The sequence below is a fragment of the uncultured Dokdonia sp. genome (assembly GCF_947492535.1).
Lineage (GTDB): Bacteria > Bacteroidota > Bacteroidia > Flavobacteriales > Flavobacteriaceae > Dokdonia.
Genome location: NZ_CANLNH010000001.1, coordinates 173,015 through 230,685 on the forward strand (window position 1 = coordinate 173,015; position 57,671 = coordinate 230,685).

Below are 57,671 nucleotides of genomic sequence, written 5' to 3' on the forward strand. Positions count from 1 at the left end.
CACTTGATATCGCTTTAGCACCTATCTCACCAAAACGTCTTAAGTATTCTGCATAGTCAGGGCTTGCAATAATAGGTGCGTGTCCAGCACCTTCATGAATGATGTCAGGAGCAGGTGTATATTCAATATTTTCTAATTGACGGATGTCACTCGCAATCACAAGAACTTTATACGCTTGGAATTCCATAAAAGCATTGGGAGGAATAAACCCATCTACAGCTACAGCTGCCCAACCTATTTCTTTAAGGATACGATTCATTCCATACATAGATGGAATCTGATCGATAGAAATACCTGTTTGCCTAAGACCGTCTAAATAACTTTCATGAGCAACTTTTGCTAGGTAATCTACATTTTTTCGCATTACATAACGCCATACAGCTTGGTTGATAGGAGTGTACTCCTCATAATTTTGAGGCTTGATGTATTGCTTTAAATGTGGCGGCAAACGATCCAATAAAGGATTGGTTTCTATAGTAGTACTCATAGAATGTAAAATTAAAGACTTTAGTGGGAATTTTCACCACTCCTTTCATAGAGTTTTATGATTTCACTAAAAAGATCAACTATAGCAGGTTCTCTCCTTTGTATCTGCTTTCGTACTTGGACAAATTCAATATAAACTTCACTTGCGTGAAAGCGTACTCATTATAATAATATACGTCAATTGGCGTATGTTTTCTTGTGGTTATGAGAGAAGTTTCAAGATTCTTTCATAAAGTGTATATTGCGTGTGATGAAATTGAATACGCTTTCGCGAAAGCAAGAAATATACAGAACCGCTGCTAAACTTTTTAAAGAAAAAGGGTATAGCGCTGTGACGATGCGAGATCTTGCAGCGGCAGTTGGTATTAAGGCAGCTAGTCTATACAATCATATTACCTCAAAACAACAAATTCTTTCTGAAATCATTCTCGATATCGCTGAACAATTTACCGAAGGAATTGATGCTATTGTAGATCGAGATACGGATACTATTACAAAATTAAAAGAAGTAATCGCCCAACATATCATACTCACCACAGACAATCCCTACGGAATGGCGGCACTTAATAATGATTGGATGCATTTGGAAGGAAAATTAGATCATTACTTAGACTTACGGACGCGTTACGAAAATAAGTTTAGAAGTATCGTATTAGAAGGAAAAGAATCAGGGGAGTTAAAGGATGTAAATACAGAGATTTTGTTATATTCTATACTCACTACCTTACGCAATCTCTATCTCTGGATTCCTAAGAAAGGAGAACTCCAAAAAGACGTGCTTATAAAAGAATTAAGTGTCACCTTATTGCAAGGTGTTGAAAAATAAGCTTTTGTAGGTGATTTGGAAATGTAACTAACAATTGTTAGTTTTGTAGTATCTAAATATCATAATGGCACAATTTCATACAATAAAAGTGAAGGATATTTATAAAGAAACTTCAGATTGCTCTGTAGTGACTTTTGATATTCCAGAAACACTTCACGATGCTTTTGATTTTCAACAAGGACAACATCTTACTCTTAAAGCAATACTAGATGGACAAGACACGCGTAGATCATATAGTTTATGTTCCAGTCCAGTAGATAAAGAATGGAAAGTTGCAGTAAAGCAAATTCCAGGAGGTTTGTTTTCTACCTATGTAAATGAACAATTACAAGCGGGAGATATGATCGAGGTTATGGAACCTAGCGGCAAATTTGGGGTTCCAGTGTCAAAAAATGAAGCTAAGAACTATGTGGTTTTTGCAGCAGGAAGCGGAATTACTCCTATTTTATCTATGATTAAAACACATTTAGCATTGGAACCAAATGCTAAATTCAAGTTATTCTATTTAAATAGAACTGTAAAATCCATTATCTTTAAGGAAGCGATAGAGCAGTTGCGTAATCAGTATTTTGGGAGATTAGAGATTTTCTATTTCTTAACCAAAGAGCAACGCGATATAGAGTTGTTTAATGGACGCTTTACCAGCGAAAAATTACAAACACTCACTAAAACACTAATTCCTGTTCAATCAACAGACGAGGTTTTTATTTGCGGACCTGAAGAAATGATATTTCTGATTCGTGATGAATTAATAGCTGCAGGGTTAGAAAAAGATAAAGTCCACTATGAATTATTTGTAACAGGACTTTCTGAAGAAGATAAACAACGAACTGCAAGACTTGCAGAGCAACAAATAGAAGGCGTTGAAGTTACGATTGTAGATGGAGGAAAAGACTTCCATTTTACAATGACAGATGAATATGATAATATTCTGGATGCAGCCTTAGGAGCAGGAGCAGATTTACCGTTTGCTTGTAAAGGCGGTGTCTGTAGTACGTGTAAATGTAAAGTAGAAGAAGGATCGGTTGAGATGAAAGTGAACTATGCTTTAGAAGAAAATGAGGTAGCTCAAAACTTAGTGTTGAGTTGCCAAGCGGTTCCGACGTCAGAGAATGTAAAAGTGAATTTTGACGTCTAGTACTGACGTTATTTGAATAACATACTATTCTCTCCCTCTGGGAGAGATGCCCAAAGGGCAGAGAGGGTTTTCGCGAAACCTGTGCTGAGCGCAGTCGAAGTAGCAAACCATTTTTAACCTTTAAAAGATACCCGCCTACGCGGGCATAAATTATGAGTGAAAAAGAAGTAAAAAACTTAGAAGAAATTTTTGAAGCACGTATCGCACGTGATGAAAAAATAGAGCCTAAAGATTGGATGCCAGAGAAGTATCGTAAGACACACATCCGTCAGATTAGTCAACATGCGCATTCTGAAATTGTAGGCATGTTACCTGAAGGAAACTGGATATCTAGAGCGCCTTCATTGCGACGTAAAGTGGCATTATTAGCAAAAGTACAAGATGAAGCGGGTCACGGTCTTTATTTATACTCAGCGTGTGAAACATTAGGGATCTCCCGTAATGAATTGTACGAACAATTACACTCAGGAAAAGCAAAATATTCTTCAATATTTAATTACCCTACAGTAACATGGGCAGATATGGGAGCAATAGGATGGCTTGTAGATGGCGCTGCGATTATCAATCAAGTGCCGTTATGTAGCACATCTTATGGACCGTATGCACGTGCGATGATTAGAGTGTGTAAAGAAGAGAGTTTTCACCAGCGTCAAGGATTTGAAATTATGCTCAAACTAGCTAATGGAACTCCTGAGCAAAAAGATATGGCACAAGATGCCTTAAATAGATGGTGGTGGCCTTCGTTAATGATGTTAGGACCAACCGATGCAGAATCTGTGCATACCGCACAATCTATGAAGTGGAAACTAAAGCGTAAAACCAATGATGAGTTACGTCAGCAGTTTATAGATCAAACCGTACCACAAGCAGATTTATTAGGACTCACTATTCCGGATCCAGATTTAAAATGGAATGAAGAAACTGGTCATTATGATTTTGGAGAAATAGATTGGGATGAATTCTGGCAAGTTGTAAAAGGATATGGTCCTTCTAATAAAAAACGTATGAAAGATAGAGTTGGCGCTTGGGAAGAAGGAACATGGGTGCGAGATGCTGCCATGGCATATGCTGAGAAGAAGGAGAAGCGTAAAAACGATATTAAAAGAGCTATCTAGATAATAATGATATTCTTTCCCTCTGGGAGAGATGCCCAAAGGGCAGAGAGGGTTTGTTAACATAAAACCTCTTCAAAATTTAAAAGATACCCGCCTATGCGGGCATGAATTATGTCACAAAACAATTGGCCCCTTTGGGAAGTATTCGTACGAAGTAAAAACGGATTAGAACATAGACATTTTGGAAGCCTTCATGCTGCCGATGCAGAAATGGCATTAGAAAATGCGAGAGATGTATATACACGTCGTAGTGAAGGTGTGAGTATTTGGGTCGTAGAAAGTAGTAATATCACTGCGAGTAATCCAGAGAATAACGGAGAGTTATTTGAACCTGCAGCTGATAAAGTATACCGTCACCCTACATTTTATGATTTACCTGATGAGGTGAAGCATATGTAGCAGGAAGAAATCGAAGCTGAAATCGAAATCTAAATTGAAAAACAAATGAGCAAATATAATTTGGATAATCGATTTGAAGATTTTGCAGCTTCAGTAATAGTTCTTTTTGATAAGCAACCAGTATCTTTTGCAGCAGATTATTTAGCTAAACAATTGATTCGGTCGGCTTGTTCTTCGGCTCTCAATTTTGGAGAGTTTGAGGGAGCAAGATCAAATAGGGACAAAGCAAATAAACTCAGAATAGCCTTAAAGGAACTTCGTGAGTCTCTTAGGAATTTAAATATTCAGTTAAAAAGTGAAATTTTGAAGTCTGAAAATATAGAGAGTATAAGGAAAGAAAATGATGAGCTTATTAGGATTTTGGTTACGCTTCTAAAAAAATATGAATGATTAATAATGGATTCGATTTCGTTTTCGATTTCGTTTTCGATTTCAAAAAATGAACAATAATTTATACAATTACATCCTAGGTATCGCAGACAACAGTCTTATCCTTGGACAGCGTCTAGGAGAATTATGTGGTCACGGACCAAGCCTAGAGACTGATATTGCAGGAACAAATATCTCATTGGATTTATTTGGTCAGGTACGTAGTTATTTTCAATATGCTGCTCAAGTAAGTGGCGATGATGCAGCTACAGAAGATACAATTGCTTTCTTGCGATTGGAGCGTCACTATAAAAATGTACTCTTAGTAGAACAGCCTAATACAGATTTTGGATATGTGATCGTACGTCAATTTCTTTTTGATGCCTATCATTTATTATTCCTAAAAGAATTAGAAAAAAGTACGGATGAAACACTCGCTGCAATAGCTAAAAAATCTGTAAAAGAAGTCAGCTATCACTGGCGCTTCTCTTCCGATTGGATTAGAAGATTGGGCGATGGAACGCAAGAAAGTCATGAGCGTGTACAAGAAGCAGTAACCGATTTATGGATGTATACCGATGAATTATTTCATCAAACAGAAGCAGACCAAGCAATGATTTCAGAAGGAATTGGCGTAGATACGTCAAAACTGAAAGAGGTCTATTACAAAATGGTTTCAGATGTTTTAGAAGAAGCGACTTTAGAAGTTCCTGAAGGTAAATACTTCCATAAAGGAGGAAAGCAAGGAATTCATTCAGAACATATGGGATATATCCTTTCTGATATGCAATATATGCAACGTACCTATCCTAATATGGAATGGTAGAATGATGAACGATTGTGGATTTCTGATATAAGATTGTAGAATTAAAAAGTTCAAAAATCAAAAATCAAAAATCGCTAATCTCCAATCAAAATGACTTTAGAAACCCAACATATAGAACCACATCTTACTTCCATTTTGGAGTCTGTTTCAGATCCAGAGATACCTGTGCTTTCTATTATGGATATGGGAGTTGTAAGAGAAGCTGTCGAAAGAGATGGAATTGTTCAGGTAAAAATAACCCCTACCTATTCGGGATGTCCAGCTATGGATGTCATTGGGGATGATATTGTATCCGCTTTCGCGAAAGCGAATAAAAAAGCAAAAATTACATTGGTTTTAAGTCCCGCATGGACAACAGACTGGATCACTGATCGAGGAAGAAAAGCACTAGAGGAATACGGAATTGCAGCCCCATTATCTCCTGAAGCAGATAAAGAAGCATTATTAGGGAACAAGAAAATTGTAAAATGTACCAATTGTGGGTCGACAGAAACACACTTGGTCAGTCAGTTTGGCTCTACAGCATGTAAAGCACTGTTTAAATGTGATGTATGTCAAGAACCTTTTGATTACTTTAAATGCTTGAAATAGGATACATATGAAAAATATATCTGTAACACTACTTTTTATTGTCCTTACTTGTTTTTCGGTAAGTGCTTCAAGAGTGGTTGTTTCTACAGATATTGGATTTGATGCTAATGATAGTACTTCTTTTTTAGAAATAGCATTTACAAATACGACTGCAGATACGATTGTTATAGATAATGTAGGAATGGATTGGCGTACAGGCCCTCTTGATATAAATCGTGATGATGTGACGATTATTTTGGAAAAAGGGGTGGTAATACGAGCACTCCCTAATGTATTTGGAGAATTTGATTCCTTGATACGTATACGAGATAGAAGTAATATCACCATTTTAGGATATGGAGCTACATTAATAATGAATAAGCAAGAATATATAGATCTTGCAGATAGTGAGTTTAGACATGGTATCGATTTGAACTCGGCTATAAGTATCTTGATAGAAGGGTTGACTATACGAGACTCTGGAGGAGATGGTATTAGTATAAGTAAAAGCTTTGCAGCAGATAGCCCTCAGAATTATTCAGAAAATATTAGAATTAAAAATTGTGTTTCTACTAATAATTACAGGCAAGGATTAGCAATCATATCGGCTAAAGATGTTGAGATTTTGTATTGTGAGTTTTCAGATACTAGCGGAACATTACCAGAAGACGGGATTGATATAGAGCCTTTTGAACCAGATCAACGTATAGAAGATGTGCTTATTAAAGGGTGTAGAATTCTTAATAATAATGGAAATGCAATTCAGGTAGCTATGGAATTTATGGACGACTCGTCTCAAGATATTTCTATAGTAGTAGAAGATACATACATGTCAGGAAATCATGATCCTTCTAATACATTTTCATTTGCAGAATTAAATATAGATGACAATGGAGGAAATGGTGTAGATGGCTTTGTTACTTTTTCTAACTGTTATGTTGATAGTAGTGAGTGGACAGCTGTATATATATCAAAAACAATAGATAGTTATCAGGCAAATTTTGAAAATTGTGTTTTTAAAGATGTTTCAAATGATCCTATAGATTTAAATAATCCCATTTTCTTTGAAGTAACAGATTATGAAAATCCAGTAGCGAGGTTTGGAGGGGCTACATTTACAAATTGTACAATTATTTATGATGAGGATATTCCATTTTTAAATTTAGTTGAAAATATGCCTACGTCTCCAGGTTTAGGAGATGTTACTGGAAATTTTTATGTGATTAATCCGAATACAGTCTCTTTTGAAACAGGAATCGATCCTGAAAATACAGCAGTTACATTTGACTCTTTTAATAGTTTTCCAGAGACAGAAGTAACTATTACTGCTTCGCAATTGCAGTATACAGAAGGTGTTGATTCCTCTTTTCGATTTGATCTCCAAAGGGAGAGCGATCTATTAGTGCCAGTAGCAGTAAACCTTTCTTTAGAAGGAACAACAACATTTGGTGAAGATTATGATAGACAACCTGGTTTTGTTGTATTTGAAGAAGGAGAGGATCAGGTAGAAGAAACTATTGACATTATCCTTGATCAAGAAGAAGAGACTATAGAAACATTAGAGGTTGAAATTTCTCCAAATGATTGTTATGTAATAGGTTCTGAAATGTCCTTGTCATTAGATTTGATAGATGCGACATTAAGTGTTGATGTTTTTGATATACGTTCTTTAATAGCATACCCTAATCCTGTAAGTGATACGTTAACACTTGAATTACCCGAAGGGAATTATCAAATAATTTTATATTCGATTTTAGGAAGTAAGCTAAAAGAATTTTCTCTTTTAGAGAATAATACTCAGGTAATAATGAATGACTACCCTACAGGGACTTATGTTTTGAAAATAATTGATAATACATATCAAAAACAAAAAAGTATACAACTTATAAAGAAATAAGTTTCATAAAAAATAGAAGCATTTAATTAAAAACAATACCTGCTTAAGCAGGCGTTATTATGAGTCAATCAATACAAAAAGAAATACATAACGGAGTAGCAACACTTACGCTAAATCGCCCAGAGGTTTTTAATAGTTTTAACCGTGAGATGGCATTAGTTTTTCAAAATGAATTAGATGCTTGTGCAAATGATGCCTCTGTAAGAGTTATTGTAATTACTGGAAGCGGAAAAGCGTTTTGTGCTGGTCAAGATTTAAAAGAAGTGACAACTCCTGATTTAAACCCAGGATTCAAGAAAATATTAGAAGAACATTACAATCCTATTATCACAAGAATACGTGCGATTAACAAACCAATCATAGCAGCAGTAAATGGTGTAGCAGCAGGAGCAGGAGCAAACATTGCATTGGCTTGTGATATTGTGATTGCGCATGAAAAAGTAAGTTTTATACAAGCATTTAGTAAGATAGGTTTAGTGCCAGATAGTGCTGGCACATTCTTTTTGCCTAGATTGATAGGCTTTGGAAAAGCGAGCGCATTAATGATGTTGGGCGATAAAGTATCTGCTACAGACGCTGAGAAGATGGGGATGATTTATAAAGTAACACCATTAGACGATTTTCAGATAGAAATAGAGAAGGTTGCTAGTACACTTGCGCAAATGCCAACAAAAGCATTAGGTATGACGAAGCAACTACTCAACAATTCGATGAGTAATACATTAGAACAACAACTTGCGTTAGAATCAAAATTACAAATAGAAGCAGCAAGTAGTGAAGATTATGCAGAAGGAGTAGCCGCTTTTGTTGAAAAAAGAAAACCAAATTTTAAAGGACAATAGTGATTAACGATTGGAGATTATAGATTGCTGATTTTTGAATTAAAAAATATGAAGCCTAATCAATTAGAAGAACGACTTATTAAATTTGCTGTAGATATAATTTTACTATGTAAAACAATGGATAAATCTTTTGCATCTGAGCATTTGACGAAACAATTAATTCGTTCTTCTACTTCAGTGGCTTTAAATTATGGTGAAGCAAGAAGTGGAGAGAGTACAAAAGACTTTCTACATAAAATGAAAATCTCTTTAAAAGAATTACGAGAATCGTATGTGAATATGAAAATTCAAAAAGGAGCCAGCCTTATAAGAGATGTTATCGAGTTGGATAGACTTCTAGACAAGAATAATCAACTAATTTCCATCTTTGTTTCAAGTATTAAAACGGCGTCAGCCAAATAGTTTCTCCATATGAGTGAGCAAAATCAAAAATCAAAAATCAAAAATCAAAAATTTTCAATCAAAACTGTAGGTATAATCGGAGCAGGAACCATGGGTTCTGGAATTGCACAAGTAGCAGCAACAGCAGGATGTGCTGTAAAACTTTTTGATGTGCAACAACCAGCTTTGGATAAGGCAGAAGTAAAACTTGAAAAAATCCTGAATCGTTTAATTGAGAAGGGAAGGATAGATTCAGATGAGAAAAGTAGAATTCAAGGGAATATTCAATATGTAAATTCTTTAAAAGAATTAGCAGATGCAGACTTAACTATTGAAGCGATTATTGAAAATCTTGATATTAAAAAGAAGGTATTCCAAGAACTAGAATCGTATGTGTCTGATACAGCTATTATAGCCTCAAATACATCAAGTCTTTCTATTGCTTCTATTGCAGCATCATTAGAAAATCCAGAACGTTGTATAGGAATTCATTTCTTTAATCCAGCACCGTTAATGAAGTTGGTCGAGGTGATTCCAGCGGTACAAACTTCTCAAACGGTATTAGATACCTGTGTAGCAGAAATTACACGTTGGAAGAAAGTGGTGGCCGTAGCAAAAGATACGCCAGGGTTTATTGTAAACCGTGTAGCGCGCCCTTTTTATGGGGAGGCATTGCGTATCTATGAGGAGGGAATTGCAGATTTTGCAACCATTGACTGGGCGATGAAATCCATAGGAGGATTTAGAATGGGACCGTTTGAATTGATGGATTTTATAGGGAATGATGTTAATTATACAGTAACAGAAACGGTTTTTAATGCCTTTTATCAAGATCCTAGATACAAGCCATCTTTTACACAACAAAGACATAGTCAGGCGGGGTATTTAGGACGTAAGTCGGGACGAGGTTATTATCATTATACCGATGAAAATGCTAATAACGCTTTCGCGAAAGCAAACCCAAATACAGATAAAGTGATAGGAACTCAAATCTTTGATCGTGTTCTTGTCATGCTTGTCAATGAAGCTGCAGATGCCTTGTTTTGGAATATAGCAAGTGCAGAGGATATAGATAATGCCATGACCAAAGGGGTAAATTATCCTAAAGGATTACTCAAATGGGCAAATGAAAAAAGAATTGATTGGTGTGTGTCACAACTGGATGGGTTATATGATGAATATAGAGAAGATCGTTATCGATGTTCGCCCTTGTTGAGAAAGATGAGTAGGGAAGGTCGAGTGTTTTTTGAATAGTAATTATACAAAGTACAATAGAACTATTAAGAGTTAAAAAGAATCAAAATAAATAAGAAGAGTGAAATTCATTAAGGCTTTAATTGTATCGTTTTTGTTCATCAGCCTGATTGGTTGCGAAAGTACGATTGTAAAGGTTCCTGCTTCACCATACCCTATTAGTAATGATTCTTTTTCTGTAAAAACCATTGCAGAAGGCTTTGTGATTCCATACGGAATAGCAATAGTAAATGATACCGAATATTTTATTACAGATAGAATAGGGAAACTCTTTCATTTTAAAGAAGGACATCAAATTGAAATAAAAGGAATGCCTAGTGTAAAAACATTTGGTGATAAAGGAATTCCTGCAGTAATGCATGGCGGACTAATGGATGTGAGTATACATCCAAAATTTAATGAAACTCCATGGCTATATATATCATATTTAGATATAGATGGTTTTGCAAAAGTCTCTAGGTTTAAAATAGAAAATAATAATACGACTCAGTTTGAAACGATTTTCAAAACTAGAGGTCAAAACTATTATGGAAATGGTATGAGAATCGTGTGGGAAGATGATGAGCATTTTTTCTTAAATGTGGGGGGCTCTGTTTTTACGACGAGTAAAAATCCAATATTGACAGCGCAAGATCTTCAGGATGATTCAGGAAAAATACATAGACTTAAAGAAAGTGGAGCTATTCCTAGTGATAATCCAATTTTTGATGGATTGACTCAGCCTACGACTATTTGGAGTTATGGACATAGAGATTCTCAAGGATTGGTATATGATAAAAAGAGCAAGACATTATTTGGTGTAGAACACGGACCAAAGGGAGGTGACGAGTTTAATATCATTAAAAAAGGAGGTAATTATGGTTGGCCTATCTTTACCTATGGAATTCATTACAATGGCGAAAATATTTCGACACTAACAGAAGAGGAGGCATCAAAAACAACCATATTGCCTGAGCATTATTGGACCGTGCCAACAGACGATGGAGGTCAAGCGATTGCACCTTCTTGTTTATTAAGAGTAGAAGGAAGTACGATTGCAGATTGGAATAGCCATTTTCTAATGGGATCACTAGCTTATAGGAGATTGATGAAGTATAATCGTGATACAGACGAGACCGTAGCATTAGCTATTGATGGAAGAATTAGAACTCTTAAGCAATTACCAAGTGGAGATATCATTGCATTAATGGAACGAAATGATGTGAGTAAATCAAATGGTAAAATCATTAGAATTAGTAATTAATATGTTCTTTGTGAAACAAATAAATGTCAAATGCCAATAAAAGGAGAAGATATACCGCATAAAATGTTAAGCCAAGACGCCTATAGTACTTGGCTAGGAATTGAGATTTTAGAATCAAAAGTGGGACGTGTGAAAGTAGGAATGACAATACGTAAAGAAATGCTTAATAGTATGAGCTTTGCACATGGAGGAATCACGTATTCGCTGGCAGATACGGCTTTTGGTTTTACAGCAAATACACATGGAAAGTATGCGGTTTCTATAGAAACAAGCATCAATCATATCGAAGCATTAATAGAAGGAGATTACATTACAGCAGAAGCCACAGTAGATAAACAGAAAATGAAAATAGGGTTTAATATCGTTGAGGTGAAACGGGGAGACGAACTTGTAGCTTTATTTAAAGGTGTTGTTTACAGAGCAACTAAAGATTGGACATAATACTAAAGAATTAAAAAACATAAAATGAAAAAACAAATATTACTTATTGCAATGATGTTTATTTCACTAGGGCTCTTTGCTCAAGGGAATACAAAGGATTTATCTGCAGAAGATTCAGGGAAGCTTAAAAATGCGATACAAACAATATTTGGAGCAGAGATAGTTATGGATATAGATGAAAATTTATACCCAGTATCTCAAGGAACATCTCATTTTACTGAGGATGAAAAGGCAGGAATTGTATCTATGGTTGTGCCTGCTTCTTTCGAGAAGATGGAAGGCGATCTTGCCAAACAAGAATCTAAAGCTGGTGTGACAATTTTAGAAAGAGGCGTGAAAGAAATTGGAGGGAAAAATATGTTGTTTTTAAGACAAAGAATTGATAGGGAAGGTGTTCCTTATATATCTATGATTTTTTGTATGAAAAATACAGCGGAGAGTAGTATTATCATTACAAGTTTCTATGAAGAAAGTAAAGAAAAAACATATATAACGTCTGTTAATACAGCGGTTGCATCTGCAAAAATTAAAGAATAACGATGAAAGAAGCATATATTATAGATGGGGTAAGAACTCCAATAGGAAATTATAAAGGGACATTAAAGGCAGTACGTACTGATGATTTAGGAGCACATGTAATACGTGAAGTCGTAAAGCGAAATCCAGCGATTCCTAAAGAGGCCTATGACGATGTGATTATGGGGTGTGCTAATCAAGCAGGAGAAGATAATCGTAATGTAGCGCGTATGTCACTGTTGCTGGCAGGGCTTCCATTTACAGTACCTGGAGAAACGGTAAATAGATTATGTAGTAGCGGACTTTCTGCAATCATACAAGCAAATCGCGCAATCAAATCGGGAGATGGAGACTTATTTATTTCTGGTGGAGTAGAGAACATGACCCGTGGTCCATACGTAATGGCAAAACCATCTACGGCATTTGGAGGAGATAGTAAAATGTATGATTCTACATTTGGATGGCGCTTTGTAAATCCTAAAATGCATGAATTATATGGCACAGACGGCATGGGAAGTACTGCAGAAAACTTAGTTGAAAAGTATAATATTTCTCGTGAAGATCAAGATGCCTTTGCGTATCATAGTCAAATGAAAGCAGCAAAAGCACAGACGTCAGGAAGACTCGCAAAGGAAATAATCGCTGTAGAAATTCCACAACGTAAAAAAGATCCTATTGTCTTTAAAGATGATGAGTTTATAAAACCTACGACATCTAAAGAAATACTGGCAAAATTACGTCCCGCTTTTAAGAAAGAAGGAGGAAGTGTGACTGCAGGGAATAGCTCAGGATTAAATGATGGCGCAGCAGCTACAATTATTGCAAGTGAAGATGCAGTGAAAAAATACGGATTAAAACCATTAGCAAGAATAGTGAGCTCAGCAGTAGTAGGTGTAGAGCCACGTATCATGGGTATAGGACCTGTACAAGCTTCAAACAAAGCTTTGCAAAAAGCAGGACTTACTATGGAAGATATCGATGTGATTGAGCTTAACGAAGCCTTTGCATCACAAGCATTAGCTTGTATTAGAGAGTGGGGACTGGCAGATGACGATCCTCGTATCAATCCAAATGGAGGATCTATTGCGATTGGGCACCCACTTGGGGTCACAGGAGCACGTATTGCCTATTCGGCAGCTTTAGAACTTCAAGAACAGAAGAAAAAATATGCCTTAATCACGATGTGTGTAGGCGTAGGACAAGGATATGCAGCAATTATTGAAAATGTAACTTTATAAGCTTTCACGAAGGTGAAGTTTATGCTGAGCCAGCCGAAGTACGAAAGCGTATTTAAAATATACTTATATGAAAATACTAATCATAGGAGGAAATGGAACTATAGGGAAAACAGTAATACAGCGTTTTGCTGAAAATCATGAAGTACTTATTGCAGGTAGATCTTCAGGAGATGTAACTGTAGATATTGCTTCATCAGCATCTATTCAGAAAATGTTTGAAACTGTAGGTAACGTAGATGCCATTGTAAATATAGCCGGAGATGCAAAATGGGACAAATTTGATAACTTATCTGAAGACGACTTTTATATAGGTGTCAAAAGTAAGATGATGGGGCAAGTCAATTTAGTTCGTCTTGGAAGAGCCTTTTTAAATGATGGAGGGTCAATCACATTAACCACAGGGATCCTAGCCGATGAACCGGTAGATATGACCACAAGTGCTGCAATGGTCAATGGAGCGATTCAAAGCTTTACAAAAGCAGTCGCATTGGAGTTAGAAAGAGGTATTCGTGTCAATGTAGTTTCGGCAGACCTTGTAGAAGATGCCTACGAAAAATATAAAGATTATTTTCCAGGCAATACACCAGTACCTATGCATAAAGTCGTGGACGGCTATGTAAAGAGTGTACTTGGTAAAATTAACGGACAGATTATTAGAATACGTGGTTAATACGCTTTCGCGAAAGCATACTAACAAACAAAGAATTTTTCGATTTCGATTTCAGTTTCGATTTCAGTTTCAATTTCAAAAACGATAGTTTTTATGATTTTAGAATCTTATATAAATGGCAATTGGGTAAAAGGAGATAATACCAATACTCGTAATATGTATGACGCTATTACTGGAGAAGTAATAGGTCTAACAAGTACTGAAGGTCTTGATGTCGCAAGTGCTCTGCAATACGGTCGTGATCATGGAAAAGCGTTGCGTACTATGACCTTTCAGCAGCGTGGGAATATGATCAAAAAATTAGCTTTGTATCTCAATAAACGTAAAGAGCAATTTTACGAAATCAGTTATAAAACAGGAGCTACACGTGTAGATAGTTGGATTGATATAGAAGGAGGCTTTGGTAATTTATTTGCCAATGCAAGTTTGCGTAAACTATTTCCAGATCAGTCCTATGCCGTAGAAGGAGATCCTATTGACTTGTCAAGAGGTGGCCGATTTATGGCGCATCATATTTTGGTGCCAAAAAAAGGAGTAGCTGTACATATCAATGCGTTTAACTTTCCTGTTTGGGGGATGTTAGAGAAATGCGCTGTCAACTGGATGGCAGGAATGCCTGCGGTAGTACTTCCTGCACCACAAACTGCATTTTTAACAGAAGCTGTTGTTCGAGAAATTATCAATAGCGGCATACTTCCTCCGGGAGCATTACAATTGTTGTCAGGACTTACGACCTCAATCCTAGATACGGTAGCGAGTCAAGATGTTGTTACGTTCACAGGAAGTGCACATACAGGACGTTTGTTGAAGGCACATCCTAGATTATTGGAAGAAAGTGTGCCATTTACTATGGAAGCAGATAGTTTAAACGCTGCTGTTTTAGGACCTGATGCTGTTCCGGGCACTCCGGAATTTGGTATTTTCATCAAAGAAGTGCGTAAAGAAATGACGGTGAAGTGCGGTCAAAAATGTACGGCTATTCGCCGAATTATTGTTCCAGAAAACTTAATGGAAGACGTACAAATAGCCTTAGGGAAGCAACTGGATAGAACGGTTATAGGTGATCCTAAGCTTAAAGAGGTACGTATGGGGTCATTAATTAATACAGATCAACGAGATACCATAAAAACACAAGTTGAAAAAATCTCAAAAACGGCCGATATTGTATATGGTTCTTTTGATCCTGTAGAAGCGATAGGTGCCGATGGAGAGAAAGGTGCTTTTATGCGTCCTATCTTGATGCGTGAAGATCAACCATTTAAAAACACACAAGTACATGAAGTAGAAGCCTTTGGTCCTGTGAGTACACTCATGCCGTATAATGGTGTAGAAGAGGCAATAGAACTTGCTCAAATGGGGAAAGGTTCATTGGTAAGTTCTGTGGTGACGGCAGATAACGCTTTCGCGAAAGCGTATACCGTAGAAGCTGCATCTCATCATGGACGTATATTAACACTCAATAGCGAAAGTGCTCCACAAAGTACAGGGCACGGTTCGCCACTGCCATTGTTAGTTCATGGAGGTCCTGGACGTGCAGGAGGAGGAGAAGAAATGGGAGGATTACGAGGAATCAAACACTATATGCAACGATGTGCGGTTCAAGGAAGCCCTACAAGTCTAACTGAAATTACGGGAATATATCAACCTAATGGTGCCTATACTGAAGCTGAAAAGCATCCATTTGCTTATCATTACGAGGATATCAAGCCTGGAATGAGTTTACAAACCCATAAGCGTACCTTAACCGATACCGATATTCAGAATTTTGCAAACCTTACATGGGATCATTTTTACGCCCATACAGATATCACGAGTTTGGATGGAAGTATTTTTCAAAAGCGTACCGCTCATGGATACTTTATTATTTCGGCAGCAGCAGGATTGTTTGTGTATCCTAACAAAGGACCCGTTTCTGCAAATTACGGATTGGAAGATATTCGCTTTTTAAGACCGTTATATCACAATGATACGATCTATGTACGATTGACTTGTAAAGAAAAACGTGAACGCGATGTAGCAGGAAGAGAACATCCAAGCGGGATTGTAAAGTGGTATGTAGAAGTTTTTGATGCAGAACCTGTAGATTACGAAAATGGAAAAACAGATGAAGAGGCAACTGCATTAGTTGCTGTAGCAACCATCCTGACCATGGTTGAGAAAAAACAAAGCACCTTTGTTGAGATGAAAGACGAAACAATAAAAACGTGTCTCTCAAAATTAACTAAAGATAGTACGCCAAGCTGGGGAATGATGACTGCACAGCATATGGTAGAGCATTTAGAATTTAGTTATCGTGTCGCTGGAAATCAATGGCAAGATTTTGACATTGCAACTCCAGAAAAATACATAGATAAAGTGGCTGCTACTTTATGGAATTATAAAAAAATGCCACATGACTATGAGATGCCTCTGATGAAAAAAGGAATGGTTGAAGACTTGCGTCATCCGGATTTTGAGACTGCTATAAAGAAGTTTTGGGAAGCAAAGGAAGTATATAATGACTTCTACAAGAAAAACCCTAAAGCTAAAGCAAAGAGTCCTGTTTTTGGATATTTAACTAAATATGAATGGTATTTACAAGAACGCAAACACTTGAACCATCATTTTGAACAATTTGGTTTGTTGTAACGATAGAAGAGAAAAAATAATATAATTTGTAAATAAAGACAGGTCTTTATTTACAAATTATATTATTTTTTAGATATTTTTTTTAATTTCTTTTGTTGTTCCTCTAGTAATTCTATTTGTTCTTGTTGCTCTTGAATAGCATTAGCTAGTACAGGGATGAGCTCACTATAACTTAGGCCATATCTAATCATTTCTTCTTTTTGAAGTTGCCCTAGATTTTCTTCATATTCTCTCCAATGATGGGTTTGTACAATTTCAGGTAGAATTTCAAGTATTTCTTGAGCTATAAATCCAAGTTTGGTTTCTTGTTGGTCTTCAGGTATAATGAAATCATCCATAAGTTCTATTTTCCATCTAAACGAGATAGGGCGTAATTTAAGTACTTCTTTTAATCCGTATGATAGTGGCTGAATATTTTCTTTTAATCTTTTGTCTGATGTGTTGATGACTCCATTGTCAGAAAAAAGAGCTGTCCATCTATTAGTAGGAGAACCTATATTTATACTATTAGAATTGATAGGAGATACTAAATTGTTGAACTCTAAAAATCCATTATTATCATTAACTTCTTCAACAGATCCCCAATACGTATTTGTTCCAGAGATGTTATTACCTTGTTGGACATGTAATGTATGCTGAGCTATATCAAAGTCTCCAATTTTCACAGGACCTTGGTGGAAAATAGGATCTAGATTAGTGAAGTTTTGTGGGTTTTGAAATTCCCAATCATCTTGAAAATTTACAGAATCAATATCTTGCCAAGAAGCATTTCCATTTGCATCAGATACAAGAATTTTACCTATGTCTTCATTCCCATCTACAATTCGTAATGGAGAAAACCCATTATCTTGTATCAAAATATTATCAAGTGTGATACCATCAAGACGTTGTCCTATGTAAGTAAATCTTAAAGAATAAAGATTTTCAGGTATTGTAATAAAACTATCACTAAAACTTAAATCAATTGCTTCTGATTCTAATGTAAATAATGTTGTTTCTTCTGTTTGTGTGGTTTCATTAAATAAGAAAACTCTGAAATTAGGAGGAAAAAAGCTAACTGTAGCGGGATCAAGACTATAATCAAAATCTATTTGAACTGAATTTCCTTGGCTAGAGAAAGAACCCAAAACTAATGTTGCGTTTTGATTGCAAAAAGACGAGAAGCTATTTAAAATAGCTCTATTCCCGTTACAATTAGTACACACTGCATCTGAATCATTAAGTTGTACTTGCCAATCATCATTGTTACCGCAATTCGATCCATTGTTTAAATTTATCCAATAAGGATCTATAGAAGGATCTTGATTTATAGTTCCTGTAGGAATGGTTTCAAAATCTTGTGAATATATAACAGTAGGAGTGTTTTGGTTTACAATATGTAATGGTGTTAAAGGGTTTGTAGTGCCTATTCCGACATTCCCATTACCTAAAATTCTCATAAGTTCGCTATTTTGAGTACCTATCGCAAGATCTTGATTGTCAATTGTACCAGCAAAGTTGTCGCCAGGGCTCGTTCCATCATTCCCAGTAAGTAACCATCCAGAGTCATTAAATGGAATCCAATTTATACTATTAAAATAATAAAACCCTGGATTACTATTTGTTTGATATATCAATAAACCTGTAGCTGGATTTTGAATTGCATCACGTTCAGTAATTGTCATTCTGGAAATGAGCAATCCTTTGTCCTCTGACTGTATATGGAGAATGCTACTTGGGTCGGGAGTGTTAGTGCCAATACCCACCTGTGCTAAACTTGGAATAGCATAAAAAATAAAAACTATTATGATTAAAACCTGTTTCATTCTTCTAACAATTTACGTATCACTACTTCTTGCTCTTTAAGTTGTTCTATTATTTCCTGATGTTCCTGAATTGCTTTGACAATAACAGGTAAAATTTCAGAATAACTTATAGCAAATTCTTTTTTGTTTTTTTTGTAAGTGCCATTTTTGTCTCTTATCCAATAGTATTCTTGGACAACCTCAGGTAATATTTTCTGTAATTCCTGGGCAAGAAATCCTATTTTTTTGCTGTTGTCTAAAGAAGTTAAATTTCTTGTTTTAGCTTTTGAATTCCATTGGTAACTTACAGGTTTAAGTTTGAGTAACTCTTTGATTCCATATTTGATTTCTTGGATTTCTTTCTTATCTCTTAAGTCAGAAGTGTTAATAGTTCCATTTGTGGCAAATACTTCATTCCATCTATTGGTAGCATTTCCTATTGGAATAGAATTATCTACAATAGGAACTAGATCATTTGAAAAAGTAAATTCACTTCCTAAATCAGTATAGAATTCTGTAGATCCAAGTCCTATGGAAGAACCTGAAATTTCAGTGTCTAATTGAACATCCAATAAAGCTCTAGCATTTCTTCCAGTTACAATTGGATTTCGACCTATAAGTACTCTTCCTGTCCTGGCAAGTGGATCTGTATTTTGATTTTGATTTACATAAGACCAATCTCCATCTGAAATGTTTGCAAAATCTTCTGGATCAATCCACGTAGCATTACCTTGCATATCTGAAGTTAGTACACTTCCTTCAGTTTGATTACCATCATTTAGTCTAAGGGCAGGTGACGTAGTGCTTTCTAGATGCACTAGATTTTGAGCTGTTTGAGCTCCTATTGCTATAGATCCTGATGCCGTTATTCTGAAAACTTCTATATTATTTGCTTTGACGATAAAGTCTTCATTATCAGAAGTTCCTAGTAAATTTGAGGTCACATCTGTATTTGCGTTTCCAACGGTTTTCCAGAAGTTAGCATTAATTAAAGGAACCCATGTTGCACCATCGTAAAAATAAAATGTATTTTCTGCCCCAATTTGGAAAATAAGTAATCCTGTTGCAGGGTTAGTAATGTTATTTCTTTCCGAAAGCGAAAGTCTAGGGATTAGTAGACCACTATTAGTACTTTTAATTTCTAGCATAGCGCTAGCATCTGGTGTTGTGGTTCCTATGCCAACTTGTGCTAAAACAGATAAGTGGAAACTTATTGAAAATAAAACAATGGTGATCATGTGATTTAATTTCATCTTTAGTTGTTTTTTAGTTTTTCTATGAGTTTGCGATTCTCTTCCAATAAAATTAGTATTCGCTGATGTTGTTCTTGTTTTACTTTTATGAGTAAAGGAATGAGTTCATCATAATTTATTCCAAGATAATTGCTTTCTACCACTTCATACTCACCGTTTTCAATCCCATCCTTAAGTACTCTAGAAGTGCTGGATACGACTTCTGGAATTAACTCTTTTACTTCTTGAGCTATGAATCCTAATTTTAGTTCTCTTTCTGATTTTGGAATAATTAAATTATTTCGTTTTTCTTCTTTCCATAAGAAACTAATAGGATTTAAATTCATTAATTCTTTAGTGCCATAATTGAGTTTTTTAATATTTTTTTTTAAGGTCTGGTCTGAAGTTTGTATGGTGCCATTTATAGCATAAATTGTATTCCATAATAGATTGGATTGCCCTAAGTCTATAGGGGTGTTTCCTGGTAGTTGAAGTCTAGGTACTGGAGAATGACTAAATTGTGTTTCATTATTTCCGTCTCTTATGAACTCAATATCTCCTATTCCAAAAGTGGTGCCTTCAAGATTACCATTATCAATATCTAAATTTCTTATGGTTGTGCCGGTTCTTCCTATAACTACACCTCCATTTTGATGATAAATGGGATCTGCAGTAGTACTTCCAGATTCAAAACGCCAATCATCATCGTTACCGGAAGGGCTTATAAATTGAGTCCAACTAGTATTTCCAAAGGTGTCAGAAGCAAGAAATGCATTGTTAGATTCATTTCCGTCTTGATATCTTAAAAAAGGAGCATTTCCTGAAAGATGTAATTTTGCTGTAGGATTGAGTTCTCCAATTCCTAAATTCCCAGCTGGTGAGGCACGAAGGATTTCAGTATTATTTGTTCCGATAGAAAAACCTTGATTATCTGTAGTTCCAATAAAATTGATAGTACTATTTGATCCCGCTTGTCCACCAAGAGTCCAACCTTGTCCACCAAAATTAACCCAAGAAGTAGCGTCATAATAATAAAATCCACTAGTTCCATCCGTTTGAAAAATAAGTAACCCTGCAGCAGGATTTGTAATTGAATTTCTCTGTGCTTGAGTTATTTTAGGAACTATAATTCCCTTTTCAGTACTTAGAATATCTAGAGCAGCACTAGGATCAGGTTCATAAGTGTTTATGCCTACTTGTCCATAAAATTCATAAGGAACGATAAGGATAACTAAAATGAATATAATAATCTTCATAAACTTTTAATTGATTTTTAAATATAATTTAAATGTTTTTTAATTAAATAATAATTTGATTTTTGTCAAAGAATATCGTTCAAGTATATTGGAAAAAGGGTGAAAAGCTCTTTGAAAGAAGTTTTTTAAATTTTTTGTACAGTTTATTTCAATTTTTTCTAAAAAAATAGTCTAGAGGTAGATTGTATTTGTTATATAATATTAATTTTCCTTCTGTATTTTGACCTAGATGTATATAAAGTAACAATTAACTTTAAGAGTATATTTTTGTTTTTAGATATAAATAAACGATTAAAAAGTACCTTGTAGCTATTGAAAATGCTTTAAATGGAAAAGTCAACTTTAAAACGGAAATAAAACACATTGGTTTAATCCGAATTATGTATTAAAGAATTTGTTGCGTATTGAAATTTCTACAAAATGAAACACTTTATTTTATGGAATCTTTATTACTCATGACAAATTTCTAGTATGTAATTTGAGTTTAATCTTATAATGTTTAATTCCATTTGGAGCTTGCGTCAGAATTTTTTAAAATATTTTCACTTTAACATCCCTGTATACTTACATTTGAGAAGCTTATTTAAAATATAAAATAGAGATAGTTTTTTAGTGATTTATTTTTCTGAAATTTGAATAATTTATTATACTAACCGATTCAGGAATCAAGAAATATAATTCCTAAATCATGAATCAAGAATATGAGTGATCCATACGTAAAAGAAGACATACAAAACGGAATCTCAACGATCACGTTTTTTCACCCTGCGCATAATAGTTTGCCAGGAGATATCTTAGCAAAACTAGCACATACAATAACAGAAGCTGGAACAAATGATGAAGTAAAAGTAATCATTCTTAAAAGTGGCGGAGATCGTACATTTTGTGCAGGAGCAAGTTTTAAGGAACTTATCAATATTAATGATGCAGAAACAGGACGTGTATTCTTTTCTGGATTTGCCAATGTAATTAATGCGATGCGTACCTGTCCTAAATTTATCATAGGACGTGTACAAGGAAAAACTGTTGGCGGCGGTGTAGGTGTAGCGAGTGCGACAGACTATTGTATGGCAAGTAAATTTGCGAGTATTAAACTAAGCGAGCTCAACGTAGGAATAGGTCCTTTTGTAGTTGGCCCTGCAGTTGAGCGAAAATTAGGACTTACTGGAATGTCACAAATAGCGATTGATGCAAATACATTTTATGATGCTGAATGGGCGAGACAAAAAGGATTATATGCACAGGTATATGAAAGCACAGAAGCATTAGATGAAGCTGTGCAGGCGTTTGCAGAAAATCTATGTACTTATAATCCTGAAGCCATGCGAGAAATGAAAGCGATCTTCTGGAAAGGAACCGAAGATTGGGATACACTTCTAGCCGAAAGAGCTGCTATCTCTGGACGTTTGGTATTAAGTGATTTTACAAAAGAAACATTAAAGAGATTCAAGTAGATGGTTAATCTACTTGAATAATCCTTTTAATAGGTAGGGTAACACCTTTCTTTAAAATGACATCGTTTTTTGTAACACCCCATACAGTTGTGTATACAAAAATGACTCTGTTTAAGGAATCTTTGAAATAGATGCGAACCTTGTTTTTCACAACATTACCTAGACGCATAGCTCTATTTATAGCGTGTAAACGTAATTCTTTTTCTTGTTGATTTTTGATGACATCTTCATCAGGAAATTTCAAGGTGTATAGAAATTCTTTTTTGGTGGGATAGATTTTTTCTAAAGTATCCATGAATGTTTAAGTTTTAAGTTGGGTGAGTGTGTTTTATTTCTAATAAATAATAGGATACATTGATTTTGGTTAAAAAATATTTTTGCACCTATTTATATAAAATGTGTTTTGTCAAATTATAATATGTTATTTATTTAGAACTTAGTTGTAATGTTAACGTAAATACTTACAGAATTATGTTTTTCTTTATGGTGTTTTAACATTTTTATTAACAATAGTGTTAATTTTTTTTGATTAGCACTTGTATTTTGGAACGTTTAGAAATAACTCAAGTAATTTTAAGAATTATGATATATAGTTTTAAAGGCCATATCCCCGTAATACATCCTTCTAGTTTTGTTCACCCTTTAGCTGCAGTAACGGGTAATGTTATTATAGGGAAAGATTGCTATATAGGTCCAGGTGCTGCGATACGTGGTGATTGGGGCGAGATTATACTAGAAGATGGTGTGAATGTTCAAGAGAATTGTACAGTACATATGTTTCCAGGGAAATCTATACGCTTTCGCGAAAGCGCACACATAGGTCACGGCGCTGTAATTCATGGGGCAAATTTAGGACGTAACTGCCTTATAGGAATGAATAGTGTCATTATGGATGACGCAGTGATAGGAGATGAATGTATTGTGGGTGCGATGGCATTTGTAAAGGCAGAAACTGTGATTCCATCTCGGAGTTTAGTAGTAGGCAATCCTGCAAAAATTATTAAAGAAGTAAGCGATGAAATGATCGCTTGGAAAACCGCTGGCACAAAATTATATCAACAACTCCCTTCAGACTGTCATGAGTCATTAAGAGAAGTGGAGCCACTAAGTGAAATTCCCGAAAATCGACCTATACAAGAAGATTTTTACAAAACACTCCAAGAGTTTAAAGGGAGATGATCTAAGTGTAATATTAACACTTGTGAGATGTCTCGTTAATTTATTGGTAATTATGTGTTAATTCGCTCAACCTTTTCAAAAAATAGCGTCTAAAGAGTATAAAGGAATTATGAACTCTTAAAGACAGAAATTATGAAAAGATTATTGAAAATTTTTCGAGAAAAGGTAAAAGAACTATCCAGTTATTTACAGGATTTAGCAGACGGAGCTAGTTATGCGATTCATAGATGAGATACTTTATTAATGAAAAAACACTAAAGTATTAATCATGAGAGTAGCTATTTAATAAGTGATAATAACTTCCCAGTTATTATCACTTTTTTTATGCCAAAAATGATAAATCTACCTCATTAGTTTCTTTACTTGTAGATAGTACAATATGGCTTTGTACATTCCCTAAATAAGGAAGTAAGGTAAGTTTTGTAATAATAAATGTTTCGTACGCTTCAATATCTTCAACTACAAGTTTAAGTAAATAATCAAAACCTCCACTTACACGATGACATTCTACTACTTCTGGAAAATCGTTGATTTCTTTTACGAATTTTTCAAGATAACTTCGCGTATGACCTTGTAATGAAATTGCTATAAAAACGGTCTGTTTAAGGCCAATTTTTTTTGTGTTTAATCGAGCAGAATACCCTGTAATTAATCCTTCTTTTTCAAGTTTTTTAATCCTTTCAAAAATGGGAGTTGTAGACTTCCCTAATTTTTGAGATAATGATTTTACAGTCTGGTTAGAATCCTTCTGTAAAAGATCTAGTAATTTTTGATCTGTAGCATCTAGTTTCATAAATAATAGTTTGCTATTTTAATGAATAAAGAATGGTAAAAATAGAATAAAAATCTTTTTAAAATAATATAAAAGAATAATATTCTATTTTTAATTTATATAGCAGGGTATTAGGCTTTTTTTAAGGAGTTTATTAGTATTTTGTGTTAGTTGTAAATAAAATTGTAAATGACAGAAGATCAGCTTTTAATGCCCAAAATGGGGGAAAGTATTACCGAAGGAACCATATTAAACTGGTTAGTAGCAGAAGGAGAAACTTTTGATGAGGGAGATATTTTACTAGAAGTTGCTACAGATAAGGTTGATAATGAAGTGCCTGCTCCGTCTTCAGGAGTGATGAGAAAACATCTTTTTGAGCCTAAAAGCGTGGTTGCTGTAGGTGTTGCTATTGCAAATTATGAGGTTGTGGAAGGAACTGTGGCTAAGAAAAACGCTACAGAAGAAACTACTGCAACAAAGAAGACAGAAAATACTACTAAAAAAGTAACTAAAAAAGTAACTAAAAAAGTAACTAAGAAAGTAGTTGCAAAACCTACAACTACAATGTCTCAAAATGCTGCTTTTACAATTCCTGATGGAACGATGTTTATAAGTCCGCTTATAAAAAGCATAGCACAACAACATCATGTCTCTTATGAGGAGTTAGCACGTGTGCCAGGAACAGGAAAAGAAGGCCGTCTTCGTAAGAGTGATCTCATGCAATATCTAGAAGAAGGACGCCCTTTTCAATTTGCACAACCTGTTGCCCAAGCAGATCCTACTGCCTATAGAATTCCACAATTAAATCTTGACAAAGGAACTGGAAAAATAGTAGAGATGGATCGTATGCGCCAAATGATTGCAGATCATATGGTGTATAGTAAACATACGAGTCCGCATGTAACCGCCTATGTAGAAGCAGATCTTACAGAACTTGTTGCTTGGCGTAATGCTAATAAAGTTGCTTTTCAAGAAAAACATAGTCAAAAACTAACGTTTACACCACTATTTGTCGAAGCGGTGGCAAGCGCAGTGAATGATTTCCCTATGATCAATGTATCTGTAGATGGAGCTAATATTATCGTAAAAGAACATATCAATATAGGAATGGCTACAGCCTTGCCATCAGGAAATTTAATAGTGCCTGTAGTCAAAGATGCAGATAAAAAGAATTTAGTAGAGATAGCCTCCGAAGTAAATAGACTAGCAGCGCTTGCCAGAGAAAATAAATTAAGCGGAGATGATATTAAAGGAAGCACATTTACGATAAGTAATGTTGGAACTTTTGGAAGTGTCATGGGAACTCCTATCATTAATCAACCAGAAGCTGCGATTCTTGCCACGGGAATTATTAAAAAACGGGCAGAAGTAATGGAACGTCCAGAAGGTGATACTATCGAAATTAGACACATGATGTATCTCTCTTTAAGTTTTGATCATCGTATTGTAGATGGTTACTTGGGAGGAAGTTTCTTAAGACGAATAGCAGATAATTTAGAACAATTTGACGTAACAAGAAAAATATAAATAATCTCAATCTTCTCTCCCTTTGGGGAAATGTCCATAGGACAGAGAGGGATAAAGCATACCTATTATGAATATAACAATCACTAAGACTTCAGCGTCAAGAATAGATAGTATCGATTTTGATAATATCCCGCTAGGACGCACTTTTACAGACCATATGTTTATTTGTGATTATGCAGATGGAAAGTGGCAAAATCCAAGAGTAACACCTTTAGAGCTTATTCCTACACATCCAGCTGCGATGGCGTTACATTATGGGCAAGCTATTTTTGAAGGAATGAAAAGTACGCTTTCGCGAAATCGAACCAGTGAGACTCACGACCAAAGGAAGAGCGAAACGGTAAAGCGAGAACCTCTTTTATTCCGCCCAGCAGAAAATGCATCGCGTCTTAATGCAAGTGCACGGCGTATGGGCATGCCTGAATTTCCAGAAGAACTATTTGTTGAAGGCTTAAAAGCACTTGTCAATGTAGAACAAGGCTGGATTCCACCAGCAGATGGAAGTGCTCTTTATCTAAGACCATTTATGTATGCTGACGAACCGTTTATAGGAATGCGAGCGGCAACAAGTTTTAAGTTTATTATCATCGCTTCGCCAGCAGGTCCGTTTTTTAGTAAGCCTGTTAAATTATGGGCAGAAAAGAAGTATATACGCGCAGCTTCAGGAGGAACAGGAGAAGCAAAAGCGGCTGGAAATTATGCAGCAGCGATTCGACCTACAGAAATTGCAAAAGCAAAAGGATTTGATCAAGTACTATGGTTAGACGCACATGAGCATACATATATTCAAGAAGTAGGAACAATGAATATCTTCTTTAAAATTAATGGAGAATTTATAACGCCTAATCTTGATGGATCAGTATTGCATGGTATTACTAGAAAAAGTGTAATGGATCTTCTCAAACATAAAGGATATACGGTTACTGAAAGACCTATAACGATACATGAAATTGCTGAAGCTTCTCAAAATGGAAGTTTAGAAGAAGCTTTTGGCACAGGTACTGCGGTAGGTATTGCCTATATTCAAGAAATAGGATGGGGAGATGATACTATAAAAGTGTCAGATACGTATCCCGTTGGTAAAGCTATAAATGATACGCTAAATGCAATTAAAACAGGAAAAGAAGAAGATGTCTTTGGATGGATGATGCCTGTAACATCAAAGGAATTAGTATAAATAGTCATTAACTCAAAATAGTTGCCTGTCTTCACAGGCACTAAAGATGAATAAAGAGATACTTAAAAAAGGATTTGAAAACCTGTGTACAGCAAAGGCAATGACCGAGTTGTATGAAGAAAATTTTAAAGTAGTTTCAAAGTATGTGCATGCAACAAGCCGTGGTCATGAAGTAATTCAAACTGCGATAGGAATGCAATTACTACCACAAGATTATGCGTTTCCGTATTACCGGGATGATGCTATGTTGCTTGCAGTAGGAATGACGCCACATGATTTGATGTTGCAAGTACTTGCTAAAAAAGACGATCCTTTTTCAGGAGGACGTACCTATTATTCGCATCCTAGTCTAAAAGACGATGATAAACCCAAAATACCACATCAAAGTAGTGCAACAGGCATGCAGGCTATCCCAGCTACAGGAGTGGCTATGGGATTTTGGTACTCGGAGGCCGAAAATCTTTCTAATCACTCTGAAGGAGAAGCGCCATTTGTAGTATGCTCATTAGGAGATGCATCTGTTACCGAAGGAGAAATTGCTGAGGCATTCCAAATGGCTGCTTTAAAACAACTTCCTATCTTATACCTTATTCAAGATAATGGTTGGGATATTAGTGCAAATGCCGCAGAAACCAGAGCACAAGATGCCTATGAATATGCGCGCGGTTTTAATGGACTAGAGGCTGTTACCATAGATGGAACTGACTTTGAAGAAAGTTATAACACATTACAAGAGGTTATTCATAAAATACGTACAGAACGTAGACCTTTTCTCGTACACGCTAAAGTACCGTTATTAAATCACCACACTTCAGGTGTGCGTATGGAATGGTATCGCGATGATTTGGAAGAAGCACGTAGTCGTGATCCGTATCCAAAAATGATTCAGCTCCTTTTAGATAATGGGGTAACTCAAAAAGAGATTGATGCTATTATCGCTTTCGCGAAAGCGGAAACAGCAGAAGCTTTTTCTAAAGCACAAGTAGCAGAAGATCCAAAACCAGAAGATTTATTTACGCATGATTTTGCACCAACACCCATTACAGAAGAAGTAGGGGAACGTTCTCCAAAAGATGGAGAGCCTGTGGTCATGGTAGATTGTGCCTTGTTTGCTATCGAAGAGTTAATGCGTAAACATCCAGAATGTTTAATGTACGGCCAAGATGTAGGAGGACGATTAGGGGGTGTTTTTAGAGAAGCCGCAACACTTGCTCAGAAATTTGGTGATAACCGAGTGTTTAATACACCTATCCAAGAGGCTTTTATTGTAGGCTCTACGGTAGGTATGAGTGCCGTAGGTTTAAAACCTATTGTAGAAGTGCAATTTGCAGATTACATCTGGCCAGGATTAAATCAATTATTTACAGAAGTGTCTCGTTCTTGTTATTTGAGTAATGGGAAGTGGCCCGTATCAATGATATTACGTGTGCCTATTGGAGCGTATGGATCTGGAGGTCCGTATCACTCGTCTTCTGTAGAAAGTGTGGTGACTAATATACGCGGACTTAAAATAGCATACCCTTCTAATGGCGCTGACTTAAAAGGGCTTTTAAAAGCAGCGTATTACGATCCGAATCCTGTGGTGATTTTTGAGCATAAAGGGTTGTATTGGTCTAAAGTACCAGGCACAAAAGGAGCCACTTCTATAGAACCTTCTGAAGATTATGTGCTTCCTTTTGGAAAAGCATGGGTCTTGCAAGAAATCTGGAAGCAAGAAGATGTAGAAACTATTTCTATTATTACGTATGGTATGGGCGTGCATTGGGCTATGAATGCTAGTGCAGAACTAGGAATGCAAGATCGTATAGAAGTAGTAGACCTTAGAACATTACATCCGCTTGATTATGAAACGGTATTCAAGAGTGTTAAAAAATGTGGGAAGTGTCTTGTGATAACAGAAGAACCATCAGATAATGGATTTAGTCGTGGTCTCCAAGGAAGAATTCAGGAAGAATGCTTCCAAGAGTTAGATGCTCCTGTTATGTTGATAGGATCTGAAAATATGCCGGCAATTCCTTTAAATAGCACCTTGGAACAAACAATGATTCCTAGTACAGAAAAAGTGAAAGTTAAATTAGAAACTTTATTAGAGTATTAAACTTTTGTTTATTCATTGATAATTAGTTTCTTAGATTCATAAAAAACCATTTTTATATATAAAACCATATATAGAAATGGCTCTTTTCTGTTAAAATTTATTTTTTTTTCAAAAAAAGCCGTAAAAATATTTTGTTGATTTATAGTTCTTTGTGTTAACTCATGTTTTTGTACGTAAAGTCTTACTATTGCTAATATTTTGAGGAAAATTCTCACATTTTATATATTGTGAATTATGTGAAAACCGTATGTCTTTTGCGGCGTATATTATTGTCTTGTAGGGTTTTATGTTTTTTTCTAATTTGGAATTCTATAACATAAAAACTACTTTGGGGTTATAAATCAATAATTTCCCAAATCAATGATTGTATTATACTCAATGAAGAAAGCTTTAGTCTCTACATTATTTTTAGTGTTTGTTTTTGCCCCAATAATAGCCCAAGTAGGCATAGGGACAACAACTCCATCTGCAGGTTCTATGTTAGATATTACATCGGCAGATAAAGGGGTGCTTCTTCCAAGAGTTGATATAGTAGATCTAGCAACAGTAGCTCCTATTATAGGAGGAGCTACTGTTGGTCTACTAGTTTATAACACAAATACAACTACTGGAGTAGGGTATTATTATTGGGATGGCTCTTCTTGGACTGCTTTATCTGATGCAGCTGTTAACGAAGATTGGGAATTAATAGGTAATTAAGGTACTACGCCAGGTACATCAGTAGGAGAGAATTATATAGGGACTTCAGATGCTCAAAATCTTATTATAGCTACAGATGCTACAGAACGAATCCGAGTTTTAAGCGATGGTCGTGTATCTATAAATAACACAACACCAGCTGCTACTAATCTTTTTACAGTTCAGGCTGCTACAAATGAATCTGCTATTAATGGTTTTTCGTCAGGTACAGGGATTGGAGTTTTTGGAGAAAATACTAGTTCAGGAATTGCAGTATTTGGGAATAATTCTGGAGGAGGTGATGCATTTGTGGGTCAAACGACGAGTAGTGGTGTATCTAACGCATTATTTGCTATAAATTTAGATACATCAGGAACAGCGATCTTAGGAGGGAATGGAACAACAACATATGCAATACCTACAGGAGGTTCAGGAGTGTCTGCATCTTCAGGGTCTTTAGGGTTGTTTGCGTATGCAGGGAATGGAACGAGAGATAATGCAAATTTAGGAAATGCAGCGGCTGAGTTTGATTTAGATGCAGATTTTGATCCTATAACGTCTAATGGAAATAATGCTAATAGAGCTTTTGCTAAAATAGCAGGTTTTGATAATGTAAGTCCAGATGGTTCTACTGCGGCAGCCGATAGTTACTATGGAGGATATTTTAGTGGAGGTCGTCAAACTGGGAATCAAACTTTTGCATATGTAGGTATGCGCTATAGTACTAATAATAGCGGAAATGGAGGAACTGATTACAAAATTATAGGAACAGGTTCAGTTTCTACTATTATCAAGGATGAGCAAAATATGCCTAGAGTTATGTTTGCTCCAGAAGCTCCAGAAATTGTATTTCAAGATTATGGAGTAGGGCAACTTGTGAATGGAGAAGCACAAATAAAACTAGATGCTGTCTTGAAAAAATCACTACATATAGATGCTGATCATCCTTTAAAAGTATATGTAACACTTGAAGGAGATTGTAATGGAGTTTATGTGACCAATAAATCTATTGATGGTTTTACAGTGAAAGAACTTAAAAATGGGACAAGCAATGCTGCTTTTTCATGGCAAATAGTTGCTAATAGAGCAGACACAAAAGATGCAAACGGACAAGTTATTTCAAAGCATGTAGGCTTACGATTACCTAACGGCCCTAGTTATTTAACGCCAAGACCTTTAAGAAGCAAAAAGCCAAAGTCAGCGATAAAAAGATAATTTAAAATCAAGATATTGTGATGTAAGTGATCTGATTTAACTCATTATAGAATATTATATAAACAAAAAAACACCGAAGAAAGGAGTTCGGTGTTTTTCGGGATACAACATAAAAGTTGTATCATTTACAGGTCTTATCGTTTAAAAGAGAAGACTATATTTTTTCGCGTGTTAAATCCTTATTGTTACTTGCAAGTGCAGGTGGATATACTTCCATGATCTCTTTTACAATTTCTTGAATACGAGCCTCACGTTTGTCTACATTTCCAGAGACTAAGGATGCAGTTCCTTTACCTTGCCATACCAATTGTTTTTTATCTACATCCAACAGGTCTATGTATAAGATACCTTCTGTACGTTCAGAAATGTTGTTCCCATAAAAGGCGTTACCGCCCCACCATGGTCCAAATCCGCCCCATCCGAAACCTCCCCAGCCCCAGCCTCCTCTGAAGCCAAAGTTGTTTTGGTATACATTTACGCGTTTATTTGCTTTTGCAAAAATGCTAACTAGTACTGCGGGATTTTCTGATTTTGTAAATCCTTTTGCTTCCATTTCTTTTTCAATAGCTCTAAGTACACGTTTTTTGTCAAGATCAGAAATCTCTGCTTTATCTATACCTGGTTTATAAAAGGCATAGGTTTTATATTCGTTAAAATTGACAGTTTGATCATAATCTGATGCGACACGTACAGTGCTGCATGAAGATACAATGAGCATGATGGCTAATAGTGGGAGTAATCGTAATGCTTTCATAGATTCCTTTTTTAAGTGTTATTGTTCAAATAAACGATCTTCTACAATATTTGGTAATGTTACTTTCAAGTCGGGTTGTGATTCCATGGCTCTTTTGATAGCAAAAACAGCACCTTCATTACGAGCCCAACTTCGACGTGCAATACCATTATTTACATCCCAGAAAAGCATGGATTGCAAACGTCTTTCAGCTTCATTACTACCATCAAGAACCATACCAAACCCGCCATTGATTACTTCACCCCATCCTACACCTCCGCCATTGTGGATGCTCACCCAAGTAGCTCCTCTAAAACTATCGCCAATTACATTGTGTATTGCCATATCTGCTGTAAAGCGACTACCATCATAAATATTGCTTGTTTCTCTATAAGGTGAATCTGTACCAGATACATCATGATGATCACGTCCTAGAATTACATATCCTATGTTGCCTTGAGCAATAGTATCATTAAAGGCTTGCGCAATTTTCATACGCCCTTCTGCATCTGCATACAGGATTCTAGCTTGAGATCCTACTACAAGTTTATTTTCTTGAGCGCCTTTAATCCACTGGATATTATCTTGCATTTGCTGCTGAATTTCTTCAGGGGCTTCTTTTGCGAGTTGTTCTAATACATCACATGCTATTTGATCAGTTTTCGCTAGATCTTCAGGCTTACCAGAAGCACAAACCCATCTAAAGGGACCGAAACCATAGTCAAAGCACATAGGTCCCATAATATCTTGTACGTAGCTTGGATATTTAAAATCAATGCCATTTTCAGCTAGAATATCTGCGCCTGCTCTAGAGCTTTCTAAAAGGAATGCATTCCCGTAGTCAAAGAAATAAGTACCTTTCTCCGTATGTTTATTAATCGCTGCTGCATGACGGATAAGGGTGCTTTGTACGCTTTCGCGAAAGCGTGCCGGATCTTCTGCCATACAGGTATTTGCTTCTTCAAAGCTCATTCCTAACGGATAATATCCGCCTGCCCACGGATTATGAAGTGACGTTTGATCACTTCCTATATCGATATGCAGATGATGTTCGTCAAAGGCTTCCCATACCTCTACTATATTTCCTTGATAGGCGATAGAAACTGTTTCTTTAGCTGCTTTTGCTTTCTGAACTTTAGCTACAAGTGCTGTAGTATCTGTGATTACTTCATCTACCCATCCTTGAGAATGTCTTGTATGAACCGCTTTGGGATTTACTTCAGCACACACAGTAATACATCCAGAAATGTTTCCCGCTTTGGGTTGCGCGCCACTCATACCTCCTAAGCCTGAAGTAACAAAAAGCCCTCCTTTAGGTGATTTTTTTATTTTTCGAAATGCGTTAAGTACAGTAATGGTTGTTCCATGTACAATTCCTTGCGGACCGATATACATATAACTTCCTGCAGTCATTTGCCCGTATTGCGTAACTCCTAGCGCATTAAACTTTTCCCAATCATCAGGTTGCGAGTAATTAGGAATCATCATCCCGTTTGTGACGACGACTCTTGGAGCATCTTTGTGAGAAGGGAATAATCCCATAGGATGCCCAGAATACATCACTAGCGTCTGATGGTCATTCATCTGAGCTAAATACTGCATGGTAAGCAGGTATTGTGCCCAATTTGAAAATACACCTCCATTACCACCATACGTGATAAGCTCATGGGGGTGTTGCGCTACGGCATAATCAAGATTGTTCTGGATCATTAGCATGATAGCAGCAGCTTGCTTAGATTGCGCAGGATATTCTTCTATAGGACGTGCATATATTTTATACTCAGGTCTAAAACGATACATATAAATACGTCCATACGTGTCTAACTCTTCTTTAAATTCTGGAAGTAGTGTTGCATGATGTTTGGGATCAAAGTAGCGTAATGCATTACGCAATGCTAATTCTTTCTCTGCTGGAGAAAGGATTTCTTTACGCTTAGGCGCATGATTTATAGAAGGATCGTATGTTTTTTTAGCGGGGAGTTCGTTAGGAATTCCTTGAAGTATGTGTTCTTGAAAAGTCATGTGTTGGTTTTTAAAATGATACTGATTTTAATCGGTGTATGTTTTAAAAATCAAGGATACCTCATATTAGCTCTATGATGGATCGTAGAAATACAGGTGCGATATGATACAATCGTATTATCCATTTTTAGAGGGTTGGCTATTGGTTTTTTTATCAAATCCATAAGGACAATGTCTACAACCGCTTTCACAGCAATACCCTCGTTTTAGGTGGTACTGCTCTGTAAAACATTTATAGCCTTCTGGAGTAAGGTAATAATCTCCTTCTTCAATAGGAATGTGTTTTCTTGTAAATGACATTGTATTTTTTAATGATTACAAATATACTAAGACTGTATGATGATTGCTATATATGGTTGTTAATAGATTGGTAGATAATTACTCTGAGGTTTGGTTTTGATTACTAAGATTATAGCGTACTTTTGGGCTGTGTTTTTGATTGTAAATAAATACTTGTTGAGAAAACGTTTTGTGGGGCTTACACTATGGCCTTTTATTATTATGAAGCGTGTGGAGTTAAAAGATGATGTAGTCTTTATTAACCATGAGCGTATTCATTTGCGTCAGCAATTAGAAATGCTTGTACTTCCTTTTTTTATTTGGTATGTACTAGAATATAGTATACGATTAGTACAATATAAAAATAGTTATAAAGCATATAGTAATATCTCCTTTGAAAGGGAAGCATACCAAAATGAGGGTAATCTTGATTACTTAGAGCGTAGATCTCGTTGGTCTTTTATAAAATATCTTTGAATAGATTAAGAAACTATCTTTACTTTTAGATTGTGATTATAACATCTCAAAATCAAGCCATATCATTACCTCATAATATACGTTTGTACCTTAAGCGAGAAGATCTTATTCATCCACATATTTCAGGTAATAAGTATAGGAAGCTTAAATATAATATCGCTTTCGCGAAAGCAAATAATTATAAAACCCTACTCACGTTTGGTGGTGCATATTCTAATCATATCGCCGCTACTGCAGCAGCAGGAAAAGCGTATAACTTTAGTACTATAGGCATTATACGTGGTGATGAGCTAGAAAAAGAATTAGATAAAAACCTTTTAGAAAATAAAACCTTAAAACAAGCTGCTGTTGATGGAATGAAATTTAAATTCATATCAAGAGCATTATATAAGCAAAAAGAAGAAGAACAATTTCTAGCGACACTTAAAAAAGAGTTTCCTGAAGCGTATATCTTACCAGAAGGCGGAACCAATAATCTTGCTATAAAAGGGTGTGAAGAAATACTAACGCCATCAGATCTTTCGTTTGACTATGTGTGTTGTGCAGTAGGAACAGGAGGAACGATATCGGGTATTATAAATGCATCTGCTGCTTCTCAAAGAGTACTTGGGTTTCCGGCATTGAAAGGTGATTTTCTAACGGATGAAATACAGAAACTTGTAACAAAATCCAACTGGACGTTAGCAAAGGAGTATCATTTTAATGGGTATGCTAAAGTACCAGAAACCCTTGTGAAGTTTATGAATGGGTTTAAAAAATCACATCAAATAGTGCTTGATCCAATATATACTGGGAAAATGATGTATGGGATTTTTGACCTCATATCAAAAGGATTTTTCCCGCAAAATTCTCGTATTTTAGCAATTCATACAGGAGGCCTTCAGGGCATTGATGGTGTAAATAAAAAGCTCCTTAAAAAAGGACTTCAAACGATAGATATATAAAAATGATAAGACGAATTGTACTTTTGTTTGTGATAGGATTAGTACTTGGAAGTTGTGGTTCTTCAAAAAGAACAACTCGTAAAGTAACTCCTAAAAAAGAACGAGAAGAACGAGTAGATACTCGTCCCAATGATGATACGCCTAAAGAAGAAGAGAAGGTTGTTAATCCTGTTCCTAAAACAGGAGTAGATGGATATATAGAAACCTATGTTGATATTGCGCAAGAAGAAATGCGCCAATATGGAATACCAGCAAGTATCACATTAGCACAAGGAATATTAGAATCGGGTGCAGGAGATGGCGAATTGGTGCGAAAAGCTAATAATCACTTTGGAATCAAATGTCATGATTGGAAAGGCGCAAGAGTATATCATGATGATGATGAAAAAGGAGAATGTTTTAGGAAATATAGCCTAGCAAAATATTCATTTAGAGATCATTCTTTATTCTTGACAAATAGAGGGAGATATTCTAGTCTTTTTAAATTGCCTAAAGATGATTATAAAGGATGGGCAAAAGGATTACGCGCTGCAGGGTATGCTACAGATAAGAAATATCCAGATAAACTGATATCCCTTATAGAACGTTATAAACTATATCGTTATGATGGAGAAGTCCTTGGTAAAAAAGAAAAAGATTTTAAAAAAGTAACAGATAGAAAAAACCAACATACGGTAGAAAAAGGCGAAACATTATATCGCATTGCTAAAAAGTATAAAATTACTGTAGAAGATCTTAAAAAATATAATGGACTTGAAAGTAATGAGATTTTTGTAGGGCAAGTGCTGTATGTAGAACCATTTGATAGAGGATATTAATTTATGATATATAAAAGAAGTAGCGCATTATTTGTAGAAGCGCAAACTGTGATTCCTGGTGGCGTGAATAGTCCAGTAAGAGCATTTAAATCAGTAGGAGGAGATCCTATTTTTGTAAAAGAAGCTAAAGGAGCATATCTCTATGATGAAGATGGAAGGACACTTATAGATTATATCAATTCTTGGGGTCCTATGATCTTAGGGCATGCCTATCAACCTGTAGTAGATGCTGTAGTAAATAAAGCTCAAAAAGGAACTTCTTTTGGAATGCCTACAGAAATTGAAACAGATATAGCAAAACTAGCTATAGAAATGGTGCCTGATATTGATAAAATACGTTTTGTAAATAGCGGTACAGAAGCCTGCATGAGTGCTATACGTCTTGCAAGAGGATTTACAGACAGAGAAAAGATTATAAAATTTTCAGGATGTTATCATGGGCATTCAGATTCTTTTCTGATCCAAGCGGGTAGTGGAGCGGTTACTTTTGGAACCCCTAATAGTCCTGGAGTTACTAAAGGTACAGCTAAAGATACTTTACTTGCTGACTATAATAATTTAGATCAAATAGAAGCACTTTTTAAAGCAAATCCCAATGAGATTGCAGCAATCATTGTAGAGCCTGTAGCAGGAAATATGGGATGCATACCTCCTAAAAATGGATTTTTAGAAGGGTTGAGAACATTGTGTGATCAGAATAATGCATTGCTCATTTTTGATGAAGTGATGACTGGTTTTCGATTGGCTAAAGGAGGTGTTCAAGAACTTAAGAACGTAAGAGCAGATATTGTCACTTTTGGAAAAGTAATAGGAGGTGGATTGCCAGTTGGCGCGTTTGCTGCTCGTAATGAAATTATGAATCATTTGGCGCCTCTAGGACCAGTGTATCAAGCTGGAACATTAAGCGGGAATCCTTTAGCAATGGCAGCAGGTCTAGCAATGCTTACAGAGATCAATAACGATGAAAAACTCTTTGCGCGTTTAGAGGAAAAAACGGCATATCTTCATAAAGGTATTGCTGAAGCACTAACGTCTCATGGAGTAGTTCACACTATTAATCGTGTGGGTTCTATGATTTCTGTTCATTTTGCTGAAGATGAAGTGGTTGATTTTAAAACAGCTGCATTAGGGGATAATGAAACCTTTAAGAAATTCTTTCACGGTTTATTAGCCGAAGGGATATATATAGCACCTAGTGCTTATGAGACTTGGTTTATTACCGATGCGTTGACATATAAAGATTTAGATACAACAATACATGCTGTACATAAAGTAGCGAGTACTTTGTAAAATAGGATATAAAAACAAAAGGAGAGATTTTATAAAATCTCTCCTTTCTTCATACAACATCTGCGCTACCTTCTTCTGTGGTGTTTCTTTTTTCTTTTTTGCTTCTTTTTGTGTGCCATTTTACGCCATTGTTCAAACTGATCTGCGGTTAAGACTGCTTTCATTTCTTTTTGAATAGCAATCCTATTGTCGAGCTTTTTAGTTTCTAATTCAAAGCGTTGTTCTTTAGTTAATTCAGGACGACCTTCTTTTTTTCGTTCTGCCATAAAAGCCTTCCTTTTCTTTGCTTGCTCTAACTGGATAGTATAAATTTTACTTGCTTGTTGATCATTTAAATCTAAGGCAAGTGTCATCTTTTTTGTTTGTATAGTGGCTTGCTGTTCTGCACTTAATTGCATTCTACCTCCATCACGACCTCTTTGAGCACTAACTGTTATTGTCATACAGAGAACAACCATTGTTAAAATATGTTTCATTTTTTTAAATATGTTTTGTTATGCTAGTATGACCTTATGTTCTTCATAAGGTTTAAACGGGTGCGTATAATTAACGTATCCTTAAGAAAAAAGCCCTCCAGAATGGAGGGCTTCATATAATACAAAAAATGTATATGGTATTATTTAGGGTCTAAAATTAAGTCAATACGTTCTATTAAATCAATAAGGTGTATTCTACTTATTTTATCTCTCATGCGTCCTGTATTACTTTGTAAAGTGCGTTTTAGGTCTTTAAGTTCTGAACGTACAATCGCACGTATATCACTTTGACTAGCGTCTATGTTAGTACGAGAAGAGAAACGTGCAAAACGACCAGAAAGGCGTGTTTGCTCTTTAGTCATTAACGTTTCTAAACGCTCTACATATGCTCTTTGTAAATTACGACGATAGATATCAATCTTTCTGCTATTTTTAAGTTCGCTAAATAATCCATTACGTAAATCTGCCATCATATCGATAGTTGAATATGCTTCTTCGCCATTCAGAGCTTCATTTTCTAGCATACGCGCAACTCTACCAAAATCAAGTAAACTGTTAAGTGTACGTGTTTGGAAACGACGTATGCGCTCAACACTTCCTGCAGACTCTACTTTATCAAAAATACTTTCATCAATAAGCCATTGTGGAGTCTCAAATAATTGCTCTTGAAGAAAAGATAAAGCCTCTTGTTGTTTTACTTTAGGAACATGTGTGTAAACAGCACCATCTTGGTCATATGTTTTATAATACTCATATACACCACCAATATTTCCAGTGACATGTCCCATGTATCTGTTATACTGAGATAACACCTGAGTATACATGGTTTCTAAATCATCATAGTTTTTACCATCTTCTGCAGTCCATTTAATAAGATTAGGCACAATACGCTTTAAGTTAGCAATACCATAAGTACTTGCTTTTACAGCATCATCTCCTAAATCTTCTGTTTGTGAACTTGGGTCAATCACACCAAATTGTTGCCTTCCGAAACGGTACATTGGATCACCTGCATGTTCTAAAATCCAACCATCTAATGTTTTCTTTTCATCTTCTGCAGATTTGTCTAAAATAGGTTTGTACCCCCACTTAATAGCATATTTATCATAAATACCAATATTAGGCATCAACGCTACATCTCCATCTCCAGGTTGTGCTACATAATTAAAACGCGCATAATCCATAATAGAAGGTGCTGTTCCGAATTTTTTTGTAAACTCAGGATCACGTAATTTATCTACAGGATATGCAACACTACTTCCCATGTTATGCGGTAAACCTAATGTATGTCCAACCTCATGAGAAGATACAAAACGAATTAAACGCCCCATTACTTCGTCTTTAAACTCAACACCTTGGGCATCTGGATTAATAGCTGCTGTTTGTACAAAGAACCAATTACGTAATAAGGTCATAACATTATGATACCAATTGATATCACTTTCTAAAATTTCTCCAGACCTAGGATCACTTACGTGAGGTCCGTTTGCATTTGGAATAGGAGACGCTAAGTAACGTACAACACTATAACGTACATCTTCAGGACTCCAATCAGGATCTTCTTCTGGTGTAGGAGGGTCTTTTGCGATGATAGCATTTTTAAATCCAGCAGCTTCAAAAGCAACTTGCCAATCTTCAATTCCTTGTTTGATATATGGAACCCATTTTTTAGGAGTAGCTCTATCTATATAGTATACAATTTGCTTTTTAGGCTCTACAAGTTCGCCGCGATTATATTTTGCAAGATCTTCGTCTTTTACTTCTAATCTCCATCTATCTAAATACGTGATGGTTTTACTTTTCTGAGCATCTTGTCCATAATCTGTTTGACCTCTTGCAAACCATCCTACACGCTGATCAAAATAACGACGTTTCATAGGTGTTTCAGGAAGTAAAATCATAGAGTTACTCATCATCACCGAAAGTGATCCAGTAGCACTATTACTTGGTGGTTCTGATGCGTTATATGTTTTTATGTGTCTTACCTCAATGTTTCTTGGGTAACTACGTATCGTATCTATATAAGAACGTTTGTCATCAAGGCGTGTTACTTTATAACCTCTTCTTCTAGATTGTGGTAACCCTAAAGGCTTTACATCTTTTGTAAAAAGCTCTGAAGCATCTATTACTGTATTTCTAGTATCACTTACAGTGTCTTTGTGATACGCTTTTATATCAAAAGCATACAAAATAGGTTCAAAATTACTATTCTTTACAGCTTCAGAAATTGGTAATGAATCTGCCGCGTAAATTTGATGTGATACGACGCGAAGTAATACTTTTTTGTCTTTTACTTCCCAACGTAATACAGAGGTGTTTTGTTTACCGCCACCGAAACCTAATCCAGTAGCCGTTTTTGCAATACGAGTTACCATAAGCATTTCTCTTCCAAAGAGAGAATCTGGAATTTCATAAAAATAGGAGTTGTCTATTTTATGAACGGTAAAGAGACCTTCATCAGTCTTAGCGTCTTTAGTAATGACTTTTTTATAAGGCTTTATTTCCCCTTTCTTAGGTTTAGACTTGGGTTTTGTGGTAGCCGTAGCTTTTGATTTTTTAGGCTGAAATACTGCACAACCTGTGAGAGATACTGCAAGAAAAGCAAGTATCAGAAAATGTAACTTTATACGCATAACGAGTTTTTTATGAAGGGCAAAAGGTAAGTATAGTTAGAAAGGGATTTTGTGAAGGTATTGTTAAACCTGCCAAGTTTTTTAAGGGTAATTTATAAAAATGACAAAAATGCTATGTTTTGTGTATTTTGGAGTAGAGTTTCCTGATTAAAAATGTCAAATTGACAATTAATTGTTTCTTGATTTAGAGTAGTTCCAGTGTCGTTTGATATAATGGTTTGTTTATTGTTTTTGAATAAACCCATGCGAAGTAACTTACCATAAAGATATCCTCTTTGGCTTTGTTTTCTGAGGTAAACAATCTTTTTACGCTTTCGCGAAAGCGTATACCTTTTATTTCTTCTGGATATGTGTAAATGGTTTCTAATGTTTTTAAGAAATCACGCAATCTGCTTTCATGTTTGATTACGTGTTTGTATTTGCGTTTGAAACGCTTTAATAGAGATGCAACAAGATCTATATTTTCTAATTCTATATGTGTAATGAGTTGTATTAAATCATGCTTAATCATCCAGTCTTCTCCCATTTTAGTTATATACCAAGCCGAACTATGTTTTAAGGTGTTAAGGGCACTAAGTGTTTGTTTGTATTGTTCCTGTTGTATCAAACAAATGCATAGTACAAGAATAAGGTCAGGGTTTTGAGTTTTATTTTTTCGTTTTGCGATCTCAAAATGAGATGTAAGTAAGTCAATCGCGACAAGGCTATTTCCAGTATAGTTAAGAATAAGTGTACGCAGGAGGAGTTCGCTTTCGCGAAAGCGTAATTCATATTTACCCCGTTCGGCAAGCATGCGCTCTTTCATCAAGTCGAGATATTTGGTAGCGCGTTCAAATTGCCTATTTCTGAAATACGCATTTGCCATGAAGTATACTAAGTGAATATGGTAATATAAGTGCTTATTAGATAATGCTTTTTTAGAGGTGATCTCGTGATAGACTTTTTCGAAAAAAGGTAAAGCATCAACGTAATTATTTTCTAATCGAGCTACGGTATTTATAATTTCTAATAACTGATATAACGATTTAAATGTAAGGGATGCATTAATAACAATATTGAATTTTTGGAATGCATCTGTAAGAAGTTGGGTTACATTTTCTGTAACGGTACTGTTGGTTTGAGAGATACGGTCTTTAATATATGCATAGGCTAGATTGAGATTTTCTTGGTGCTGATGAAGTTTTTGATTGATTTGAAAATCCTTAATGAGTGACGAGAGTTCTATTTCTGAGTGAAGATGTGCATACTGTATTTGTGTATGGTATATCTCATTGAGCATACTGTATAAATCATGTGCTTTTGCTAGTATGGTTGCTTTTTGAAGTGTTTTTTGAGCGGCCTTATTAATGCCTTGTTCATAGAGAATACGAGAAGTAAGAATGAGTTTTAGAACCTCAAATTCTTCAGTAGTTTCAGTTTCTAAACTCCTACTGGCTATAAAATCTATTATAGTATCATGAAGTCTTTTGCATAAAGCATGATATGCGTTTTTAGAAGGTTTTCCATAAAGGACATGATCAATATTTGTGGGAAGTTCTGATTGCCTTAATAGTTTTAGTAATGCTAAGTTTTTGGTGTCTGATCGCTTGTTTTTACGACGCACATAAGATTTGAATTTTTCATAATCTTCTGTGGAAAGTGAATGTATCAATTCAAATAGTAGCATATTATATCGTAAGAAATATTGTGTGTAAAACAAGTAAATATAGTATTAAATGATATTATATCAATAATTATATCGTAAGTATATGATGAATTTTTGATTTTGTGACTTGTGTGGCTGTTGCATATTTGCCTTGTCATTTTAACGAATCAGATATGGAAATTGAAATCAATACTGTTGATATACATCGCAGAAGATTAATCTTTATAAACTTTAGTATTGTTGCTTATTTTATAGGTATCTATTACATATTAGAAAACCAGATTTATCACACTCTTATAGTTACAAGCGCATTAGTATTTACAGTTCCATTTCTAATAGCTCAGGTAATTTTCATATTTGTCAGCTTGTTTTTTATGATTAAGAATAACAGATCAGACTTACTACTTATCGTCAGTCTTGGTACGTTAATAGCAAATCAATTATACATATTGATGACTTTTTTCTACTAATTACAAGGTCAATTTTAATTAATCACCATACCACACAATCATGGAATTTAATAATAAGAAACTCACACGTACGACCACTTTTATTCATTATCTAATCAGTTTTCTTTTAGCTATTTTTTTAATAGGATTGGCTAACAGAATCATATGGGATATTGATGGAGAGGATAAGCGTCCTTATGTATCAGATTTTGAAATAAAAACTGACGTTAAAAAATATAAACTTTTACGAGAAAGTATTCAAGATTCTATACAAGGAAAACATATAGTGAAAGAAGATGTACAGCTTTCTATAAATCTCACTCAAAATGCATTAGATGAGCAACAGGCTTCTTTTAAGGCTTGGATATCAACACGTAATGCTACACGATCTTCAAAGATTAATACTGAAATACAGCAACGTAATTATATCCTAGATTCCTTACGTACATCTCTTAAGAAACTAAAATCGAAAAAACTTTTAATTCAATCTAATATAGATAGTTTTCATACAGAAAAAAGAAAGTATACTGATTTAGTAAATGAGGAAATGGCGAAAGCAAGAGCGTTGCATCTTACTGCAGAGAGAGCATATGATTTACAAGTTTTTTTAAGTCGTTTGTTATTTGTGGTTCCCGTATTACTTCTAGGGATTTGGATGCTCGTAAAGAAACGTAAACATAGTTATTGGCCTTTGTTTAGAGGCTTTGTATTCTTTGCATTTTATGCCTTCTTTATAGGATTGGTTCCTTACTTACCCAGTTACGGAGGATATGTCAGATATATTATAGGAATCATAGTATCTCTATTACTAGGTATATATGCTATTAAACATTTGAAAGCTTTTGTGAAAAAGAAAAAAGAAGAACTACAACTCTCTTCTTCAGAACGTTCCAACAAAATAAAAGAAGAAGTGGCAGAGAAAGCATTAGAAAATCATATGTGTCCAAGTTGCGGAAAAGATTACCTGATTAATGAGATTTTTCAAAGCGGAAAAGGTAAAAAAAAGTCGGGCATGCTAAAAGTTACCACCTATTGTCGTCATTGTGGACTCCAACTTTTTAAAAATTGTGAAACCTGTGATACTAAAAATTATGCACACCTACCACATTGTTATTCTTGTGGAGATCAGATTATAAATAAAATACACGAACAATAAAACATACAACAATGGAAAATCAAGTAAAAATTCAAACAGAAAAAAAGAATAAAATAAAAGAAGAATTTAGTGCAAAACCAACACCAGCATTTATAGCTGCATCGTGGACTTCTTTATTGATTGGAATGGTCTCTTTTTGTGTCGGACTTTGGAACGCAACCATGCAATTAAATGAAAAAGGATATTACTTCACAGTACTATTATTTGGCTTGTTTTCAGTGATTTCTGTTCAGAAAACAGTGCGAGATAAATTAGAAGGCATTCCTGTAACAGAAATTTACTATGGTGTAAGTTGGTTTGTAACTATAGTATCTATTTTACTATTAGTGATTGGATTATGGAATGCAACATTAGATTTGAGTGAGAAAGGTTTTTATGGAATTTCGTTTTTCTTAAGCCTTTTTGCAGCTATTGCAGTGCAAAAAAATACCCGAGATATTAAGTTTTTAGAACAAAAAGAGAAGTAGACAACAAAGTGCAATATGTGCATATTGCACTTTGTTGTGTGGTGTGAGAAACCCGTTAGTAGTAAAATGCTATCGGGTTTTACTAAAATAGAAAAGTGCTATAGTAAATTGCTCATGTCTAAATTAATAAATGCTAATTATCATTTACTGTTTCATAAAACAACTCGTCTATATGTAGTTTTGTAGTATAAAGTTAAAAAGTAAGTAAATCTACTATAGATTTTATGAAGTAATGATTTTTGGCTAAGTATCACTCTCATAGTTATTAATTAACAATACATTATTTATCTCAAAATAGTAATGTATTTGAGAGTGGTGCTTCACAAAAAAAAGGATGGTTAATACCATCCTTTTTTATTTATATATGCATGTAATTATCCAAAATTAATAGTACAACTATTAGAAACTCCAAACCATTTTAATCTATTACGAGAAGCTGTTTTATAGACATAATCTCTAAGCATTCTAGGAATAAAAGCTAATAAGGCAGCAGCACGTTTCCATTTAGGTATTTCTGCGACAATTTTTAAGAAGCCGTCAGAATGTGTATGCATTCCTGTTTTATTAATAAGGATGACGGTGTCTAATCGATCTGTTGCTCTATTATAATGGCGTAAGAGTTGCTGACCTTTGGGGGACTGAAAAGGCAGAAATTCAAAAGTTGCCGTAGGAGCAAACTTCATAAGCCATCCTATTACGCCATTACATAGATTGCATTCTCCATCAAATATGATAATATCTTTCTGATTATTAGTTTCCATAACTTTTTTGAAATAAATGAGTTATGAGTGTTGTGTCGCGTAAATATGAAATTCATTACGATATAAAAGGCAGAAAAGATAATTTTTAAATCTTCTTAATCATTTTGTAAGTACTCAGATGTTTCTATCGACTTAGTATGGTAAATCACCAAAAAAACAAATACGCATGAAAAAGATAATACTCATAGTAGGCCTAGTTATAGCTACAGTTTTTAATATGCAAGGACAAGAGATAAATGCAATTCCATATAGTAGTGATATTTCTCAATTACCAGATGGATGGCATAAGTTTACATTACAAGGCGCTAGTTTTGATGTAGAGGTAGCTTCTGGTAATCTTGTAAAAGGAAATGTAATTTGGTTTGACGGCACAAAATATTCAGGTAATCTAGCGGGTTCTGTAATTTCAGGAAGAGGAACGTATACATGGCCAGATGGGACCCGATATGAAGGGGCTTTTAGAAATAACCAGCGTCATGGAAAAGGATCTATGATTTTATTAGATAACTCAAAATGGAGCGGTAAATGGAAAAACAATAAGAAAAACGGAAAAGGAAAACAGTTTGATGCATCTGGAGAGATTGTACAACAAGGCGTTTGGGAAGGTGATCAGTTTTTAGGAGCTAAAAAAAAATAACCTTTAAAAGGTCTTGTAATAAAAAAGCCTTCTATTCTTAAAATAGAAGGCTTTTTATGATTTATAATGACTTACTCTTTTGTAAGTGTTACTTGCCATACTTTATTGGAAGCAGCTGAGTTGCCAGAACCATAGGTTCCAGGATTTGCTTGATATGCTTCAATACCACCATATATATGACCTATCACTACTTCTTTTGTACCATTAAAAGTACTATTTAAATCAATGATTTCAGTATTCTCAGAATTCATTTTATAAGCAATGCTACTACTACTTTTTATAAGAATAGATTCGGCGCCATAAAAATTTGGTGTACTTCCATATACATTTTTTAGTGTATCTACAATCTTACTTTGCATAGGTTTTTGTTCTACATTCATCGCAATATGAAGCCCTGTATTTGTAAATCCAGAAAGATGTCCAGGAGGTGCAATTTCACCATCACCTATACCGCCAAATAAGAACGTGTGTAAAAGTTTTGTGTCTTTGTCATATCCAACAAAATTACCACATGCATATACATTATGATTTTTTTGATTGTAGGTAGTGTCGTAGGTATATAGTTTGCTTTCTGTTGCCCAATCTGGATGCACATAGATCGCATCATTCCATGCCTGTAGGTCATTATCACTTCCGGGTTTAAATACGCCTCCATAAAACGTTAAGCTTTGCTCCATTTGATCATATGTTTTGTTGTAATACATAGAAGGAACTACAGGTCCGTCTCTACGACGGAAAATAGATAGATCGTCTGAAGATGGATCTGTAGGATCTGATACATCAGAAATAGGAGCGCTTACATTAATATCCAATAACGTAGAACTACGACCAGATACCACTGTAAATGGATATACTGCATCTAGATATTTTTGGCTATTACTCGTGAAGTTGTGACCACCAGCAGCATATAATGTAATATTCGTTGAGTCTTGTAGTTTATGAATATTACTAAAAGAACCTTTTTTTACAAATACTTCTGCACCTGTACTAATAAGCGATGTGCTAGTTCCATATCTAAATACTTTTGACCATTCATCATCTGTGAGTGTTTGGCCTTTTGCAAGTTTTATCATAGACTCTATATGTAACCTAGCTACTTGATTATAGGTGATATATTCTTGTTTGTTCTTATCTGCTTTAGTAGTGTCTTTTTTCCAATTTGGAGTTTCTTCAAAATACTTAAAACTCTTTGGGCCAAATCCGCCTACTACATACATGTAGCCATGATCATCTTGTGCAACCAAAGGATTAGAGTTGACGAAAATAGATGTGAAATCATAATCCCCTTTTGATAATGATTGGCACATTTCAGAAGAAGGATCTTTACATAAATTTGATTTTAGATCCTCTAAAAATTTAGTGTAATTGATACTAGAGACTTTGTCTTCTGCTAGATTATAAGCAAAAATATTTTGATTAAAAGACTTAGGAATGAAAGACCTGTCTCCATAGTTTGCATCTAAGTTATGAAGTCCGCCTACTTTTTCTTCTCTATTCGTTCTACCTGCAAATAAGAGCCAGTCTGCTCCAGAAGTAGCGTGAGCAAAAGATTGTAATGCAGGTGCATTGGTAATGGATAAAGAGTCAATACTCACTTTGTAAGATTGAACGGTAACGTCTGAGTTGTTTCCGGAATTGTGATTGTCAGGTCCAGGACAAGCAGTACATAAAAGCAACACAAGTCCAGCCGTAAAAAAAAGATACATTTTTTTCATGGGGATAATGGTTTAAGTTAATTAGTGAAGTTTCAAAAATAATTAGAATACATACTTGATAATCAGGTATTTTTACGTGATTTTATATGCGTTTCGTACTTCGGTAAACTCAGGATAAACTTCTGTGTCATTTCATTCTTTGAAAGCATATACAGAAAAAGACCTACTATACAAGCAGGTCTTTTAAAGGTTTATATTCTATTTTACTAAAAAAGAAACTTATCGTTTTGTGAATTTCTTTTGCGTTGTTTTATTATCTGTAGTTGTTACTTCTATGATGTATACACCAGACGCTAGATTGCTTACATTAACAGTATTATTTACAATGGTTATAGGAGTCGCTTTTCCTAATAAGTCATAAATAACACCATCACTTTTTAGAATAGCTCCATTTGTTGGAGTGACATTTAAAATATCATTTGCAGGTATGGGATATATATTAAAAGTAGTACGCTCATTTTCTTCGATACTTAAAGGAGCACTGCCTTCTAAGACATAAATCGTTTGATTTGCATCTACATTTGTAAGCTGATCTGTAATTCCGGAAGGCCATTCTATCGTTACAGTTTCTATAAAGTCAAAAGTCCCTAATCCGAAATGCGGATTTAGTGAATGCATATTTGCAAATCCCTCTCCACTTCTCACATTACGTACTTTAGTTCCAAAAGCGCCCTCTATTGTAATCACAGCGCCAATACCATTATTGTTACTCTCTACACCTTCAAGATTTAATTTAAACCAGGAATTAGCATTTCCATCATTCATATGTACATTTCCGCCAGCATAAATATCTAAAAATCCATCATTATTAAGATCACCTACAGCGCCACCTCCTTGTATTTGCTGTGAATTTGGAGAGAATGTCATGTCTCCATTATTTAATAGTAAGGTAGTTTGTAATTGAGAATAAATATCTAAATACCCATCATTGTTAAAATCAAATGTGACAATTTCTATAGCGCCTTCTAAGTTTTCAAAACCAGATCCAGTTGTGATATCTGCAAATGTACCATCCCCATTATTTTGATAAAATATAGTGCCAATTTCGTTAAAATGTTGATCAGCAACTATTAAATCCATATCTCCGTCATTATCAAAATCACCCACAGCACTAGACCATGACTGTGTTTTTGTATCAATTCCTGCTGTAGCACCAACTTCTGTATAGGTGCCATTTCCATTATTGCGATATAACTGATTAGAACGTCTTGTGTCTTCTGGGTTATTAGAACCAACAACACATTTAGATAGATAAAGATCGGTATCTCCATCATTGTCATAATCAAACCATATAGACCCATAGTTGTGCCCAGTAGGTGTATCTCCAAGGCCTCCTTGAATTTCATTTAAGAAACTCCCGTTTCCATCATTAAGGAAATAGACATTAGGCTCTACATCATGACAAGCAAAAGCATCTAAGTCACCGTCATTATTGATATCTATAAAATTAGTGCGTTGAGAAAAAATAAAGATACTACTCTGATGATCTTGAGAAAATGCAGTTCCATCACTATTTGCTTTTAAAAAACTTACTCCATTATTCCCTCCAAACATGATGTCATTGATTCCGTTATTATCGTAATCGGCAACACTAAGAGACCAATCAGGTCCATTAGAAGTGCTAATAGAGATATTAGTAGGCATGAGACCTGTATCTGTTTGATGATGAATTGACAGGTTAGATTGTGTAGGACTTATGACATCATCTAAGTAATCTCCATTAATATCTACAACGCCAATCTCTGAATTAGAACCTCCTATATTTTGCGAAGTAAACGTGGCGTTTTGTGCTTTGACGTAGGATACAGCACATAGCCCCAAGGCTAAAAGTGTAATTTTTTTCATGATTTCAATTTTGTAGTTTCCATTAAATCTAATGAAATTTCCTTCTGAATGTTAACACTTTATGCGTTATAGGAAGAATTGACTAGTGTTTTTAGAAACGTAAAATTGTTTTATACGCTTTCGCGAAAGTGTATACAGAATGAAAAGATTAAAGTCTAAATTTTCTAAAAGATTGGATCGTTTGATAAATTCCATATCCAATAAAAGCTTTTCCAAATATAAAAGCAATGATTTGAAAAACATTTGAAAGAGCTGATTCTCCAAATGGAGATTTATAAGATGGAATTAAGTATTTGAAATATCCAGAAAAGAATTTATTAATTGATTCTAAGCTAAACTCGAAATCATAACTATAGAATTCTAATGGGAAGTATAATGAGTAAAATAAAAATCCAATTATAACTGTAAACTTGATTCCTTGAACCCAGTCTGTTCCATGTTTAGACGAAATATTATTAAGCCATAAGATGAATTTATCTTTCCACTCTTTATTATGAAGTTCTCTTTTAAATGCGTCTAATTCATATATTTTAAATCTATTATAATCTATTCTGTTGTCTGATTTTTGTAGTTGATGTTTTATTATTCTTAATGATTTTCTAGAACAGTTCTCTGGACTTAGAACTTTAAAATCATCAAAGAAAGCAGCTTTTTCAAATACTGCTTGATCTATTTCTATTACATTACAACTTACGTTCTCGAATGACACAGAACCTTCAAAAATTGTATTTATTAGTTTGATAGTACTAAACTCTGATCCATTAAATTTTGCTTTCTTTTTAAATAAAGAATCAGGAAGAGAGAATTTACTATTATTGATGTTTTTACAATCAATAAAAAATACTTCTTCATTAAAAGTACATTCTTTAAAAACTGTTTTGTTACCAAAATCAACATTTGTAAAACTAATTTCGCTAAATATACAGTTTGAGAAATTGTCTTGAATTTCAGGTGATTTAAGTGAAATTCTTTCGAAGAAAAGATCTTCTTTAAAAGTATTTCCATAGAAATTAAAATTATTAAAATTAGAATCACTGATATAGGACGATAAAGGTGGATCTCCTTCTTCTCTTTGTATTGTATTATCTAAAAAAACAAAAGAGCCATGTTTTTGTTGAATACTAGCTATATTTATATTATGTACAAATCTATTTTTTGAAATAAAAACTATTCCATTTAACTCTATTTCTTTACCGTAACTAAAGGTGAAAAACTTTATCTTATTATTAATAATTCTAATTTGTTTATCTGGTGCGATCTCACAATTTATAAATTTTAAAGTGTCTAAGTTGCAACCATCATAAAACAAGACATCGCAAAGAAATACACAATCATAAAATTCGATTGATAATAATGGTCCATTAATGCTTTTGAATAGTAAATCTGAGTTTATAAAAGTACATTCTTTAAATTGAACGTCTTGTAAGTTGTTTCGAATGAAAAAATCTATTATACGATTGTTTCCTACGTCTATTTTTTTATTAGTTAGCGTTAATTCATCTTTTGTGTTTTCTAGAAGCTTAAAGAATTCATTACTATCCATATAGTAAAAATAAAAAGACCCGCTTTATAAAAGCGAGTCTTTGTAAATAAGTTATTAACGTTTAGGAGTTTATCCTTCTAAAGTAACTGTCAATCCAGTATCATCTTTAGTTACTTTTGCAACGCCAAGTTTAGTAAGACCTTTAATGCCTTTATCCCATCCTTTGTTGCTTAATCCAGATGCTGTTTTAAGGGCTCCTAATTCGATGCTGTTCTCTTTTTTGAGAACCTCATAGATGGCTTTTTCGTTATCATTAAGCTCTAATGCTTTCTTCTCAGGCTTCATCTGTGGGAAGAACAATACTTCCTGTATCGATTGATTGTTGGTCATAAACATCGCTAGACGATCAATTCCAATTCCAATTCCAGACGTAGGAGGCATTCCATATTCTAAAGCACGTAAGAAATCCTGATCAATAAACATCGCTTCATCATCTCCTTTTTCAGAAAGCTTTAATTGATCTTCAAAACGCTCACGTTGATCAATAGGATCATTTAGCTCTGTATAGGCATTGGCAAGTTCTTTTCCATTGACCATGAGTTCAAAACGTTCTGTGAGTCCTTCTTTGCTTCTGTGTTTCTTCGTCAGCGGACTCATTTCAACCGGGTAATCGATGATGAATGTTGGTTGGATATATAGGTGTTCACACTTTTCTCCAAAAATCTCATCGACTAATTTTCCGATTCCCATCGTTTCATCTACCTCAAGACCTAACGCTTTGGCAGCGTCACGAATTTCTTCTTCAGATTTTTGGTATAAATCGTATCCTGTATGTTCTTTAATCGCATCTAGTATTCCGATACGCTTATAAGGTGCTTTATAGTTAATCATGTTTTCGCCGAAAGGCACCTCTGGAGTACCATGAAGCTTCATCGCTACTTTTTCAAGCAATTTCTCCGTAGTATCCATCATCCAGTTGTAATCTTTGTAAGCTGCATACATTTCCATCACCGTAAATTCTGGATTGTGTGTACGATCCATCCCTTCATTACGGAAATCTTTTGCAAATTCGTAGACACCATCAAAACCTCCTACAATTAATCGTTTTAAGTATAACTCATTGGCAATACGTAGGTATAAAGGAATATCTAATGCATTGTGATGCGTCATAAATGGACGTGCAGATGCACCTCCTGGTATAGGCTGTAGTATAGGGGTTTCTACTTCTAAAAATCCCATCTCATTATAAAAATCCCGTATTGCTGTTGTGATTTGTGTGCGTTTTACAAAGGTGTCTTTTACTTTTGGATTGACAACAAGATCAACATAACGTTGACGATAGCGTAATTCAGGGTCATTAAACTCATCATACACATTTCCTTGCTCATCTACTCTAGGTTGTGGTAATGGGCGTAATGATTTACTTAATAATGTAAACTCTTTTACCATTACAGTAATCTCTCCTACTTTGGTAGTAAATAATTCACCTTCAATTCCTACAAAATCCCCAATGTCTAAAAGCTTTTTGTAAACATCATTATATTTTGATTTGTCGTCTCCTGTACAAATTTCATCACGATTAAAATAAACTTGTACACGCCCTTCAGCATCTTGAAGCTCGGCAAAAGAAGCAGAACCTTGAATACGTCTAGACATTAAGCGTCCGGCAATAATCACCTTCTTCCCTTCTGTATAGTCCTGTTTTATCTTGGTAGATGTGTTATTAACTGGATATAAAGGAGCGGGATATGGGTTGATGCCCATTTCGCGTAAGCGTGATAATTTTTCACGACGTACTTGTTCTTGTTCTGAGAGTGCCATACACTATTGTTTTAAGCGTGCAAAGATACTCCTTACGTGATTAAAATTCAATCTTATTCTTCTACAGAATGCGTGTTTTTTATATTCTCTTCAATTGTGGCGATAGCTGTTGTTATTTTTTTGTTTGTAGGCTCTAATTCTAGCGCTTTTTGATAACTTTCTAACGCTTCCTGTAATTGATTTACTTTTGATTGTTTATTCCCAAGACTCATATAGGTTTTTGCATCATTAGGGAAGAGCATGGTATTAAATGTAAGCACTGCAAGAGCTTTTTTTGTGTGGCCTGCATAAAAAAGTACATTGGCATAGGTATTCAGTTGATTTGTTTTATGCGCATGCTTTTGAAGTTCTTTTATATTTTTTTTTGATTTTTTAAGGAATTTCTCAGTTCCTTCTTCTTCAAGAAGCTGGTTGGTTAAAGTGACTATATGATGGTTAGGCGTATAGTTTCCTTGAATGCTTTGAAGAAGATCTTCTTCTAAACGTGTTACAGGGGATTCTACAATACGATTGATTTCTTTCCCGTTTTTGTATATAATTATGGTAGGTACACGGTGTATATTTTGTCCTTCATGTTCTCCGCCTGGACTTTGTTTGTAGTTTTCTGCACTTCTGTCTACAGCAATAAGAGTAAGTCGATCTAATGGAAATTGCGCCTCATCTAAGATTTTATAGAGTTTAGGAATTTCTCTTTTACTGTCACCACACCAAGTACCCATAAAAGCAGTAATGGTATACGAAGATACTTGCTCTTTTAAAGCATTGATTGTTTCTGTGTCTGGTGTATATTGGTTGTAGTTTTTAGTAAACCAATTGGAATGAGGTTCTTGACTAAGCGTTTCTTTGTTTATTTTTCCCAAGAGCATTGATGTATTATTCTGTTTTTGCTCATAATTGAATGATTGAGAAAATCCAATGATTTGAAAAGATAATGCTAGGATAAATACGAATGTATATTTTTTCATTGTTCTGTTTTTAAATGCGGTTTTAAAAGTGCAGTTAAAAATGGAAACTCCGAAGAAACAGTGGGTGGGAAGAGGTACTAGACCTAGGTGGAAATTTAAATTATGTAGTTTTGTAGAGTGATTTTACTTCGTCTCTATTAGATACATTTAGTTTTTTGTAAATACTATTAATATGTGTCTTTACAGTACTAACGCTAACAAATATTTCTGAAGCAATCTCTTTATTTGTTCGATTTTGAAGAATTAAGTCCAGTACTTTTTGTTCTTGCTTTGTGAGTGATGCGCTTATTGTATGCTGTTGTTCAGAAGATCTATTTCGTTTAAAAAAGAAATAATAGATGTTCATAAGAATAGAAATACCTAATAAAGCAATAAGCATATAGACCCAATTTGGAATACCATTAGTTTGCGATTTCTGTATTAAGAAATAATCGGCAGCGAGTTCTTTTTTGTACTGTTTTGTAAAAGGTTGATCAGGATATGATGCTTCTAATCTTTGTAGAAGTTCATTATAATAGGTTGTATTATTTAAATCCTGTAAGTAGTATTTGTGTATATCTTTAGAACGATCGGATAAAAATGCATACGAGTAAAGTTCGGCAAGGGGTTCATTAAGTTGTTGTCCGTATTCTTGGAACTTAGTAAACCAATTTTTTGCATTCAAATCCCAATTTGCTTGACTTCTATAAGATCCAAATTCATAACGCATGAGTTCTTTGAGGGAGTCTATTTTAATAAAGGTATTTGCTTTTTCATTGGTAGAGGTAACATTACAAAATATCTCTTGATCAAATGTAAAGGGTAATTTAATCGTATCAGTATTGTTTGCAACAAAGAGTACTTCTTTACTATTTAAACAATGTCCTGTAAAGTGTGCTATGTCTTTTGTTTCTTCGGGACAACTATCTATATGAATACGATAGATATTGTTTTGAGAAGACAGATTGTTACCTGAAAATGAAAAAAATCCTAATGAATCAGGTGTTGTTTTATTAATAATCTGTTCTGGATAGATGCCAGATATTTTTCTATAATCTTTTACAATAGATAGGTATACATTCCCTTCCCATTTGTTTACATCTATATGACCAGAAAATTCATATTGTCCTATACACAACCATGAGAAGCTAAAGAATAGAATCGTTAAAATAAAATGTCGATGTCTCATGATCAATTAAAATGCTAATATAGAAAAGATGGATTACTTCCTGTCAAGAGGTGTAACAATATCGAATAGTTATAGACATATAAGGTACATCAATCAATCATACCCTGCTGTAGAGCAGGATCTAAAATCAAAAATATATGAGTTTCTGGCGCGTACTTTTAGCCATTTTTTTTCCACCACTTTCAGTAATTGGAAGAGGATGTGGATCAGTATTAATAGTTTTCTTACTTTGGCTGTGTGGATGGGTGCCTGGCGTTATCGCTGCCCTAGTCATACTAAATAATCCAAAACATAATTAAAATGACAAGAAGAATAGGAGTGTTATGTAGCCTGTTAGTGTTTTTACTAATAAGCTGTAGCGTTCAAGAACGCATTGTTTTTAATGAAAATATGGGAGGTCGTTATGAGACTTCTTTTGATCTGTCTGCCATGATGACTATGGCTAATGAGATGGGAGGCGGCGCTTCTAGTCCTGATAAAGAAAAAACAAAAATGGATACGGTTGTCGTTTTTGCAGATCTCATTAGAGACCACAAAGATAGTATTGCAGGCTTGCCTGCAGAAGATCGTGCTAAAATAGAGATGCTTAAGGATTTTACTATGGCCATGAAAATGGACCAAGCCAATGGTGAGTTTAAAATGGATATTTCTAAGGAATTTAAAACCTTTTCAGAATTAGAACGTGTAGCTTATGAGGTAGATGAAGTCTTTGAGCAAGCAAAAAGCGAAGCTCAAAAAGAACAGGCAGCACCTGGAGGAGATATGATGTCTTTAGATAAAGTGATATACACCTTTGAAAATAATACATTCAGAAGGACAGATCCCAAAAGTTTAACTGAACATCTGGAAGATGAAGGACTCCTCAAAGAAGAAACACGCATAGATCTAGAAGAGCTAAAAAACAATCTAGCATCTAATGAAGAAGAAAGTCAAGAAGAAGCGATGCTTAAAGGAATGATGAGTCAGTTTACAAGCGAACTTGAAAATTCTAGCATGAAACTCGAATATGTGTTTCCAAGAAAAGTAGTTTCGGTATCTCCTGAGGGAGCTGTGATTTCTGAAGATGGAAAGACAGTAACTTTTGTGGTGCCATGGAGTGATATTCTAGAAGAGAAAACAAAAATATTAGAAAACTTTGAGGTTGTTCTAGAAGACTAAAAATATAACATAGTTTAACACAAAATCCTTCTAAGCAATGTTTAGAAGGATTTTTGTTTCTCCGTATCTTTGTAATGTGAATAAAACGATTCAACTTCAGGATTTAGGAAACCGAGATTATAAAGATACTTGGGATTATCAAGAGGCGCTTTTTAAGGAGATTTTAGATATAAAAATCAAAAATAGAAGAGAAGATGCTGGACTTGAGACCCCTAATCATTTCCTATTAGTAGAGCATCCTCATGTATTTACACTAGGGAAAAGTGGGGATTTTGATAATTTGCTTGTCAGCGAAAAAGAACTTGCCGAGAAAAATGCTACGTTCTATAAGATTAATAGAGGCGGTGATATCACGTATCACGGCCCTGGACAAATTGTAGGGTATCCTATTTTAGACTTAGAAAACTTCTTTACAGATATTCATAAATATTTACGACTTCTAGAAGAAATGGTGATCCTGACACTCGCAGAGTATGGCCTTAAAGCTGAGCGTTCACCTGGAGAAACAGGTGTTTGGTTTGATGTAGGAACTCCATTTGCTCGTAAAATTTGTGCCATGGGTGTACGTGCCAGTCGATGGGTAACCATGCATGGTTTTGCCTTTAATGTAAATGCAGATTTAGGATATTTTGATTTAATGATTCCTTGTGGTATCAAAGATAAATCAGTCACCTCTCTTAATGTAGAGTTAGGAAAAGCTACAGTTGATGAAGCAGAAGTAAAAAAGAAATTATTGAAGCATTTTACAGAGCTTTTTGAAGCTTCTTTTGTAAAGTAAGGCAACTGTTTTTTAGTATATAGAAGAGACAATACGCATCATTTGATGTTTATGAAAAGTAAAAGCCGAGATGTATATCTCGGCTTTGCTGTTATTTAAGTGTAAAGAAATTTTAGTCAAGATCATAATAGTTAGCTACTTCTTCATACATATTGATATCTACACCATTATCGTGTAAACTTTGTAAAACGTCTTCTTTAGAAGAAAAACCATTTACCCCTTCAGCTTCATTTGTAGGAATTATAAAGTACCTAACTTTTAGGATTGCAGCATTTATTGGTCCAGCAGAGTCATAAGCATACACAGTAATGGTATCTTGTCCGTATGTATATGTAATGACTTCATTATCGCCATCGTCAAAAACAAAAGCATAGGTCATGGGAAACCATACTTCATCACTAGGAAGCTGAAAATAAACCAATACTAGGGCATCATCTGCCATTTCTTCTGTTAGTAATGGTTCCGTTATTTCTACAAAATTTGCTTGTTGTCCTAAATAAATACCTTCTGTCCAACTTGGAAACGGGTCTACAGTGACTCCTATAACGTTGGCATTTCCATCTTCTCCATCTTGTCCATCTGCTCCGTTTTGCCCCGGAATTCCTTGTTCTCCATTTACACCATCCATTCCATCTTCTGCTTCACAAGAAGTACATAGAATTGCGAGTATAACAAATGAGTAGTAAAATAATTGTTTCAAAGTTTTCATAATATTGATTTAAAATGTTTTGTTTGATACT

The 57,671-nt window shown here is 34.9% G+C and carries 54 protein-coding genes (1 of these 54 cut by a window edge); 34 read left to right on the forward strand and 20 right to left on the reverse strand.

Annotation, left to right across the window (positions count from 1 at the left end):
* On the reverse strand, positions 1-487 hold the 5' portion of the coding sequence (locus Q1A60_RS00725; RefSeq protein WP_299762951.1) for an aromatic amino acid hydroxylase. Its footprint begins 1,334 nt before the window's first position; 487 of the gene's 1,821 nt are visible here — the first part of the coding sequence; the start codon lies at positions 485-487; its stop codon lies beyond the left edge, outside the window.
* A 249-nt stretch (positions 488-736) separates the two neighbouring features.
* Between Q1A60_RS00725 and Q1A60_RS00730 the strand changes: the two genes are divergently transcribed.
* From Q1A60_RS00730 to paaZ, 17 genes are all read left to right on the forward strand, one after another.
* Complete coding sequence (locus tag Q1A60_RS00730) at positions 737-1,312, forward strand: TetR/AcrR family transcriptional regulator (RefSeq protein ID WP_299762953.1); 576 nt, start codon at positions 737-739, stop codon at positions 1,310-1,312.
* 64 nt (positions 1,313-1,376) lie between these two features.
* Positions 1,377-2,450 (forward strand): 2Fe-2S iron-sulfur cluster-binding protein, encoded by a 1,074-nt coding sequence (locus Q1A60_RS00735; RefSeq protein WP_299762955.1) that lies wholly within the window; start codon positions 1,377-1,379, stop codon positions 2,448-2,450.
* Positions 2,451-2,602: 152 nt separating this feature from the next.
* Entirely contained in the window at positions 2,603-3,565 is a 963-nt protein-coding gene (paaA, locus tag Q1A60_RS00740) for a 1,2-phenylacetyl-CoA epoxidase subunit PaaA (RefSeq protein ID WP_299762957.1), read from the forward strand.
* Positions 3,566-3,676: 111 nt separating this feature from the next.
* Positions 3,677-3,964 carry a 1,2-phenylacetyl-CoA epoxidase subunit PaaB gene (gene paaB, locus Q1A60_RS00745; RefSeq protein WP_299762959.1) on the forward strand — a complete coding sequence of 96 codons (288 nt, stop codon included), beginning with the start codon at positions 3,677-3,679 and terminating at the stop codon, positions 3,962-3,964.
* Positions 3,965-4,009: 45 nt separating this feature from the next.
* Positions 4,010-4,354, forward strand: coding sequence for a four helix bundle protein (locus Q1A60_RS00750; protein ID WP_299762961.1), 345 nt, complete (start codon positions 4,010-4,012; stop codon positions 4,352-4,354).
* Between the two features lie 49 nt (positions 4,355-4,403).
* Positions 4,404-5,159 carry a 1,2-phenylacetyl-CoA epoxidase subunit PaaC gene (gene paaC, locus Q1A60_RS00755; protein ID WP_299762964.1) on the forward strand — a complete coding sequence of 252 codons (756 nt, stop codon included), beginning with the start codon at positions 4,404-4,406 and terminating at the stop codon, positions 5,157-5,159.
* A 90-nt stretch (positions 5,160-5,249) separates the two neighbouring features.
* Positions 5,250-5,750: a 1,2-phenylacetyl-CoA epoxidase subunit PaaD gene (gene paaD / locus Q1A60_RS00760; protein ID WP_299762966.1), complete on the forward strand. Its 501-nt coding sequence runs from the start codon at positions 5,250-5,252 to the stop codon at positions 5,748-5,750.
* 7 nt (positions 5,751-5,757) lie between these two features.
* Entirely contained in the window at positions 5,758-7,626 is a 1,869-nt protein-coding gene (locus Q1A60_RS00765; protein WP_299762968.1) for a right-handed parallel beta-helix repeat-containing protein, read from the forward strand.
* A gap of 59 nt (positions 7,627-7,685) precedes the next feature.
* Complete coding sequence (locus tag Q1A60_RS00770; RefSeq protein ID WP_299762970.1) at positions 7,686-8,468, forward strand: enoyl-CoA hydratase-related protein; 783 nt, start codon at positions 7,686-7,688, stop codon at positions 8,466-8,468.
* 48 nt (positions 8,469-8,516) lie between these two features.
* Entirely contained in the window at positions 8,517-8,870 is a 354-nt protein-coding gene (locus Q1A60_RS00775) for a four helix bundle protein (RefSeq protein ID WP_299762972.1), read from the forward strand.
* A 9-nt stretch (positions 8,871-8,879) separates the two neighbouring features.
* A complete protein-coding gene (locus Q1A60_RS00780; RefSeq protein ID WP_299762975.1) occupies positions 8,880-10,103 on the forward strand; it encodes a 3-hydroxyacyl-CoA dehydrogenase NAD-binding domain-containing protein in 1,224 nt (407 codons plus the stop codon).
* Positions 10,104-10,164: 61 nt separating this feature from the next.
* Positions 10,165-11,346 carry a PQQ-dependent sugar dehydrogenase gene (locus Q1A60_RS00785; protein WP_299762977.1) on the forward strand — a complete coding sequence of 394 codons (1,182 nt, stop codon included), beginning with the start codon at positions 10,165-10,167 and terminating at the stop codon, positions 11,344-11,346.
* A 30-nt stretch (positions 11,347-11,376) separates the two neighbouring features.
* Positions 11,377-11,787, forward strand: coding sequence for a hotdog fold thioesterase (locus tag Q1A60_RS00790; RefSeq protein ID WP_299762979.1), 411 nt, complete (start codon positions 11,377-11,379; stop codon positions 11,785-11,787).
* 24 nt (positions 11,788-11,811) lie between these two features.
* Positions 11,812-12,324 (forward strand): hypothetical protein, encoded by a 513-nt coding sequence (locus Q1A60_RS00795; RefSeq protein WP_299762981.1) that lies wholly within the window; start codon positions 11,812-11,814, stop codon positions 12,322-12,324.
* A 2-nt stretch (positions 12,325-12,326) separates the two neighbouring features.
* Entirely contained in the window at positions 12,327-13,541 is a 1,215-nt protein-coding gene (gene pcaF, locus Q1A60_RS00800) for a 3-oxoadipyl-CoA thiolase (protein ID WP_299762983.1), read from the forward strand.
* Between the two features lie 67 nt (positions 13,542-13,608).
* Positions 13,609-14,211: a short chain dehydrogenase gene (locus Q1A60_RS00805; RefSeq protein WP_299762985.1), complete on the forward strand. Its 603-nt coding sequence runs from the start codon at positions 13,609-13,611 to the stop codon at positions 14,209-14,211.
* Positions 14,212-14,304: 93 nt separating this feature from the next.
* A complete protein-coding gene (paaZ, locus tag Q1A60_RS00810) occupies positions 14,305-16,839 on the forward strand; it encodes a phenylacetic acid degradation bifunctional protein PaaZ (RefSeq protein WP_299762987.1) in 2,535 nt (844 codons plus the stop codon).
* Positions 16,840-16,901: 62 nt separating this feature from the next.
* Here paaZ and Q1A60_RS00815 read toward each other — a convergent pair whose 3' ends face one another.
* Genes Q1A60_RS00815 through Q1A60_RS00825 form a run of 3 tightly spaced genes read right to left on the reverse strand, consistent with a single transcriptional unit; the run spans position 16,902 to position 21,111 of the window.
* Entirely contained in the window at positions 16,902-18,644 is a 1,743-nt protein-coding gene (locus tag Q1A60_RS00815) for a tail fiber domain-containing protein (RefSeq protein ID WP_299762990.1), read from the reverse strand.
* Complete coding sequence (locus Q1A60_RS00820; protein ID WP_299762991.1) at positions 18,641-19,876, reverse strand: tail fiber domain-containing protein; 1,236 nt, start codon at positions 19,874-19,876, stop codon at positions 18,641-18,643. The genes Q1A60_RS00815 and Q1A60_RS00820 overlap by 4 nt, the downstream gene beginning before the upstream one ends.
* A gap of 2 nt (positions 19,877-19,878) precedes the next feature.
* Entirely contained in the window at positions 19,879-21,111 is a 1,233-nt protein-coding gene (locus Q1A60_RS00825; RefSeq protein WP_299762993.1) for a tail fiber domain-containing protein, read from the reverse strand.
* Between the two features lie 701 nt (positions 21,112-21,812).
* Between Q1A60_RS00825 and Q1A60_RS00830 the strand changes: the two genes are divergently transcribed.
* Positions 21,813-22,565: an enoyl-CoA hydratase/isomerase family protein gene (locus Q1A60_RS00830; RefSeq protein ID WP_299762995.1), complete on the forward strand. Its 753-nt coding sequence runs from the start codon at positions 21,813-21,815 to the stop codon at positions 22,563-22,565.
* Between the two features lie 4 nt (positions 22,566-22,569).
* Here Q1A60_RS00830 and Q1A60_RS00835 read toward each other — a convergent pair whose 3' ends face one another.
* Positions 22,570-22,860: a hypothetical protein gene (locus tag Q1A60_RS00835; protein ID WP_299762997.1), complete on the reverse strand. Its 291-nt coding sequence runs from the start codon at positions 22,858-22,860 to the stop codon at positions 22,570-22,572.
* A 287-nt stretch (positions 22,861-23,147) separates the two neighbouring features.
* Here Q1A60_RS00835 and Q1A60_RS00840 point away from each other — a divergent pair, with 287 nt between their 5' ends.
* On the forward strand, positions 23,148-23,744 hold the full coding sequence (locus tag Q1A60_RS00840; RefSeq protein ID WP_299763772.1) for a transferase hexapeptide repeat family protein: 597 nt from the start codon (positions 23,148-23,150) through the stop codon (positions 23,742-23,744).
* A 322-nt stretch (positions 23,745-24,066) separates the two neighbouring features.
* On the opposite strand, the gene Q1A60_RS00845 is transcribed toward Q1A60_RS00840, so the two are convergent.
* On the reverse strand, positions 24,067-24,537 hold the full coding sequence (locus Q1A60_RS00845) for an Lrp/AsnC family transcriptional regulator (RefSeq protein WP_299762999.1): 471 nt from the start codon (positions 24,535-24,537) through the stop codon (positions 24,067-24,069).
* A gap of 168 nt (positions 24,538-24,705) precedes the next feature.
* Here Q1A60_RS00845 and Q1A60_RS00850 point away from each other — a divergent pair, with 168 nt between their 5' ends.
* The 5 genes from Q1A60_RS00850 to Q1A60_RS00870 all read left to right on the forward strand — a co-directional run bounded on the left by Q1A60_RS00850 (position 24,706) and on the right by Q1A60_RS00870 (position 31,211).
* Complete coding sequence (locus tag Q1A60_RS00850; protein ID WP_299763001.1) at positions 24,706-26,043, forward strand: dihydrolipoamide acetyltransferase family protein; 1,338 nt, start codon at positions 24,706-24,708, stop codon at positions 26,041-26,043.
* A gap of 67 nt (positions 26,044-26,110) precedes the next feature.
* A complete protein-coding gene (locus Q1A60_RS00855; RefSeq protein WP_299763003.1) occupies positions 26,111-27,220 on the forward strand; it encodes a branched-chain amino acid aminotransferase in 1,110 nt (369 codons plus the stop codon).
* Between the two features lie 46 nt (positions 27,221-27,266).
* Complete coding sequence (locus tag Q1A60_RS00860; protein ID WP_299763005.1) at positions 27,267-29,318, forward strand: alpha-ketoacid dehydrogenase subunit alpha/beta; 2,052 nt, start codon at positions 27,267-27,269, stop codon at positions 29,316-29,318.
* 378 nt (positions 29,319-29,696) lie between these two features.
* Positions 29,697-30,017 (forward strand): hypothetical protein, encoded by a 321-nt coding sequence (locus Q1A60_RS00865; RefSeq protein ID WP_299763007.1) that lies wholly within the window; start codon positions 29,697-29,699, stop codon positions 30,015-30,017.
* Between the two features lie 288 nt (positions 30,018-30,305).
* Positions 30,306-31,211, forward strand: a complete 906-nt coding sequence (locus tag Q1A60_RS00870; RefSeq protein WP_299763009.1) for a hypothetical protein — start codon at positions 30,306-30,308, stop codon at positions 31,209-31,211.
* A gap of 154 nt (positions 31,212-31,365) precedes the next feature.
* Here the strand turns inward: Q1A60_RS00870 and Q1A60_RS00875 are convergent, their stop codons facing one another.
* From Q1A60_RS00875 to Q1A60_RS00885, 3 genes are all read right to left on the reverse strand, one after another.
* On the reverse strand, positions 31,366-31,965 hold the full coding sequence (locus Q1A60_RS00875; protein ID WP_299763011.1) for a DUF4136 domain-containing protein: 600 nt from the start codon (positions 31,963-31,965) through the stop codon (positions 31,366-31,368).
* 18 nt (positions 31,966-31,983) lie between these two features.
* Positions 31,984-33,966, reverse strand: coding sequence for a urocanate hydratase (locus Q1A60_RS00880; RefSeq protein ID WP_299763013.1), 1,983 nt, complete (start codon positions 33,964-33,966; stop codon positions 31,984-31,986).
* A 117-nt stretch (positions 33,967-34,083) separates the two neighbouring features.
* Positions 34,084-34,266, reverse strand: coding sequence for a DUF5522 domain-containing protein (locus Q1A60_RS00885; protein WP_299763015.1), 183 nt, complete (start codon positions 34,264-34,266; stop codon positions 34,084-34,086).
* Positions 34,267-34,395: 129 nt separating this feature from the next.
* Between Q1A60_RS00885 and Q1A60_RS00890 the strand changes: the two genes are divergently transcribed.
* From Q1A60_RS00890 to hemL, 4 genes are read left to right on the forward strand one after another with little or no spacing between them, the layout of a single operon-like run.
* Positions 34,396-34,722: a hypothetical protein gene (locus Q1A60_RS00890; RefSeq protein ID WP_299763774.1), complete on the forward strand. Its 327-nt coding sequence runs from the start codon at positions 34,396-34,398 to the stop codon at positions 34,720-34,722.
* Between the two features lie 29 nt (positions 34,723-34,751).
* Positions 34,752-35,666 carry a pyridoxal-phosphate dependent enzyme gene (locus Q1A60_RS00895; RefSeq protein WP_299763776.1) on the forward strand — a complete coding sequence of 305 codons (915 nt, stop codon included), beginning with the start codon at positions 34,752-34,754 and terminating at the stop codon, positions 35,664-35,666.
* A 2-nt stretch (positions 35,667-35,668) separates the two neighbouring features.
* A complete protein-coding gene (locus Q1A60_RS00900) occupies positions 35,669-36,484 on the forward strand; it encodes a glucosaminidase domain-containing protein (protein ID WP_299763017.1) in 816 nt (271 codons plus the stop codon).
* 3 nt (positions 36,485-36,487) lie between these two features.
* Positions 36,488-37,774 (forward strand): glutamate-1-semialdehyde 2,1-aminomutase, encoded by a 1,287-nt coding sequence (gene hemL, locus Q1A60_RS00905; RefSeq protein ID WP_299763019.1) that lies wholly within the window; start codon positions 36,488-36,490, stop codon positions 37,772-37,774.
* A gap of 65 nt (positions 37,775-37,839) precedes the next feature.
* On the opposite strand, the gene Q1A60_RS00910 is transcribed toward hemL, so the two are convergent.
* The 3 genes from Q1A60_RS00910 to Q1A60_RS00920 form a co-directional block, all read right to left on the reverse strand.
* Positions 37,840-38,250: a hypothetical protein gene (locus Q1A60_RS00910; RefSeq protein ID WP_299763021.1), complete on the reverse strand. Its 411-nt coding sequence runs from the start codon at positions 38,248-38,250 to the stop codon at positions 37,840-37,842.
* A 140-nt stretch (positions 38,251-38,390) separates the two neighbouring features.
* Positions 38,391-40,883 (reverse strand): zinc-dependent metalloprotease, encoded by a 2,493-nt coding sequence (locus Q1A60_RS00915; protein ID WP_299763023.1) that lies wholly within the window; start codon positions 40,881-40,883, stop codon positions 38,391-38,393.
* 184 nt (positions 40,884-41,067) lie between these two features.
* Positions 41,068-42,549 (reverse strand): hypothetical protein, encoded by a 1,482-nt coding sequence (locus tag Q1A60_RS00920; protein ID WP_299763024.1) that lies wholly within the window; start codon positions 42,547-42,549, stop codon positions 41,068-41,070.
* A gap of 489 nt (positions 42,550-43,038) precedes the next feature.
* Here Q1A60_RS00920 and Q1A60_RS00925 point away from each other — a divergent pair, with 489 nt between their 5' ends.
* Both Q1A60_RS00925 and yiaA read left to right on the forward strand, forming a co-directional pair.
* Positions 43,039-44,133 (forward strand): hypothetical protein, encoded by a 1,095-nt coding sequence (locus Q1A60_RS00925; protein WP_299763026.1) that lies wholly within the window; start codon positions 43,039-43,041, stop codon positions 44,131-44,133.
* Between the two features lie 11 nt (positions 44,134-44,144).
* Positions 44,145-44,600: an inner membrane protein YiaA gene (gene yiaA, locus Q1A60_RS00930; protein WP_299763028.1), complete on the forward strand. Its 456-nt coding sequence runs from the start codon at positions 44,145-44,147 to the stop codon at positions 44,598-44,600.
* Positions 44,601-44,974: 374 nt separating this feature from the next.
* Here yiaA and Q1A60_RS00935 read toward each other — a convergent pair whose 3' ends face one another.
* On the reverse strand, positions 44,975-45,361 hold the full coding sequence (locus Q1A60_RS00935) for a DUF393 domain-containing protein (protein ID WP_299763030.1): 387 nt from the start codon (positions 45,359-45,361) through the stop codon (positions 44,975-44,977).
* A 166-nt stretch (positions 45,362-45,527) separates the two neighbouring features.
* On the opposite strand from Q1A60_RS00935, the gene Q1A60_RS00940 reads away from it, so the two are divergent.
* Positions 45,528-45,998 carry a hypothetical protein gene (locus Q1A60_RS00940; protein ID WP_299763032.1) on the forward strand — a complete coding sequence of 157 codons (471 nt, stop codon included), beginning with the start codon at positions 45,528-45,530 and terminating at the stop codon, positions 45,996-45,998.
* 71 nt (positions 45,999-46,069) lie between these two features.
* Here the strand turns inward: Q1A60_RS00940 and Q1A60_RS00945 are convergent, their stop codons facing one another.
* The 6 genes from Q1A60_RS00945 to Q1A60_RS00970 all read right to left on the reverse strand — a co-directional run bounded on the left by Q1A60_RS00945 (position 46,070) and on the right by Q1A60_RS00970 (position 54,995).
* On the reverse strand, positions 46,070-47,713 hold the full coding sequence (locus tag Q1A60_RS00945; protein WP_299763034.1) for a hypothetical protein: 1,644 nt from the start codon (positions 47,711-47,713) through the stop codon (positions 46,070-46,072).
* 219 nt (positions 47,714-47,932) lie between these two features.
* On the reverse strand, positions 47,933-49,558 hold the full coding sequence (locus Q1A60_RS00950) for an FG-GAP-like repeat-containing protein (protein WP_299763036.1): 1,626 nt from the start codon (positions 49,556-49,558) through the stop codon (positions 47,933-47,935).
* Positions 49,559-49,706: 148 nt separating this feature from the next.
* Positions 49,707-51,101, reverse strand: coding sequence for a hypothetical protein (locus tag Q1A60_RS00955; protein ID WP_299763038.1), 1,395 nt, complete (start codon positions 51,099-51,101; stop codon positions 49,707-49,709).
* Between the two features lie 69 nt (positions 51,102-51,170).
* Positions 51,171-52,862, reverse strand: a complete 1,692-nt coding sequence (gene lysS / locus Q1A60_RS00960; protein WP_299763040.1) for a lysine--tRNA ligase — start codon at positions 52,860-52,862, stop codon at positions 51,171-51,173.
* Positions 52,863-52,915: 53 nt separating this feature from the next.
* The gene (locus Q1A60_RS00965; protein WP_299763043.1) at positions 52,916-53,827 is read right to left on the reverse strand and encodes a tetratricopeptide repeat protein; all 912 of its coding nucleotides are present in this window, start codon (positions 53,825-53,827) and stop codon (positions 52,916-52,918) included.
* Positions 53,828-53,927: 100 nt separating this feature from the next.
* Positions 53,928-54,995, reverse strand: a complete 1,068-nt coding sequence (locus tag Q1A60_RS00970) for a LuxR C-terminal-related transcriptional regulator (protein WP_299763045.1) — start codon at positions 54,993-54,995, stop codon at positions 53,928-53,930.
* A gap of 137 nt (positions 54,996-55,132) precedes the next feature.
* Between Q1A60_RS00970 and Q1A60_RS00975 the strand changes: the two genes are divergently transcribed.
* The 3 genes from Q1A60_RS00975 to lipB all read left to right on the forward strand — a co-directional run bounded on the left by Q1A60_RS00975 (position 55,133) and on the right by lipB (position 56,931).
* Entirely contained in the window at positions 55,133-55,294 is a 162-nt protein-coding gene (locus Q1A60_RS00975; protein ID WP_299763047.1) for a YqaE/Pmp3 family membrane protein, read from the forward strand.
* Position 55,295: 1 nt separating this feature from the next.
* A complete protein-coding gene (locus tag Q1A60_RS00980) occupies positions 55,296-56,153 on the forward strand; it encodes a hypothetical protein (protein WP_299763049.1) in 858 nt (285 codons plus the stop codon).
* Positions 56,154-56,229: 76 nt separating this feature from the next.
* Complete coding sequence (lipB, locus tag Q1A60_RS00985) at positions 56,230-56,931, forward strand: lipoyl(octanoyl) transferase LipB (RefSeq protein WP_299763779.1); 702 nt, start codon at positions 56,230-56,232, stop codon at positions 56,929-56,931.
* A gap of 112 nt (positions 56,932-57,043) precedes the next feature.
* On the opposite strand, the gene Q1A60_RS00990 is transcribed toward lipB, so the two are convergent.
* Positions 57,044-57,640, reverse strand: a complete 597-nt coding sequence (locus tag Q1A60_RS00990) for a hypothetical protein (RefSeq protein ID WP_299763051.1) — start codon at positions 57,638-57,640, stop codon at positions 57,044-57,046.
* Between the last annotated feature and the right edge of the window lie 31 nt (positions 57,641-57,671).

What these genes read in the sequence shown, in the direction of transcription:
- lysS (WP_299763040.1), bottom strand. Translation starts at nt 52,862, where the DNA reads ATGGCACTCTCAGAACAAGAACAAGTACGTCGTGAAAAATTATCACGC.
- Q1A60_RS00820 (WP_299762991.1), bottom strand. Translation starts at nt 19,876, where the DNA reads ATGAAATTAAATCACATGATCACCATTGTTTTATTTTCAATAAGTTTC.
- yiaA (WP_299763028.1), top strand. Translation starts at nt 44,145, where the DNA reads ATGGAAAATCAAGTAAAAATTCAAACAGAAAAAAAGAATAAAATAAAA.
- Q1A60_RS00835 (WP_299762997.1), bottom strand. Translation starts at nt 22,860, where the DNA reads ATGGATACTTTAGAAAAAATCTATCCCACCAAAAAAGAATTTCTATAC.
- Q1A60_RS00950 (WP_299763036.1), bottom strand. Translation starts at nt 49,558, where the DNA reads ATGAAAAAAATTACACTTTTAGCCTTGGGGCTATGTGCTGTATCCTAC.
- Q1A60_RS00730 (WP_299762953.1), top strand. Translation starts at nt 737, where the DNA reads ATGAAATTGAATACGCTTTCGCGAAAGCAAGAAATATACAGAACCGCT.
- hemL (WP_299763019.1), top strand. Translation starts at nt 36,488, where the DNA reads ATGATATATAAAAGAAGTAGCGCATTATTTGTAGAAGCGCAAACTGTG.
- Q1A60_RS00735 (WP_299762955.1), top strand. Translation starts at nt 1,377, where the DNA reads ATGGCACAATTTCATACAATAAAAGTGAAGGATATTTATAAAGAAACT.
- Q1A60_RS00795 (WP_299762981.1), top strand. Translation starts at nt 11,812, where the DNA reads ATGAAAAAACAAATATTACTTATTGCAATGATGTTTATTTCACTAGGG.
- Q1A60_RS00920 (WP_299763024.1), bottom strand. Translation starts at nt 42,549, where the DNA reads ATGCTACTATTTGAATTGATACATTCACTTTCCACAGAAGATTATGAA.
- Q1A60_RS00865 (WP_299763007.1), top strand. Translation starts at nt 29,697, where the DNA reads ATGAAGAAAGCTTTAGTCTCTACATTATTTTTAGTGTTTGTTTTTGCC.
- Q1A60_RS00850 (WP_299763001.1), top strand. Translation starts at nt 24,706, where the DNA reads ATGACAGAAGATCAGCTTTTAATGCCCAAAATGGGGGAAAGTATTACC.
- Q1A60_RS00990 (WP_299763051.1), bottom strand. Translation starts at nt 57,640, where the DNA reads ATGAAAACTTTGAAACAATTATTTTACTACTCATTTGTTATACTCGCA.
- Q1A60_RS00845 (WP_299762999.1), bottom strand. Translation starts at nt 24,537, where the DNA reads ATGAAACTAGATGCTACAGATCAAAAATTACTAGATCTTTTACAGAAG.
- Q1A60_RS00970 (WP_299763045.1), bottom strand. Translation starts at nt 54,995, where the DNA reads ATGAGACATCGACATTTTATTTTAACGATTCTATTCTTTAGCTTCTCA.
- Q1A60_RS00770 (WP_299762970.1), top strand. Translation starts at nt 7,686, where the DNA reads ATGAGTCAATCAATACAAAAAGAAATACATAACGGAGTAGCAACACTT.
- Q1A60_RS00955 (WP_299763038.1), bottom strand. Translation starts at nt 51,101, where the DNA reads ATGGATAGTAATGAATTCTTTAAGCTTCTAGAAAACACAAAAGATGAA.
- Q1A60_RS00815 (WP_299762990.1), bottom strand. Translation starts at nt 18,644, where the DNA reads ATGAAACAGGTTTTAATCATAATAGTTTTTATTTTTTATGCTATTCCA.
- Q1A60_RS00765 (WP_299762968.1), top strand. Translation starts at nt 5,758, where the DNA reads ATGAAAAATATATCTGTAACACTACTTTTTATTGTCCTTACTTGTTTT.
- Q1A60_RS00915 (WP_299763023.1), bottom strand. Translation starts at nt 40,883, where the DNA reads ATGCGTATAAAGTTACATTTTCTGATACTTGCTTTTCTTGCAGTATCT.
- Q1A60_RS00910 (WP_299763021.1), bottom strand. Translation starts at nt 38,250, where the DNA reads ATGAAACATATTTTAACAATGGTTGTTCTCTGTATGACAATAACAGTT.
- Q1A60_RS00900 (WP_299763017.1), top strand. Translation starts at nt 35,669, where the DNA reads ATGATAAGACGAATTGTACTTTTGTTTGTGATAGGATTAGTACTTGGA.
- paaD (WP_299762966.1), top strand. Translation starts at nt 5,250, where the DNA reads ATGACTTTAGAAACCCAACATATAGAACCACATCTTACTTCCATTTTG.
- Q1A60_RS00750 (WP_299762961.1), top strand. Translation starts at nt 4,010, where the DNA reads ATGAGCAAATATAATTTGGATAATCGATTTGAAGATTTTGCAGCTTCA.
- Q1A60_RS00830 (WP_299762995.1), top strand. Translation starts at nt 21,813, where the DNA reads ATGAGTGATCCATACGTAAAAGAAGACATACAAAACGGAATCTCAACG.
- Q1A60_RS00880 (WP_299763013.1), bottom strand. Translation starts at nt 33,966, where the DNA reads ATGACTTTTCAAGAACACATACTTCAAGGAATTCCTAACGAACTCCCC.
- Q1A60_RS00780 (WP_299762975.1), top strand. Translation starts at nt 8,880, where the DNA reads ATGAGTGAGCAAAATCAAAAATCAAAAATCAAAAATCAAAAATTTTCA.
- paaZ (WP_299762987.1), top strand. Translation starts at nt 14,305, where the DNA reads ATGATTTTAGAATCTTATATAAATGGCAATTGGGTAAAAGGAGATAAT.
- Q1A60_RS00885 (WP_299763015.1), bottom strand. Translation starts at nt 34,266, where the DNA reads ATGTCATTTACAAGAAAACACATTCCTATTGAAGAAGGAGATTATTAC.
- paaA (WP_299762957.1), top strand. Translation starts at nt 2,603, where the DNA reads ATGAGTGAAAAAGAAGTAAAAAACTTAGAAGAAATTTTTGAAGCACGT.
- Q1A60_RS00975 (WP_299763047.1), top strand. Translation starts at nt 55,133, where the DNA reads ATGAGTTTCTGGCGCGTACTTTTAGCCATTTTTTTTCCACCACTTTCA.
- Q1A60_RS00980 (WP_299763049.1), top strand. Translation starts at nt 55,296, where the DNA reads ATGACAAGAAGAATAGGAGTGTTATGTAGCCTGTTAGTGTTTTTACTA.
- Q1A60_RS00965 (WP_299763043.1), bottom strand. Translation starts at nt 53,827, where the DNA reads ATGAAAAAATATACATTCGTATTTATCCTAGCATTATCTTTTCAAATC.
- Q1A60_RS00925 (WP_299763026.1), top strand. Translation starts at nt 43,039, where the DNA reads ATGGAATTTAATAATAAGAAACTCACACGTACGACCACTTTTATTCAT.
- paaC (WP_299762964.1), top strand. Translation starts at nt 4,404, where the DNA reads ATGAACAATAATTTATACAATTACATCCTAGGTATCGCAGACAACAGT.
- Q1A60_RS00935 (WP_299763030.1), bottom strand. Translation starts at nt 45,361, where the DNA reads ATGGAAACTAATAATCAGAAAGATATTATCATATTTGATGGAGAATGC.
- Q1A60_RS00790 (WP_299762979.1), top strand. Translation starts at nt 11,377, where the DNA reads ATGCCAATAAAAGGAGAAGATATACCGCATAAAATGTTAAGCCAAGAC.
- Q1A60_RS00940 (WP_299763032.1), top strand. Translation starts at nt 45,528, where the DNA reads ATGAAAAAGATAATACTCATAGTAGGCCTAGTTATAGCTACAGTTTTT.
- Q1A60_RS00945 (WP_299763034.1), bottom strand. Translation starts at nt 47,713, where the DNA reads ATGAAAAAAATGTATCTTTTTTTTACGGCTGGACTTGTGTTGCTTTTA.
- Q1A60_RS00855 (WP_299763003.1), top strand. Translation starts at nt 26,111, where the DNA reads ATGAATATAACAATCACTAAGACTTCAGCGTCAAGAATAGATAGTATC.
- Q1A60_RS00875 (WP_299763011.1), bottom strand. Translation starts at nt 31,965, where the DNA reads ATGAAAGCATTACGATTACTCCCACTATTAGCCATCATGCTCATTGTA.
- Q1A60_RS00825 (WP_299762993.1), bottom strand. Translation starts at nt 21,111, where the DNA reads ATGAAGATTATTATATTCATTTTAGTTATCCTTATCGTTCCTTATGAA.
- pcaF (WP_299762983.1), top strand. Translation starts at nt 12,327, where the DNA reads ATGAAAGAAGCATATATTATAGATGGGGTAAGAACTCCAATAGGAAAT.
- Q1A60_RS00775 (WP_299762972.1), top strand. Translation starts at nt 8,517, where the DNA reads ATGAAGCCTAATCAATTAGAAGAACGACTTATTAAATTTGCTGTAGAT.
- Q1A60_RS00840 (WP_299763772.1), top strand. Translation starts at nt 23,148, where the DNA reads ATGATATATAGTTTTAAAGGCCATATCCCCGTAATACATCCTTCTAGT.
- Q1A60_RS00805 (WP_299762985.1), top strand. Translation starts at nt 13,609, where the DNA reads ATGAAAATACTAATCATAGGAGGAAATGGAACTATAGGGAAAACAGTA.
- Q1A60_RS00860 (WP_299763005.1), top strand. Translation starts at nt 27,267, where the DNA reads ATGAATAAAGAGATACTTAAAAAAGGATTTGAAAACCTGTGTACAGCA.
- paaB (WP_299762959.1), top strand. Translation starts at nt 3,677, where the DNA reads ATGTCACAAAACAATTGGCCCCTTTGGGAAGTATTCGTACGAAGTAAA.